This is a genomic window from Bacteroides sp. BFG-606, from assembly GCF_024788145.1.
Classification (GTDB): Bacteria; Bacteroidota; Bacteroidia; order Bacteroidales; family Bacteroidaceae; genus Bacteroides; species Bacteroides vicugnae.
In genome coordinates this window covers 461,373-517,500 of the sequence record NZ_JANUIL010000001.1, presented here as the reverse complement: position 1 = coordinate 517,500, position 56,128 = coordinate 461,373, and the positions used below count along the sequence as shown (strand labels likewise).

Sequence of the window (56,128 nt, the reverse complement as noted above, 5' to 3'; positions counted from 1 at the left end):
TGACCCTAACAATCACCCGTTGAACATGTTGGGTACTATTTACAAAGGTGGTATCATCGTACCTATTATCCAGACATTGTTGTTAACTGTACTTGCTTTGAGCATCGAGCGTTATTTTGCTCTTCGTTCTGCTTTCGGTAAAGGTTCATTGGCTAAGTTTGTAGCTAATATCAAAGACGCTTTAGCTGCAGGTGACATGAAGAAAGCACAGGAAATCTGTGACAAACAACGTGGTTCTGTTGCTAACGTAGTAACTTCTACTTTGCGTAAGTATGAAGAAATGGAAAAGAACACTGCTCTTCCTAAAGAACAGAAGCTGTTGGCTATCCAGAAAGAACTTGAAGAAGCTACTGCTTTGGAAATGCCTATGATGCAACAAAACCTTCCGATCATCGCTACTATCACTACTTTGGGTACATTGATGGGATTGCTTGGTACTGTAATCGGTATGATCCGTTCATTTGCTGCTTTGTCTGCTGGTGGTGGTGCCGACTCTATGGCTTTGTCACAAGGTATCTCTGAAGCTTTGATTAACACTGCTTTCGGTATCTTGACTGGTGCATTGGCTGTTATCTCTTACAACTATTACACTAACAAAATCGATAAATTGACTTACGGACTCGACGAAGTCGGATTCTCTATCGTGCAAACTTTTGCTGCTACTCACTAATTCTGCGAACCCTTATAAAATCTATTATTAATCATGGGTAGAGCGCAAATTAAAAAAGAAAAGTACGTTCATAGATATGACAGCTATGAGTGACGTTACTGTATTGCTTCTGACTTTCTTTATGTTGACTTCAACATTTGTGAAGAAAGAACCAGTACAAGTTACCACTCCGGCTTCCGTATCGGAAATCAAGATTCCGGAGACGAATGTACTCCAGATTCTGGTTGATCCGGAAGGAAAAATATTTATGAGCCTCGACAAGCAGCAGGATATGCAGGCTGTATTGGAGAGCATGGGTGAAGAGTATGGCATTAAGTTTACTCCGGAACAGGAGAAGAGATTTATCTTGTCTTCTACTTTTGGAGTACCTATCAGAAGTATGCAGAAATATCTTGATCTCCCGGAAGATCAACGGGATAAGATCTTAAAGAATGAAGGTATTCCATGCGATAGTGTTGACAATCAGTTTAAATCGTGGGTACGTAATGCACGTACTGCTAACGCTGATCTACGCATTGCTATCAAGGCAGACGCTACGACTCCATACTCAGTGATAAAGAACGTTATGAACTCACTTCAGGATTTGCGGGAAAATCGGTACAATCTGATTACTTCTCTCAAAGCAGAATCTGAAAATTAAAAAGGAGGAAATACAATGAGTGCTGAAGTACAAGAGAGCGGCGGAAAAAGAGGAAAAAGCAAGCAAAAGAAAATATCTGTCCGGGTGGACTTTACACCGATGGTGGACATGAACATGTTGCTGATTACTTTCTTTATGCTTTGTACCACACTGAGCAAACCTCAGACGATGGAGATAAGCATGCCGAGTAATGACAAAGATATAACTGAACAACAAAAGAGTATGGTGAAGGCTTCACAAGCAATTACGTTATTGCTGGGAGCTGATAACAAACTCTATTATTACGAGGGAGAACCTAATTATAAGGATTATACCTCGTTGAAAGAAACTAGCTACGGCGCAGATGGACTGCGTGCCGTACTTCTTCAGAAGAATGCTGTTGCTGTCAATAAAGTAAGGGAATTGAAGCAGCAAAAACTTGATCTAAAGATCACGGATGATGAATTTAAGAAGCAGGTTTCTGAGATAAAGAGCGGAAAGGATACACCGACCGTAATTATCAAAGCTACTGATGATGCTTCTTATATGAATCTGATTGACGCGCTGGACGAAATGCAGATATGTAATATTGGTAAATATGTGATAACAGATATCGCTGAAGCTGATGAATTCTTGATTAAGAATTACGATGCGAAAGGTGGATTGTCACAGAACTTAGCCGATAATTGATGTAACACCTAAAAAAGAAAAGTAAAATGGCAAAATTAGATTTAGCTTCTTCGGAATGGTGTCAACTGATTTTTGAAGGCAAAAACCAAGCATACGGCGCATATAGACTGCGTGCCAATTCAACAAAACGACATAATGTCGCTATGTTGATTGTAGTGGTCATAGCAGCGGTTGGATTTAGTATCCCTACACTGCTTAAGTTGGCAACTCCGGAGCAGAAAGAAGTGATGACAGAAGTAACTACTCTGTCAAAATTGGAAGAACCTGAAATCAAACAGGAAGAGATGAAACGCGTTGAACCGGTGGCACCTCCTCCCCCTGCATTGAAGAGTTCTATCAAGTTTACAGCTCCTGTCATCAAGAAAGATGAAGAAGTGCATGAAGACAATGAAATCAAGAGCCAGGAAGATTTGAATGCTACCAAAGTATCTATCTCCATTGCCGACGTAAAAGGTAATGACGAGGCTAACGGTAAAGATATCGCAGACCTTAAGCAGGTGGTAACACAGGCTGCACCGGAACCGGAAAAGGTTTTCGATATGGTAGAACAGATGCCGACTTTCCCCGGTGGACAGTCTGAATTGATGGCTTACCTGGGTAAGAATATCAAATATCCGACTATTGCACAGGAGAATGGAACACAAGGTCGCGTTATTATACAGTTTGTTGTGGAACGTGATGGTTCTATTTCTGACGTACATGTGGCTCGTGGTGTAGACCCTTATTTGGATAAGGAAGCTGTTCGTGTGGTAAAAAGCATGCCGAAATGGCTCCCTGGTAAGCAGAATGGAAAAGCGGTACGTGTGAAGTTCACCGTTCCGGTAATGTTTAAACTACAGTAAAGAATGATGAAGAGACAATTAAGGCTGATAGGAATTGTTGTGTTAGCGACGTTGAGTGCTTGTAACTCAAAGTCAAAAGGACCGACGGATACTTATTCTTCCGGTGTGGTATCTATCGCAGCGGATGAGAGTTTTGAACCTATCATACAAGAAGAGATAGAGGTGTTTGAAAGCCTTTACCCTTTGGCCGGGATTGTCCCTCGCTACACAACTGAAGTGGAAGCGATAAATTTACTTCTGAAAGACAGTGTCCGGTTGGCTATTGCAACCCGGACACTGACTAAGGAAGAAATGAATTCATTCCACAGCCGTAAGTTTTTCCCTCGCGAGATAAAATTGGCTACGGATGGTCTGGCATTGATTGTGAATCGTGCTAATCCGGATTCTTTGTTGAGTGTACGTGATTTCCGCCGCATCCTTACCGGTGAAGTGAAAAACTGGAAAGAGGTAAATCCGAATTCCCGTTTGAAAGGGATTCAGGTGGTGTTCGATAATAAGAACTCCAGTACCGTACGTTTTGCAATGGATTCAATCTGTGGTGGAAAAGAGTTGGCTGAAGGTAACGTCAGTGCCTTGAAAACCAACCAGCAGGTGATAGATTATGTAGCGAATAATCCCGATGCTATGGGAGTTATTGGAGTAAACTGGTTGGGGAACCGCAGTGATACAACCAATCTTTCTTTTCGCGAAGAGATCAGAGTGATGTCAGTGAGTGCAGAGGATGTAGCAACTCCTGCTAACAGTTATAAACCTTATCAGGCTTACTTGTTTTATGGTAACTATCCGTTGGCACGATCTATTTATGCATTGCTGAATGATCCTCGCAGTGGGCTGCCTTGGGGATTTGCTTCTTTTATGACATCCGACAAAGGGCAGAGGATTATATTAAAATCCGGACTTGTTCCGGCTACTCAGCCGGTACGTATTGTCCACGTGAAAGACGAATAATAACTAAAATTAGAGACTATAATGAAAAGAGTACAAATGTTTTTGGCTGGAGCGTTTATAGCAGTAGGGTCGCTCTATGCGCAATCATCTGATGCCGAATGGCAGGCCGGGGTTGCGAAATTGAAAGAAACTATTCAGACGAATCCGGCACAGGCTGCTGAAGAAGCTGAGCATCTGATTAAAGGAAAAAATAAGAAAAATGTGGAATTGCTGGTAGCTATTGGAGATGCATATCTGAATGCTGACAAGATTCCAGAAGCGCAGGAGTATGCAGCTCTTGCCAGAAAAGCGAATGGTAAATCGGCTCTTGCTTCTGTATTGGAAGGAAATATTGCCGTAAAACAGAAAAATGCGGGTCTGGCTTCTCAAAAGTATGAGGAGGCAATTTATTTCGATCCGAAATGCACGGAAGCTTATCTGAAATATGCAGATATTTATAAATCAGCCAATGCAAGTCTTGCCATTGAGAAGCTGAACCAATTGAAGGAACTGGAACCGTCCAACACAGCTGTAGATAAAAAATTAGCCGAGATTTACTATTTAAAAAATGATTTTAATAAAGCGGTAGAGGCTTATGCGAATTTTGCAATGGGACCTACTGCTACGGAAGAAGATTTGGTGAAGTATGCTTTTGCTCTATTTTTGAACCATGATTTTGATAAATCACTCGAAGTAGCTAATATGGGATTGCAAAAGAATGCCCACCATGCTGCGTTCAATCGTTTGGCAATGTATAATTATACTGACCTGAAGCGTTTTGATGAAGCGTTGAAGGCTGCAGATGTCTTCTTCAAGGAATGTGATAAAGCCGATTATTCATATTTGGATTATATGTATTATGGACATCTGCTGGAGAGTCTGAAAAAATATGATGATGCAGTGGTACAATATGAGAAAGCGGTAAAGATGGATCCGACAAAGACGGATTTATATAAGAATATCTCTTCTGCATACGAACAGAAGAATGATTATAAGAAAGCAATCAGTGCTTACCAGAAATATTATTCATCTCTTGATAAAGAAAAACAGACTCCGGACTTACAGTTCCAGTTTGGTCGACTTTATTACGGTGCTGGTACGCAACCTGATTCATTAGCAATCACTGTTGAAGAACGCAAGCAAGCGTTAATGTCCGCCGATTCTACTTTCCATGCAATTGCAGAAGCAGCGCCGGACAACTATTTGGGTAACTTCTGGAGAGCTCGTGCCAATTCAGCACTTGACCCTGAGACAACTCAAGGACTTGCGAAACCTTTCTATGAGGAAGTGGCCGCTTTATTGGAAAGCAAAAACGATCCTCATTACAATTCAGCTTTGGTTGAATGCTACAGTTATCTTGGATATTACTATTTGTTAGCTATCGAAAATCCGGCATTGAAAGCGGAAGCAAAGGCTAATAAAGATAAATCCATCGAATACTGGAGTAAAATTCTGGCTATAGACCCCGCTAATGCTACTGCTAAAAGGGCATTGGACGGCATCAAATAGTGAATAATTTTAGTTGTTTGTCGTGACAGGAGGAGTGGAGAGTGATCTTAGCTCCTCCTTTTTTTGTACTTTTTTCTTCTTTTCTATTGGAATATTCAAAAGATTGTCTACTTTTGTGGTGTACTATTACACTAATACACCTAAAGAACATTATTCATTAAACAGAAATACTATGATTACAGTAGAAAATCTTTCATTTACTTATCGTAAATCGAAGCGTGCGGTACTACATGATTTTTCGCTTTCGTTCGAATCCGGCAGGGTATATGGACTGTTGGGAAAGAATGGCGCGGGAAAATCTACTCTTCTCTATCTGATGTCCGGCTTGTTGACTCCTAAAAACGGTAAAGTGATGTTCCACGATACAGATGTGCGCCGTCGGTTGCCGGTTACTTTGCAGGATATGTTTTTAGTTCCCGAAGAATTTGAGTTGCCTTCGGTTTCTTTGGTCAGCTATATTGAGTTGAACAGTCCTTTTTATCCTCGTTTCAGTAAGGAAGAGATGATCAAATATCTTCATTATTTTGAGATGGATATAGATATTGATCTCGGAGCGCTTTCTATGGGGCAGAAAAAGAAAGTGTTCATGAGTTTTGCGCTTGCTACGAATACCTCTCTTTTGTTGATGGATGAACCGACCAACGGGCTGGATATTCCCGGCAAAAGTCAGTTTCGTAAGTTTATAGCATCAGGTATGTCGGACGATAAAACGATTGTGATTTCCACGCATCAGGTTCGTGACATAGACAAAGTGCTCGATCATGTGTTGATTATGGATGACAGCCGTGTGTTGCTGGATGAGTCGACAAGTAATATTTGCGACAAACTTTTCTTTGTGGAGAGTGATGATCGGGAATTGGCCAAAAGTGCACTTTTTGCAATTCCTACTATTCAGGGTAACTACCTGATCCTTCCTAATGAAAAGCAGGACGAGTCGGAACTAAACCTGGAACTTCTTTTTAATGCTACACTGGCTACTCCTGAAGAGATTGCCCGATTGTTTCACACTCAAAAATAAAAGACGATGATAAAAGATACTTTTTTCAGTTTGCCTCGTTTTATAAATCTCTGCCGTAAGGAGATGGTGGAGAATTGGAGATCGAATGTGCTTCGTATGGTGTTGATGTATGGAGTGATGGCAGTGGTAATGGTTTGGAATGGATATTTTGAGTATAGAGGTACTTATAATTATCAGGAGGATCCGGCGTGGGTATTTCTTCTTGTCACTTTTATCTGGGCTTTGTGGGGATTCGGCTGTTTGAGTGCTTCGTTTACAATGGAAAAGATGAAAACGAAAACGAGCCGTACTTCCATGTTAATGATTCCGGCAACTCCTTTCGAGAAGTTTTTCTCCAGATGGTTTGTATTTACGGTTGTGTATCTGGTTGTTTTCCTGATATGTTATAAGTTGGCGGACTATACGCGCTTTGCTGTCTATTCTTTAGCCTATCCGGAGAAGGATTTTATTACTCCTGTCGACTTGTCACATTTGGTTGGTGATGAAAAATATTATACTTTATGCAGGCGAGGGTTGGAATTTGGAGCGCTGATATCAGGGTATTTCTTTGTTCAATCCTTATTTGTGTTAGGTAGCTCTATTTGGCCTAAGAATTCTTTTTTGAAAACATTTGCATCGGGAACGATTATAGGCATAGTATATTTTTTAGTGGCTGCTTTGGTGAGTAGGGGGTTGTTGGAAGGCAGTAACAAGCACTATTCAGGAGGCGTATTGGAGTCACAGGAAGTTGTCATGTGGATCGTAATTGGCGTCGGCATCTTTTTTGCGTTGGTGAATTGGACACTGGCTTATTTCCGCTTTAAGGAGTCTGAAATTATTAATAGAATGTAATACCTTAACCTATGAATTTTAAAGAAAGTAAAGCTATTTATTTACAGATTGCAGATAGAATCTGTGATGAGATATTGCTGGGGCAATATCCGGAAGAGGAGCGGATTCCTTCTGTCAGAGAGTATGCTGCCATTGTGGAGGTGAATGCTAATACGGTGATGCGTTCCTTTGACTATCTTCAGGTACAAAATATTATTTATAATAAACGTGGCATAGGGTATTTTGTAGCTTCGGGAGCAAAGGAATTGATTCATTCTCTCCGTAAAGATACCTTTTTGAAGGAAGAATTGGACTATTTCTTTCGTCAGTTGTATACGCTTGATATACCGATAAAAGAAATAGAGACAATGTATCATGAGTTTATAAAAAAGCAGAAATAGAATAAAGACGAAATATTATGAAACGTACTACTTATATATTTATAGGCCTTCTCGTTTCCGGATTGATTGTAATTGTGGCAACTATTATTTTCATATTTATGTCGGGGAAGCCGTATCAGGAAGATGGAGCCTTTTTGGGTAATGAACAGGTGAAGATGGATTTGAATGGCATACATGTTATAAAGGTGTTTACCAGCCAGGATGGAGTACCTGAAACGAGACGTGTGTTTATTAGCGGCGAAATGAAAATAGGATCTACTGCCGCTTCGTCAGGGAAAGAACAGGTTTCATATCCCAAAGGGGACTATTTGAATGTTACCCAAAAGGATGATACTTTGTTTATGAAGTTAGATCTTAATGTGAACAATAGTCCGGAAAAGTATCGGGACAGAGATTATATCTTTGTGAGTGGTTTTGATGTGAGTTTGGCTGTGGATTCGCTGGCCAGTATCATTGCTGATGCAGAAGGCTTGAAATTGAATCTGATAAATGTTGAAACAGATTCATTGTTTGTTCGTGGTAATCGTTATAACATATCATTGGATTCTTGCCGACTTGGTTCGTTTGATATTCAGGGAAATGGACTGGACTTTCATGCAAAAGATAGTAAAATTGAAAACTTCTATTTGAATTTGGATGGTGTATGGAGATGGACATTTGAGAATACGGAAGTGGGGACGGAATATCTGAGTGGCAGCGATCGTCACTCTAATGATCTGCAGAAAGGAGAATGTAAGCGGGTGGTCTGGACACCTCTGACAGAAGATGCACGTTTGCAGGTGAATGTAAGAGAGGAAGCGGTGATTATGATAACACCGGAATAAACAGGAATAAGTATGAAGAGATCAAATATGATACGGATTACTAGACAGTATCTAAACTAAAAAGGAGCAATAATGGATTTTAAAGTGCCTCCTAAAAGTAAGATGAAAAACTTTTAGGGGCACATTTATTCCGTTATTGCTCCTTTTAATAGATGAGGTTATATAGTCAAATTACAGCGCTTTCTTCAGAGTGAAGCAGTCGATATCCGGTGCCCAGTTATAACTATTACCCATGCGAATAGTGTTGTATCCGGCTTTTAATTCGACGGGAACTGTGATTTGGTTATGACCATTATCCTCTCCTAGAGAGTCGATTTTGGTAATGATGCCGTTTACGTCCAGTTCTATTTGTCGTCCTTTGCCATATAAATAATGGATGGTCATATCATAGCGTCCGCCATCTTCGCTATATACTTCCCGCCATTCGGCATAATTTTCCGGTTGTCCGCCAAGGAAACCTACTTTCATTTTGCCGGAGGCTTCCTTATCATGGGCATAAAGAATACCTTTAGGATTTTTGCCAAGGTCATTGAAAAGAGGTAAATAAGCCCATTCCGCTTCGTACAAGGTCGGTTCCAAGCGTGTTTCACCTTCTATGCGGAGAAACATGGCACTGTGTGCAGGAAGCGTTTGTTCGAAGGTACCGGAGAAGTTTCCTAAATCACTATGTTTTACCAGATCACGTACTTTTACGTTTCCTCCAAATTCCAGTGAAGAGAACGGCACGGAGAAACTGAAGATGGTATCGGAAGGATTGTAAAGAGCTACTGCACGTACATTCCCACGTTTCTGTTCAATATCTTTAACGAGTACATAGCCTTCATTTTCATGCTGCACTACATAGGCCTGCAAGCCCAGCGGATCTTGGTTGAGGGCAATCAGTTCTTTATTAGTCAGCAGTTCGAGCGAAGAATCCGGTATGTTTTCCAGATTGCATCCGATAAGCAAAGGAGAGCTCATGATACACCATAAACCGAAATGAGCTTCTTCTTCTGTCTGAGTAAGACCTTGTCCGCCTACTTTACTGTCGTTACGGAATCCGATGACCATCATATCCATGTCATTATAATGTCCGTTTCCGGCATAGGCTGACAGGTAGAGATTCTTTCCTACTACATATCTTAATGATCCCCAATGTGCATTAATATCTCCACTGATACGCCAGGAAGTTGCTGCATCTTTAGCCCAAGTGCCCGGAAAAGCCCATCGGCAGATGTTGATGGAAACATCTTTGTTTACTTTGTCTATACTGTTCCGGATGGAAGTGTATCGTTCCTTTTCATTAAGTCCCAGCGCATCTCCTCCGCAATAATCAATTTTGATAAAGTCGAAACCCCAGTCGCCAAAGTACAATTGGGCGTCTTGCGATTCGTGTCCATAGATACCAGCTCCTATACCTGCTGTATCATTGTCCCACATGGAGCCACATGTGCTGTTGCCCGCATCGGTATAGAGACCGGCTTTCATTCCCAAGCTGTGAACGTAATCCGCAATCGGTTTCATCCCATTCGGGAAACGTTGTTCGTGGGTATGCATAATCCCGTTGTCATCGCGCTTTCCGAAATAGCCGTCATCAACATTGACATAATGATATCCGGCATCTTTCAGACCTTTTTTCACCATCAGGTCGGCTTGATGCTTGATGATGTCTTCGCTGATATCTACACGAAATGCATTCCATGAACTCCATCCCATGATGGGAGGATTGACTGTCTTCTCATTCTCGGAAAGGATAGTTTGAGTCTTTGTGCAACTGATGCACATAAAAGAAGCTACTGCTACTGTAAAGAGATAAATCCTGTTTTTCATGATATAATAGGTTGTGTTTTATTACATATCCGTCCTGAATTTGTTCAGGTGACTGAATAGAAATAAAGGGCAACTTACTGTACTCCAGAAAGTTACCCTTTATTTTTGTCGGAATGAGGCGACTCGAACGCCCGACCCCTACGTCCCGAACGTAGTGCGCTACCAACTGCGCTACATTCCGATTGCTTAAGAAGTGGTGCCACCAGGAATCGAACCGGGGACACAAGGATTTTCAGTCCTTTGCTCTACCAACTGAGCTATGGCACCTTTCTCGTTTGCGGGTGCAAAGATAAGTATATTTTTTAATACCGCAATAACTTAAGGGGAAATTTTTACCAATTTTAGACTCGTAGAAATATAAATGCATTTTTGCTAGAATAAATATGTAGATAAACAGCTGTTTGTGCGACATATTTTATAAATTTACGGACTGAAACGATCAAAACAATATAAACACTCTATTACTATGTCATTACTGGCGATTATTGTTATAATAGTTTTGTTAGCTGCCTTCATTTATATGTGGGCAAAGTGTCAGTCACTCCAAAAAGAGGTGTATTTGAAGGAAAACAAAGAGAATGAACTTAAAAAGTTGGCTCTGGTTTTGCAGAACATCAATGCTTACTTTTTATTGATTGACAAAGATTTTGTAGTTTGTGATACCAATTATTATTCTTTGAACCATCTTCCAGTTCAGGTAGGTGGAGTTACAAAAAGAGTAGGGGATTTGCTGCATTGTAGAAATGCGATTGCAGCCGGTGAATGTGGTCAGCATGAACAATGCAAACTATGTTGTATCCGTGCGTCTATCGGTAAGGCTTTTTGCAAGAAAGCAAGTTTTAAAAATCTGGAAGCTTCCATGAAGTTATTGAGTGAGGATGAAACGAAAGTGACTCCTTGCGATGTATCGGTATCGGGTACTTATTTGAATATTCATGGCGAAGATTATATGGTGTTGACTGTTTATGATGTGACGGAGCTGAAAAATGCGCAAAGGCTACTGTCTATTGAAAGAGAACATTCTGTTTCTGCCGATAAATTGAAATCTGCCTTTATTGCTAATATGAGCCACGAGGTACGTACACCGCTAAATGCGATTGTCGGATTTTCGGGTTTGATGGTATCGGCTTCCAGTGAAGAGGAACGAAAAATGTATGCTGATGTTATTGCAGAGAATAATGAACGCTTGTTGCGCCTAGTGAATGATATTTTTGATCTTTCTCAAATAGAATCGGGAACAGTAGATTTTGTTTATACAGATTTTGATGCCAATGATTTACTAAGAGAGTTGGAGGGAATTTTTAAAACGAAATTGAATAACTCGTCGGTGGAATTGGTTTGTGAGGCACACATACAACCTATAATGATGTATTCGGAGCGGGAACGTATCATTCAGGTATTGTCCAACCTATTACATAATGCAATGAAATTCACCGAATCGGGTGAAATTCGTTTTAGTTGTAGCCAGAAAGGAACGGAAGAAGTTTGTTTTGTTGTGTCCGATACAGGCATTGGCATACCGGAAGAGGAACAGAAAAAAATATTCTCACGTTTCATAAAACTCGATCGTGAAATGCAGGGGACAGGACTTGGGCTGACTCTTTCACAAACGATCCTCCAAAATCTGGGTGGAAGTCTCGAACTTGATTCGGAAATTAACCGGGGATCTACTTTCAGCTTTGTGTTGCCACGGGTGATAAAGCCGGAACGGATAAAGCCACAGGCAATAAAATAAGATTCTTCAATCGACAGGTATTGTATCGATTAAATGATGGGGAACATACTTCTAAATAAGAAGGCTGGAGAAAATCCCCTAAAATAAATCACCCTCACTACAACCGTGGAGTGCATCCCAAAGGTTTTATAACTGACTTTAGGGGAGCACTTCACTGTAGTGAGGGTAATTTTATAAGTTCAAGGCTGTTTGAACAACCTCTTATTTTTTTGTGAACAGGATGGACACTTAGTCTTTACGACTTAGGTGCATCCTTATCTTTGTCTCCGGTTCCCGGAGATGCTTTGCCGGAAGTAGAATTTCCACTGGATGTAGCAGAACTGCTGTTTGATGGAGTAGCACCGGAGGCGGTGGCACCAGAGGATGCCGCATCAGAAACTGCTGCATTAGGAGCGGTTGCACCGGGCTTAGCTGTACTTGTCCCGGTTGCGCCTCCTGTATGTACAGAAGTTGCGGTAGGACGGGCAGCATTAGTGTTATTTGCACTGACATTGACAGTGGCTGGTTGAGCTTGAACTTCCCAGTGGAACGGTTCGAAATTGGAGTTAGGATCTACCCAAGACGGTTTCTTGGAAGCGTAGATAATAAACGGAGCAACAACAACGATAATAGCACCGATAATCAGTACGGAGAACCAAACGGTGTTGCTACCTGTAGAGATCTGGCTGGGCGGGATGAAGCTGAGGATAAAGGCAAGTAATGATCCGCAGAAACCAAGGCCACCGACAAACCACATCAGACCGTTGCCGGATTTACCGATACGGAACGGACGGTTGAGTTTCTTCATCTTATAACGCAATGCGATAGCTCCGGAGAACATCAACAAGTACATAATCAGATAAAGAATAACTGTCAGCTGTGACAGAATCTGATAGAAGCTCTGTACGGACGGCATGACAACGAACAACAGACTTAATACAGTTACAGCGATACCTTGTACGAACAGGATATTCTTCTGTACACCCAGTTTGTTTGTTTTCTGGAAGAACGGAGGCATATATCCGGCTTTGCCTACGGCAAATATACCTTTTGACGGACCGGCAACCCATGTTAATACACCAGCCAGTACACCAAATGCAAGGGCGACGGCAATGATTGGTGACAACCAGGAAGCATGGATATACTTGAAATAGTTGTCGAAACCGACAAGCAGACTTTGAGTCAGGTTGATATCTTTTGCAGGGATAATCACACCTAATGCAAAAGTACCCAAAACGAAGATCAACACTGTGATAAGTGCACCGATGAATACGGCTTTCGGATAATTTTTAGAAGGATTCTCTACGTCTTTTACGTGGATACCCCCCATTTCCATACCGGCATAAAACAAGAAGATACTGGCAGCAAGAACGACATTGTCAAAGTTGGTAAAGTCGGGGAAGAAGCTGCTATTGAAATCCATATTGGAATGTCCGCCGCTTGCCAGATAAATGATTCCCAAGATAATCAGCAGGGCAGCCGGGATAATTGTACCGACCATACCACCGACTTTGGCAACTTTACCTACCCAGCTCATACCTTTCAGGGAAATGAAAGTAGCCAGCCAGTAGATGATAAGTACTACGACGAGCGTATAATACTTATTGTTTGCCAGTGACATGTCATGTACGTCATTCATTCCGATGAAAGCGATAGATACGGCACCAAACGTTAACACTGTCGGATACCAGATCGTACTTTCGATCCATTGTACCCAAATGGCGAGGAATCCCAGCTTTTTGCCGTAGGCTTCGCCTACCCACCGGAACACACCACCCTGTTTATCCTGAAACATCGCCGCCAATTCGGCTGCAACGAGCGATGTAGGGATTAGAAAGACAATAGCTGCAAAAAGATAATAGAAGGCCGAACTCATTCCATATACGGCCTCGGCTGGTAGTCCACGCAAGGATACTACTGCCGTAACATTCATGATAGCCAGGGTAAACACGCCTAGCTTCACTGCATTTTTAATATTCGCCATAAGTTAAGGTTTTAAGTGAAAAATATTTTAAAGTCAGTGTTATAACAACATTTTGCGTGAGATGTTTCCGCAATCTCTTTCAAAGTTCGTTAATTAACATCCCCGAAATGGGAGATTGTAATCCCGGATTTACTTCTTCCGAAACAATCGCTTTCTTCGATTGTTTCTAAACCATCTAAATAATATATGAATCATTTTATTATAAACTAAGTAGTTATGAAATCAGCGCTTTCAGATTTTATTTCCGGGAAAAAGGGAATCTATGGTATTCTTCACATTATTATATTAATAATGTCCCTATTCCTGGTTATCAGTATCTCGGTGGATACTTTTAAGGGAATTCCGTTTTATACACAGTCTTCGTACATGAAAGTACAGCTATTTATCTGTCTTTGGTTTCTTTTTGATTTTGTATTGGAGTTCTTTCTGGCAAAACATAAGGGACGTTATTTGCGGACGCATTTTATCTTTTTATTGGTGGCGATTCCTTATCAGAATATTATCGCTTATTATGGGTGGACATTTTCGGATGAGATCACCTATCTGCTCCGTTTCATTCCTTTATTGAGAGGAGGATATGCACTTGCCATTGTGGTCGGCTGGTTGACTTACAACCGGGCTTCGAGCTTGTTTGTTTCTTACCTGACGATGTTGCTGGCAACAGTCTATTTTTCCAGTCTGGCATTTTTTGTGTTGGAGCATCGGGTGAATCCTTTGGTGAATGGTTATGGAGATGCTTTGTGGTGGGCTTTCATGGATGTCACTACCGTCGGCTCGAATATCATAGCGCAGACGGTGACCGGACGTGTACTTTCCGTTTTGTTGGCTGCTTTAGGCATGATGATGTTTCCTATCTTTACGGTTTATATAACCAATCTGATTCAGCAATCCAACAAACGTAGAAAACAATATTACGAGGAGGAGGAACAACAGAAAAAGGCTTCCGCACAAAAAGAATTGGTGGAAAAAGCAGCCGTGCAAAAAGCAAGTACATAATAATGTGCTTGCGGATAAGGGCAAGAACAATAGTATTCGTTACTAAATGAATGAACTCCACCTTGTCCCCCCCAAAAAAAAAGGTATGGGGAATAGAAAAAGGTTACTATCGGGAGATAGTAACCTTTACCTTTCTTATAAAAGAGATAGAGAGAGTTTTTAGTCAACAACGGTGATGTGGTTGTTGCTAAATACATTCAATTCCAGCTTGTTCATGATGTATTGAATAGCTAACTGCGCTTTCACGGAGTTGCCCGAACCATCCAAAGGAGGAGCAAATGCGGCAATACCGAACTGTCCGGGCAGAACACCCATCACACCGCCACCTACACCTGTTTTAGCAGGAATACCGGAAGTATACATCCAGTCGCCGGTATGTTCGTAGAAACCTACTGCGGCAATCATGGCAGTGATCTTGGGAGCTAGTGCGGCATCAAAAACCTCTTTTTTAGTCACAGGGTTCACACCACCGTTGGCGATTGTACCAGCTGCAATGGAAAGCTGCAATGCGGTAACTCCCAATGAGCATTGGCGGGTGTAAAGGTCTAATGACATATCCGGGTCATCATAAATCCGGTTGTAATTCTTCAGCAGCCATGCGATAGAACGGTTGTTGAAGTTGGTGCCCGATTCAGATTTGTACAATTCATCAATCAGTTGCGGGGCACTTCCGCATAGGTCTGTCACATTTCCTACGATGGCCTCCCATTTCCCGGCAGAGTCTCCGATAGGTTTCACCATGCTGCAGGCAGAAATGGCTCCGGCGTTTACCAGCGGAGTAGACGGATGGTCGTTCTCCAGCAAGATAGCGATGATTGAATTGAAGGGCAAGCCTGTTGCATCCGCTCCAATCTTGTCCAGGATTTCTTTAGCACCGTATTGGCGCAGTGCCAGGATAGCCGTATGCACTTTGGATACGGATTCTATACCGAAGCGATAGTCAGTGTCTCCCACATGGATGGTCTGCCCGTTGAGCAGGCAGACACTGATTCCAAAGAGATCCTTGTTGACATTTGCCAGATAAGGAATATAGTCGGCATTCTTGCCGCCGGTATTGGTCTTTACCTGATCGTATGCCTCCTGTACCACTTCTTTCAATTGAGCGAGTGTTACTTTTTTATCCATAGATCCTTTTATTTTTTTACGGTTTTACGGCGACCACCGTGGTTGAACATCTTGGCTTCTACCGGAAGATTCTTTTCTTGAGCCATGCGGGTAGGAGTCGGATATTCCAGTTTTTCCAGTTCGGCGATGGCATTGTTGATGTCGCCCAGAAGCATATCTGCCATGTCGCGGCTGAATCCCTGACGAACAACGACACGCATCACTACATAATCTTCCAGTTTAGAAGGCAATGTGTAAGCAGGAACCATCCAACCGTGTTGAGACAATTTGTCTTGCAAATCATACAAAGTCCATTTGGCGTTCTTTGCATATTCCGGTTTCATATACCAGATGAATAGTGGGTTCACGACATCTTCGGAGTAGTTGACGAATGGAACCATCTTAGCTATTTCGCTATGGATATATTTGGCTATTTGCAGAGAGTTGTACTGCACTTCTTTGTAACCCTGGAATCCTAAACGGATGAATTGATAATATTGTCCCAGAATTTGTGCGGCCGGACGAGAGAAGTTCAAACCTACCTGTGTAATGTTGGCTCCCAGATAATTGACGCTGAATGACATTTCTTCGGGCAGATATTCTTTGCCTTTCCAACAAACCCATCCGAGTCCCGGATATACCAAACCAAACTTGTGGCCCGATACACTGATAGAAAGTACCCATTTCAAACGGAAGTCCCATTTCTTTTCCGGATACAGGAACGGAAGGATGAAACCACCACTGGCGGCATCTACGTGGATAGGAATGTCATAACCGGTCTTGGCATTGTAAGCATCCAGAGCTTTGTCCAATGCTTCGACATCATCATTCAGTCCAGTCCATGTAACACCTTGAATCGGTACGATACAGATGGTGTTTTCATCACACATTTTCAGAGCTTCTTCGGGGTCAAGAGTGGTTTTTTCAAGTGTCAAAGGCACTTCACGCATTTCGATCTGCCACAACTGTGCAAACTTTTCCCAAACAACCTGGAAACCTGTAGAAATAACAAAGTTTGGTTTATCAAACGGTTTGCCCTGTGCTTGTCTTTTCTTACGCCAACGCAACCAGGCAGCTACACCACCCAACATACATGCTTCTGAAGAACCGATAGCCAAAGCACCTGTTTTCCAAGTCTCTTTTTCAGGAGAGTTCCACAAGTTGGCAACGATGTTGATACATTTGCCGTTCATCACAGCGATACGCGGATATTCTGTTTCATCAATGTAGTTGATGTTGATGGCCTCATTCATCAGCTTGGTAGCATATTCGTCCATATAAGTGGTAACGAAAGTAGCCAGATTCAAACGGGGCTGAGTTTGAGCAAATGTTTCATCTTTCACCATTTGATAGGCGACTTCAGGAGTAGTAGGTCCATCAGGTATTTTCTCTACCGGAGAGGGTTGTAACATTCTGTCTGAACCAAATACATCGGTTTTTGCATCACCTTTTCTGAAATTTAAATCTTCCATACTAATTTGTTTTTTTTTAAAGGTTTAGGGCGATGGGGATTTTCCCCGTCGAATTTCCCACAACAACAGCAGATAGGTTTGAAAGTTTCCGGCTTTTACATTATTTGGCGTTTATTAAGGGGGGGGCCTGCACGGAAGAACTTCCCGGGATGCTTTTAAAGCAATGAAGCCCGGATATACGTTTTTTGAACTTTATAAGAAGACTATTGTTTTCTTCAAACCTAAACTTTTAACGAATAAGCATTATGAAGATACAGACGGGACGGGGAACAATTCCCCTTATTACTTTAATTGCTATCTGGTCTATTTCGGCATTGACTTCATTGCCGGGACTAGCTGTTTCACCTATATTGGGTGATCTTACGAAGATATTTCCGAAAGCTACGGATTTGGACATACAGATGTTGACTTCGCTACCATCACTGCTCATTATTCCTTTTATATTGCTGGGGGGTAAACTGACAGAGAAAGTCGATTATGTCCGTGTATTAAAGGTCGGACTCTGGCTTTTTGCCGCGAGCGGCATTTTGTATCTGATTTCCAATCGAATGTGGCAATTAATTGTGGTAAGTGCTTTGCTCGGTATCGGTTCCGGTTTGATTATCCCTTTATCTACCGGATTGGTTTCCAGATACTTTGTAGGAACCTATCGGGTGAAACAGTTCGGATTAAGCTCCGCTATTACTAATTTCACGTTAGTGATAGCAACTGCCGTAACGGGCTATCTTGCAGAAGTCAGCTGGCATCTGCCTTTCCTTGTCTATCTTCTCCCATTGATTTCCATTCTGCTGGTAGGACATTTGAAAGAAGACCGGACGGGAGAAGTCTCTTATACACCCTCTCCTTCCTCTTCTGCAGATACTACAAAAGACAACGAAGCCTCCGAACAATCTACTTCCATAGATATAGGAGGCAGCAAATACGGTATTCACATCAAACATCTGATAGAGTTGATGCTCTTTTATGGGGTGATAACCTATATTGTGGTAGTAGTGATTTTCAATCTGCCTTTCTTAATGGAGAAGCATCACTTTTCCAGTGGTAATTCAGGATTGATGATTTCGCTCTTCTTTCTGGCTATCACCGCTCCGGGTTTCTGTCTGGATAAGATCGTAGCCCTGCTGAAAGGACGTACGAAAGCATACAGCCTGCTGTCAATAGCGTTGGGACTGCTATTAATCTGGATAGCTCCAATCGAATGGCTGATTATTCCCGGATGTATCCTGGTTGGTTTGGGATATGGCATTATTCAGCCTATGCTTTATGATAAGACCACGCAGACTGCCTTACCGCAAAAGACTACCTTGGCTTTGGCATTTGTGATGATGATGAATTATCTGGCTATCTTGCTTTATCCCTTTATTGTCGATTTTTTCCAGTGGATATTCCATACCCAATCACAGGAGTTTCCTTTTATCTTTAATCTTCTGATAACTATTGTCACTCTTTTCTGGGCATATCGGCGCCGTAATACCTTTTTGTTTAACGACCAATTGAAATAAAAAATGAAGAATAAGAAACTGGAGGCCAATCTTAGCATGGCTGTCTCGAAAGTATTTAGCGGTTTAAATATGAATGCCTTAAAGTATCTTCTGCCTTTGTGGATGAGTCCATTGACGGGAGCCGCGCTTCGTTGCACATTTGCGGCGGCGGCTTTTTGGGTGATCGGGTGGTTTATGCCTCCGGAGAAATCGTCAGCCAGAGATAAATGGCTCCTCTTTCTGTTGGGGGCTTTGGGACTTTACGGTTTTATGTTTCTCTATCTGTCCGGATTGAGTAAAACAACTCCTGTTTCCAGTTCCATTTTTACCAGTCTCCAGCCTATTTGGGTTTTTCTAATGATGATATTCTTTTATAAGGAGAAGGCGGGCGCTAAAAAAATAATAGGAATTTCTATCGGTCTGATAGGAGCGTTGGTTTGCATCTTAACCCAGCAAAGCGATGATTTGGCCTCTGATGCTTTTATGGGGAATATGCTTTGTCTTCTTAGTTCTGTGGTGTATGCTGTCTATCTGATTCTTAGTCAGCGCATCCTCACGGCCATTGGAGCAATAACGATGTTGCGATATACCTTTTCCGGTGCTGCCGTGTCTGCCATTATAGTCACATTTATTACAGGATTTGATGCTCCGGTATTCTCCATGCCGTTCCATTGGACACCTTTCCTTATTCTGATGTTCGTATTGATTTTCCCTACCACTATCAGTTATATGCTGCTGCCTGTCGGTTTGAAATATCTGAAGACAACGGTCGTTGCTATTTACGGTTATCTGATTCTGATTGTGGCGACCATTGCCTCCCTTGCTCTAGGACAAGATCGCTTTAGTTGGACGCAGACGTTTGCAATCATCTTTATTTGTATTGGAGTTTATCTGGTTGAAGTAGCCGAAAGTAAAGAATAGTAAAGAAAAAAGGCATTCCATCACGGAATGCCTTTCATTATTTCATCATCATGTTTTATAGAGAGGAGTTGATTGCTTGTGCTATGGACTTGAATTCCTCGTCCGACAATTTCAGTTTCGGATTCGAAAACAGCATATCCGATTCCTTTTGAATAGGAATTAAATGAATATGTGCATGAGGCACTTCCAGTCCGATAACAGCTTCACCTACCTTTCGGCAAGGGAATGCTTTCTCAATGGCACGGGCTACTTGCTTTGCAAACACATGCATAGCAGCCAGGTCTTCATCGCTCAAATCGAAAATATAGTCTACTTCCTGTTTGGGCACTACCAATGTATGTCCCTTTACCAACGGATTGATATCGAGAAAAGCAAAAAACTTTTCGTTTTCCGCTACCTTGTAGCAGGGTATCTCGCCTGCGATGATTCTACTGAATATTGTTGCCATAACTTTTATTGATAAATTAAGGCAAGCCCCACACGGAGACCTGCCTTTACGTTAAATTGATATGTTTACTACTTCCAGTGCAATTTTACCTTGTGGAACAGTGATTTCTGCTACATCACCCACTTTCTTGCCAAGCAGACCTTGTGCAATCGGGGTATTAACGGAAATCTTTCCTTCCTTCAGGTTAGCTTCACTTTCTGAAACGATGGTATAAATCATCTTCATGCCATTCTTTACATTCTTCAGTTCCACCTTATTTAAAATCTGTACGGAATCTGTTTTCAATTTAGATTCATCGATGATTTTTGCATCTGCAATGGTAGCTTTCAATTTGTTGATACGCATTTCGAGCATACCTTGCGCTTCTTTTGCTGCATCGTATTCAGCGTTTTCAGACAAGTCTCCTTTATCTCTGGCTTCGGCTATTGCCGCAGAGATCTTCGGGCGTTCCACTGTTTCCAGTTCCTTCAGTTCCGCCATCAGTTTTTTGTAACCTTCTTCTGACATATAAGCCATGATGTTTTCCTCCTTTAATTGTTTTAAATGGTCATATAAACAAAAAAGAATTCCAACATGAGCCATGTTGGAACCCTCTTTTCATTATTTCTTTGCAAAGATAGCTTTTTATGTGATACGTGTCAAGTGAAAAAAGATGCTATGTAACATATTTAAAAGAAATATGCTAAATTATAACAACTTAGAGTAATGACTTGACAGCTGCTTCCAAATCCTTAATATCTTCGCCACGAAGCTTCAATTCGTTGTTACGATTAATCAAAAAGATAGATGGAACCTGACGAACATTATATACAGCTACGTTGGTAGAGTAAACTCCGTTTCCATCGCGCACACAGACCCATGGAAGGTTGTCTGCCGCTGTTTTCCAGTAGTGTTCGTCCGCGTCGAGAGATACCTGGTATATTTCCAGTCCTTCTTTAGCGTATGTATTATATAGTTCGCGAAGCATCAGATTGTGAGGAGCTCCGGCAGGTGACTGGAACACAGAGAAATCAAGCAAAACGACTTTGCCTTTCAGGTCGGTCAGCTTGCGCACATTTCCTTTCACATCACGCAAGGCAATGTCGATGATGCCGGTTTCTACGATCTTATCCTGTGGAATTTCCAGTGCTTTCGTTTGCGGTTGGCGCGTGTTCTTCATTCCTTTGATTACAATATTATAAAGGTTTTTGGAACGTACCGCATGAGGGAACGAGTTGTTGAGGCTCGTAGCAACAGCAGCGAAACATTTCACATCGTCTTTATTGTTCAACGGATCGAATATCAGATAATTATTGAGCTTCTGGAACAGGGCAAAGTAAGCCGCAGCCGTGTTGGGAGCAGCGAAAATATAGTTCACCTTGACATCTTCCTTATAGTTGTTGAGCAATGTTGCCAAGCTATCTTCGAACACATCGTGCCCTATCCTGTTGCTGCGCAAGGATGCCAGCAAATCGTCCACCTCTTTTTGAAGGCGGATCTGCTTCAACGTCAGTTCTTTGATTTTATTGCTGTTTTCCGAACCTTCCACCGCATAAGCAGTAGAGAAGTCCACATACGGAGCTTTGATCTGGATCGTTTCGATAGAATCTACAGAAAAATTGATGATTTTGTCGTCAATCCGCAAACGGTAAAATTCGGGTGACTCAGGACGAGGCTGCTTGAAACTGAATGTGCCTTCCCCTTTCAGCTTTACTGAATCGAGCGGAACAATACCTTCCAGACCGGAAGCTTCGAGATAAAGCATTTTACCGTCGGCTCCTGATACATCCCCGTTCACCTGGAATTTAGGGCCGGAACTACAAGCAGTAATAGTAAGTGCGGCGAGCGCTGCAAAAGTAACCTTTTTCATATAGTGTGTGTTATTAACGAGATGCAAATATACTTCTTTTCGAGATTAGTCAAAGCATTTTGCTGTGTTCTTCATCCTAATTTTGAAAAAAAATCAGTTCACCACTAACTTTTTACCTCATTTCCACCTGATTACCACGATAAATGTATATCTTTGCAGGAATTTTGAAAGAAAAAGTATAGATAAAACAATTTTTATGATTAACCCAATTGTTAAGACAATCGAGTTACCTGATGGAAGAACCATCACACTCGAGACGGGAAAGTTGGCAAAACAGGCAGACGGTTCTGTAATGCTCCGCATGGGAAATACCATGTTGTTAGCTACTGTTTGTGCCGCTAAAGATGCAGTTCCCGGAACAGATTTTATGCCTTTACAGGTAGAGTACAAAGAAAAATTTGCGGCATTCGGCCGTTTCCCCGGTGGTTTCACCAAGCGAGAAGGTAGAGCTTCTGATTATGAGATTTTGACTTGCCGTCTTGTCGACCGTGCTCTCCGTCCTTTATTCCCCGATAATTATCACGCAGAGGTATATGTAAACATCATCCTCTTTTCTGCTGATGGTGTGGATATGCCGGATGCATTGGCAGGACTTGCCGCTTCTGCAGCACTTGCCGTTTCAGATATTCCTTTCAACGGACCGATTTCTGAAGTACGTGTAGCACGTATCGACGGTCAGTTCGTTATCAATCCTACTTTTGAACAACTGGAAAAAGCTGATATGGATCTGATGGTAGCCGCTACTTATGAGAATATCATGATGGTAGAAGGTGAAATGCACGAAGTATCCGAAGCTGAATTGCTGGAAGCAATGAAAGTAGCTCATGAAGCTATCAAGGTTCATTGTAAAGCTCAGATGGAGTTGACTGAAGAGGTTGGAAAAACAGTGAAACGTGAATACAACCATGAAGTGAACGACGAAGATTTGCGCAAGGCTGTTCGTGAAGCATGTTACGAAAAAGCTTATGCTGTTGCTGCTTCCGGAAACAATAACAAACACGAACGTTTTGCTGCTTTCGAAGCTATCCGTGAAGAATTCAAAGCTCAATTCTCTGAAGAAGAGTTGGACGAAAAGGGTGCGTTGATCGACCGCTACTACCACGATGTAGAAAAAGAAGCAATGCGCCGTTCTATCCTTGACGAAGGTAAGCGTTTGGATGGTCGTAAGACTACTGAAATCCGCCCGATCTGGTGTGAGGTTGGTCCTCTGCCTGGTCCTCACGGATCTGCTATCTTTACTCGTGGTGAAACACAATCACTGACTTCCGTTACTCTGGGTACCAAACTGGATGAGAAGATCATTGACGATGTTTTGGAACACGGAAAAGAACGTTTCTTGTTACATTATAATTTCCCTCCTTTCTCTACAGGCGAAGCAAAAGCACAACGTGGTGTAGGCCGTCGCGAAATCGGTCACGGTCACTTGGCTTGGCGTGCTTTGAAAGGACAGATTCCTGCTGACTATCCGTATGTAGTACGTGTGGTTTCAGATATTCTCGAATCTAACGGTTCTTCTTCTATGGCTACTGTATGTGCCGGAACATTGGCATTGATGGATGCTGGTGTGAAGATCAAGAAACCGGTATCAGGTATCGCTATGGGATTGATTAAGAATCCGGGCGAAGAGAAATATGCTGTATTGTCTGATATTCTGGGTGACGAAGACCACTTGGGTGATATGGACTTCAAAGTAACAGGAACAAAAGATGGTATTACGGCTACTCAGATGGATATCAAGGTAGACGGTCTGTCTTACGAAATTCTGGAACGTGCTTTGAATCAGGCAAAAGAAGGACGTATGCACATCCTGGGTAAGATTACTGAAACAATCGCTGAACCACGTGCCGACCTGAAAGAACATGCTCCACGCATTGAAACGATGACAATTCCTAAAGAATTTATCGGTGCTGTGATCGGTCCTGGTGGAAAGATCATCCAAGGTATGCAGGAAGAAACAGGTGCTGTGATTACTATCGAAGAAATTGATGGTATGGGACGCATCGAAGTTTCCGGAACAAACAAAAAATGTATTGATAATGCAATGCGCATGATTAAAGCAATCGTTGCTGTTCCTGAAGTGGGCGAAGTTTATAAAGGTAAAGTTCGTTCTATTATGCCTTATGGTGCATTCATCGAATTCTTGCCGGGCAAGGATGGTTTGCTGCACATCTCTGAAATTGATTGGAAGCGTCTGGAAACAGTAGAAGAAGCTGGAATTAAGGAAGGTGATGAGATTGAAGTAAAACTGATTGATGTTGACCAGAAAACTGGTAAATTCAAACTTTCAAGAAAAGTGTTGATGCCAAGACCGGAAAAGAAATAAAAGAGTCATATCTTCTATATAATGAATAGTCTGAAAACTTAGTTTTCAGACTATTTTTTTTAATTCCACTTCTCAGAAAGTATAGTATCAATGAGGTGATACCCTCCCCTTGAAGCGTGATTGTTTAAGGGCTTTTTTGTATATGGATGTATAGGGATCTATTCGTTGCGAGTTTCGAATATCGAAACTTGGGTTTTACGGATTTTGTGAAATCCGCAAATGCTGATGCGCTGTCAATACGCTTTTTGCATTTTACAATGTATGTGCCTTTGATTTGCATAATCAGTTGTTATTCAATACGTTTATTGCTTATATCAGAAATGGATATAATTCATAGAGTTACGCGAATTCACGATATTTGCATATTGAGAATAGAGAGAGAATTTGATGTTGTGTAAAAGGAAACAATGAATGATGAAGAGTGGAAATAGAATATATAGAAATTGGCTTTATGCGTTATTGCTGATTGTCTTTTCTTCTTGTATAGATGAAACTTTCACCGAGAATACTGTGGAAGGGACATTTCTGACAGTGAGAGGGATAACACCTCTGGGAGCAACCACACACGAGGGTACTCCGGAAGACCGAGTAGTGCGCACCCTGCGTATTCTGGCATTTGATCGGACGACTGGAAATAAGATTAGTAATGTATCTTATGCTGCATCAACAGGAGATATCATTCGGCATCCTATTGATCCGGGAACGTATGATTTTGTGTTTTTGGCCAATGAACCTCCTCATATACCGATTAAAACCAAGTTGGAAGCTATTGGTAATTACAGTGATTTGAATCATATTGCTTATCCGGCAAGTTTTTTCTCATCGGAGCAACTCATCCCGATGATGCAGGAGATAAAGAATGTAACCGTACTTTCCAATGGTCAGGGGGCCACACTGGAAAATGGTACGACAGTGTCCATGCTACTATTGGCTTTGGAGCGACTTGGAGTGAGGGTAGATGTTGAACTGAAAGCAGTGGATGACTTGAATAGTGTTTTTAAAGGAGTAATATTCAGTAATATCCCCAATCTCGTTCCCTTGACGGCAGGTTATGATGGTCCGGCTATTGAACGGAATGTAGTACGTAAGTTTACCCTAACCGACGATGGGGGGTATTTTGCTGACGGCACTGCTACCGCCGAATGGGGATGGGGCAAGAAAGTCAACCGTATTATCTTGCCGGCAAGCGAACCGGCATCCACCAATGACGAAGATGAGGCTGTGATTTTCACCGTTGATATGGTAGATAATTATAGTCCGTCTTGCGAATTGAAGATAAATTCGAGTCCGGTGAATTATAGTTTGCCTAAAAATACGAAGCTCGACTTGACAGGATATATACAAGACCCATTGCAGGTGAATATAATAGCATCGAAGTGGGAAGATGTGGATGAAGATTGGGACATAGTAGGTGTCAAAGTCTTGAATGTATCGACTTTGGAAACCGGTATTACCGATTTTAATGGGGCGCGGATCTCTTTCAGTTCCAATATGCCGATAGTGAAAGTGTTACCCGAATTGTATGTGGGTGCTACGGGAACTACTAAGGCCGAAACAGAAAAGATATTTAATGACCTTGTATTAAAGTCTAATGATACCAAGGACAATGGGGCGACGATTACATACGCCACTTCCCGTTTTCTGTACACCTATGATAAAACATCTCAAACCGGTACAGGATATATGGATGTGTTGCTTGATGAACAGAATGTGAAGGGTGCACGGGAAACTTATCGGATTGTTTTGTCAGTGGAGGATGAAGATGGTGGTAAACTGCAAAGAGAAATAAAGATTAATACTGCCCAAGATGGAAAGCGTTTTGTATTTGATGCATACGGGACCGGATACATAGGTGCTTTTTTTAGAGATGATGAGGTTGGTGAAAGGATTATTACCGGACAGCAGGCTAGGATAGCGGGAGCAAGCGAGCGTCCGGAAGATTTGGGAGCAATTTCTCCTTGGAAGGCGACTGTGGAATCCGGTGATTTTGTAGTCTTGAGTTCTACTCCAAGCTTCGACCCTCGTGTCGGAATGGATGATCCGGGGAATCCAGAACACTATCAGGTGCTCCCTAATGCATATAAAGGAGAGGGAGGAACCTATGTGGAAGGTAGGGGACGTGTCTATTTCCGTATTGGTGTAAAAGGGAAAAATACGGGAGCAACTCCAAGGTATGCCAGAGTTAAAATTGAACGTTATGGAGGTAGATGGGGGACAGGGGACAATCAAGTGTGGTACAGTGCAGAATATCTGTATGTCCGGCAGGGGGAAGAGCCCGATTATATTATGAGGCCGGGAACTGCAGACCCTATATCTAAAGGGCCATTGCAAGGTAAATCCCGTGATTATGCTCGTAAAATATCACCTTATAATCTGACCTCTCCGGCCTATTATAACGGTAGTAATGCCCTGTATACTCCGGTGGATCATAAGCAGGCAAAGTTTGTAAAGTATCCAAGTCAGGCTGGGGCTTTCTTTCAATGGGGACTTCCCAAGAAGGCGAATCAGGATTATTTCCGGTTAGCTTATCATCCTACTGCCCTCACTGTAGACCATTGGATTAAAGATATACAGTTCCTCAATGAAACGTATAAGCTGTTTTTACCGGTATGGGGAGCGGCTCCTTCATCACCGGAAATTATATATGATTATGGATACACAGAGGTTTTTGAATCTTGTCCTGAAGGATATCACCGCCCGTCGGATGGGTATATTGATAGAGTCTCTTATAACGGACCGTATCCCAATAATTTGGATCAGAATGGCGATCATGTCATTGTTGATACCGATAAAAATGTCATAAAGGCAAATTTGGTGGATTATAGCGATGATATAGCTTTTTCCGAGTTGCGGCAATCTTTATTTATAAATCCATTAAGTGGAGATGCCGGTTTGAATTCGAATATTGGAGGATATGATGGTTCGGCGGGAGTGGGTGGAATTAAGGTAGACCGATATCAGAACTTTTGGAAGGATAGAAATAGTACAAGTGAAGCACAAGAACATATGAAATTCTCTATAGGTTTTTATGCTGATGGTTTCTTTGACCGCCGACCTGTCAAAATGGGATCGGGTGACGGGAATTATCCTTATTGTGTTTCATCGGAGAATGCGCAGGCTGCGTATATGGGAATTCTGGTCTATAATGAGTCGAATGGTGCTTCTGTTTTCTTTCCTTCGGCGGGAAGACGTCGTAATCAGAATAGTAGTCTGGAGTATGCTGGGCAGACAGGTTATTACCATACCTCTTCCATAGCTGCATCGTCTGCCGAAGATCCTCATGCTGTATGGAGTATGTTTTTGGGTAAATGGCCGAATCCGGGACTTATGTATCAGTTGCCGACATTTGGGCAGTCTATCCGCTGTGTTAAAAATGAAACATCGGGTACGAGATAACCCACATTATATTCTAATCTGACTCTGACTTAATTTATTGCTTTGGTTAAGCCGAGTCTGTTTTTCTTTGCATTTAATCCCGTTTTTTTTAAAAACGGGATTTTTTATTAGTAACATTCAGAGTTGACCTGTTTTATATAAAAAGAATCGGAAAGTACCCCCATACTTCCCGATTCGAAACAGTCAAAAATCGACCTTAATCAATTTATTAACTTAACACGTCGCAAAGATATGAGAAAAATTTCTTTGAAAGAGCTTTTTTGCTCAAAAAGTTTATGATACAGGCAAATATACCCGCTAATAAAGCCGCTTTTCTTGCTTTAAAACCAACGCTTCGTTCCTTTTAAAGGAGCGACCCCTTCCTTTTAAAGGAAGAGGCCGTTGGTTTAAAAGGAACTGATAGGGTGTTTATATAGAGATTAGGATTAATGATTTTTCGATTATATCAGTTAGTTTATAAGTTTGTTTTATACTCCTCTTCTATTCGTTTTATATGTGCGAGGTTTCTTTCCAGTAATTCATTTAGCTCGTGATTAGAAAAGCAAGCTCCTAAATAGATCGTGCTTTCTGCTTCAAAGTCAAACGATTCATTGTCTTCATTCACTACAATCTCAATTTTTCCTTGTGCATCTGTAGAGATTACTACATTGTATCTAGCCATCAATCCTTTGAGCTCTTTTATGAATCTATATTCTTTGTTTGTTAATATTCTTTTCATGTCGGTCAGCTCTTTTGTTTTGCTATTCTTTCGTGTGGTAAAGTTCGTAATTATTTAACACATTACACGCTATTTGAAGTATTCATTTTATTCTATTTGTCAGGTTGTAATATTCCTTTTATTCATATTATCACATCTATTCGTTTTTTTCGTATATTTGCTTCGAGCGAAACTTTTCATTTGTATATTTGTTGGATTTTAAAAAGAAAGAAAATAAAAATGGAAACAGAAGAATTGATTATTGGGAGAGTCCATCACGGACGCAATATACGTCGTACCCGTGTTGAAAAGAATATGAACCAGGAGGGTTTGAGTGAATTAGTACATCTCTCACAGCCTGCTGTTTCTAAATATGAGAAGATGAGAGTGATTGATGATGAAATGTTGCAACGCTTTGCACGGGCGTTGAATGTGCCTTTCGATTATCTCAAGACTTTGGAGGAGGATGCACAGACGGTGGTGTTTGAGAATATTACAAATAATGGTAATGCAGCCACAAATGCTAATATTGGATTTGTTGATGAAGTTGGTGAGGACAATCGAGTTAACAATTTCAATCCTATCGACAAAATCACTGAACTTTATGAGCGTCTTTTAAAAGAAAAGGATGAAAAGTATGCCGCTTTAGAACGTCGTTTGCAGCATATTGAAGAAAGTTTGCAGAAATAAAGAATAGATAAATTGAAAGGAATCGCAATATGATGAAACAAATACCTTACGGAATAACTGATTTTGGTAGAATCCAGAAAGAAAATTATTATTATGTGGATAAGACAATGTTCATTGAAAAAATAGAGATGCAACCACCTTATCTATTTCTGATTCGCCCTCGCCGATTTGGTAAGAGTTTGACTTTGGCAATGTTAGAAGCTTATTATGATGTTAGTTATGCTGAACAGTTCGACGAGTTGTTTGGTCAACTATACATAGGCCAGCATCCGACGAAGCTTCACAATCAGTTTCTCATTATGCGATTTAATTTCTCGGAAGTGAGTTCTAATGTCAACGAGGTAGAGCGTTCGTTTAAACTTCATTGCTGTAACAAACTACAAGAATTCGTTTACAAATACGAATATTTGCTGGGCAAAGAAATATGGAGTGTTCTCAACGAGGATATACAAGAGGATCCCGGAGCATTTTTATCTGCAATAGGTTCTTATGCTACTCGTAAGAAAAATCTTCGTATTTATTTGCTTATTGATGAATATGACAATTTCACCAATACCATTCTTTCAACCTATGGTACGGAATTCTATAGAAAAGCAACGCATGGTGAAGGTTTCATTCGTGGCTTCTTTAACGTGATAAAATCCGCTACAACAGGAACGGGCTCTGCCCTTGAACGGTTGTTTATTACAGGAGTGAGTCCGGTGACGATGGATGATGTTACTAGCGGTTTTAACATCGGGACTAATATCACAAATGATTCATGGTTTAATGATTTGGTCGGATTCAGTGAGAAAGAGTTGCGTGAGATGTTGATATATTATAAAGAGCAGGGAGTGCTTGAAGAATCTATAGATGAAATAGTTGCCATGATGAAACCTAATTATGACAATTATTGCTTTAGTGAAGACACATTAGAGCAGTGTATGTTTAATTCCGATATGACTCTTTATTTTCTGAAATCTTTTGTACTTCATCATAAAAAGCCTAAAGAAATTGTAGACCCCAACATCCGTACTGATTTCAACAAACTGACATACTTGATAAAACTTGATCACGGATTGGGAGAGAACTTTTCCGTTATAAAAGAGATAGCCGAGCAGGGAGAGATTACTACTGACATCGTTACTCATTTTTCTGCATTGGAGATGACGGATCCTAGTAACTTCAAGTCTTTGCTATTCTATTTCGGGCTTCTCTCCATTAAAGGTGTAGATATGGTGGGAAGACCCATTTTGCATGTGCCGAATTTAGTTGTAAGAGAGCAGCTGTTTAATTTCCTGATACAAGGCTACGTCAAGCATGGTATCTTTAAAATGGATATGAACAAGATGAGTGCTTTATTTGAGAATATGGCTTTCAGAGGGGACTGGAAACCGTTGTTCGATTTTATTGCCGACGCTGTTCGTGAGCAAAGCCGTATTCGTGAATATATTGAAGGTGAAGCGCATATTAAAGGCTTCTTGCTTGCTTATTTAGGAATGTATCGGTATTATCAGCTCTACCCGGAATACGAATTGAATAAAGGCTTCGCAGACTTCTTATTCAGACCTAGTCCGTCGGTTCCCGTACTGCCTCCTTTCACCTATCTGCTTGAGGTGAAATATGCAAAAGCCGGTGCTTCGGAAAAAGAAATACGTACCCTTGCCGATGAGGCACGTGGTCAGTTGCTGCGTTATAGCGAAGACGAACTGGTGGCAGAAGCCAGAGCGAAAGGTGGGTTGAAGTTAATTACGATTGTTTGGCGTAGTTGGGAGCTTGCCTTATTGGAAGAAGTTACTCTTTCTTAAAAGACAAATACCATAAATGTTGCTAGATGGTTTGCGGTTCATCTATTTTTGCCTGATTTTGAAACGTTGATGAATAAGGAGATAACTTTTTCCTTTTAATGAATATCTCTAATAAGTCTTGAAGAATAAAATTTGCCTCTGCTATGGATTCCCATAATAGAGGCAAACTTATCAACATGAGACTTAATTAAACAGTCTCTTGTTTTTTATGAATTTAATGAATCTTTTTTAGGACTTTAGAGAAGGAGTAAGGAAAGCTTTCCTCTTCTGTTCCTCTGCTTAAATTGGGCTGGCTTCCCATTTGGAAGTTGATGTTTCCTCCTTTTAATAAGTCTTCATGGCGTAGATAGTTCTTTTTATATTCTGTGCCGTTCAGATTCATTGTTTGAATATACATATTCTTCTTGCTGTTATCGGTTGCATGTATGATGAGGCTGTTGCCGTTTTCAAGATGTAAGGTTGCTTTTTTTAAAAGAGGAGCTCCAACGACGTATTCGTCGGTTCCCGGACATACGGGGTAAAAACCTAATGCGGAGAAAACATACCATGCCGAAGTCTGCCCATTATCTTCATCTCCACAATATCCGTCAGGACCCGGTGTGTACATTTTATCCATGACCTGGCGTAGCCAATACTGCGCTTTCCAGGGTTGACCGGCATAGTTGTATAGGTAGATCATGTGTTGGATTGGTTGGTTGCCATGTGCGTAATTCCCCATATTCATGATTGTCATTTCACGAATCTCATGAATAACCTGCCCGTAATAACTTTCATCAAAGACAGGAGGTACGGAGAATACAGAATCCAGCATAGTGATAAACATATCTTTTCCTCCCATTAAGTCAATTAATCCTTGTGGATCGTGGAATACAGACCATGAGTAGTGCCAGCTGTTTCCTTCGGTAAATGCATCCCCCCATTTCAATGGTGAGAATGGAGATTGGAATGTTCCATCTTCATTTTTTCCTCGCATGAGCTTGGAGTCTTTATCGAATACATTCTTATAGTTCATCGCCCGTTTGGCAAAGAGCTGTATTTCTTTTTCCGGTCGCTTTAATTCTTTGGCTAATTGATAGATACACCAGTCGTTGTAGGCATACTCCAAAGTTCTGGCAGTGTTTTCATTGATTTTTACGTCATAAGGGACGTAGCCTAGCTTATTATAATATTCGTATCCGCGTCTTCCTGTGGAAGATACGGTGGGATGTACGCTTTTTGTTCCATGTATTAACCCTTCGTACAAGGTTTTCACATCTTCTACTTTAATACCTTTTAAATAAGCATCTGTCAGTATGGAAGCCGAATTATTTCCTATCATGCAGTCTCTGTGTCCGGGGCTGGCCCATTCGGGGAAGAATCCGCTTTCTTTGTAGGTATTGATGAGCCCTTCCTGCATTTCTTTATTCATCGACGGATACATCAGATTCAGTAATGGGAAAAGACACCGGAAGGTATCCCAAAACCCGGTGTCGGTAAACATATATCCCGGTAGAACTTGCCCGTTATAGGGGCTGTAATGAACAGGTTTTCCGGCTTCGTCCAGTTCGTAGAATTTTCGGGGGAAAAGTAACGAACGGTATAAGCAGGAGTAGAAAGTGCGGTATTGATCGAGATTTCCTCCTTCCACTTCGATTTTTCCCAGTACCTGGTTCCATGCTTTCTGTCCTTTTTGTTTTATCTGCTCCAGATTGTCATTTCCTAATTCTTTCATATTCCTTGCAGCCTGTTCGAAGCTGATAAAGGAAGAAGCGATGCGTGCATGTACTTGTTCTCCACGTTGAGTTTTAAAACCTATAATGGCTCCTGCATGGTCAGTAGTCTGTTCGGTTGCATTTTCTTGAATACTTCCATTATTCACAGTGGCTTTATAGGTGAAAGGCTTATCGAATTGAATAATGAAATAGTTCTTGAAGTTTTCGGGAACTCCTCCGCTATTGCGTGTACTATAACCGATAATTTTGTTTTCTTCTGGGATAATCTGAATAAAAGACCCTTTGTCAAATGCATCGACTGCAATATACGAATGTTCGTTTTCCGGGAAAGTGAACCGGAAGAGTACAGCACGTTCAGTAGGAGACATCTCCGTGACAATATCGTATTCGGCCAGATACACCTTGTAGTAATAAGGAGTTGCTTCTTCTCCTTTGTGTCCGAACCAGCTAGCCCGCTTTTCTTCGTCGAATTCAGGTTTACCTACCATCGGCATAATGGAGAACTGTCCGTAATCGTTTATCCATGGGCTGGGCTGATGGGTTTGTTTGAATCCACGGATTTTATTGGCTGTATAGACATATTGCCATCCGTCTCCCATTTTTCCGGTCTGTGGCGTCCAGAAATTCATTCCCCAAGGGCGGGCAATGGCAGGGTAGGTGTTACCTGTTGATAATTCAAAAGATGATTGTGTTCCCATTAACGGATTAACGTATTGTGTCCAGTCTTTGGACTGGGCAAGAAGCGTGCAGCTAAGCACTAAAAATAATAACCAACATTTCTTCATAATTTTCTTTTTGAGTTTATAGCTTGCGAAGTAATCACAGCGTTTTCATGCGTTGCCAACGTTGAATGTTCCAACGGGTTGAGACATGACAAAAGTATAGCTTCGTGGTTAAGGTCGTGGTTAAAATCGTGGTTAATGCGATGGCTAATAGGCGCTTTTTTTATTAACCCCGCTAAAGAAACTATCGCAAAATTCTTTTTTTATTATGTTATTCAACTATCTATGTGAAATAGACAAATATTACCTTACTGTTATTATTTGTATTAGTGTTCTTTTTTGTCAAACCATTTATGTGCTCAAGGCTTAAAATTTCAGAGAGACGAAAATTCGATTGAAAACAGAACCTCATACAATGACTTTGCCTATAAAAGTCGCACGTTTAAAGACTGGCTTGATATTGCCATTGACTATGCGTCCGCCCTGTAGGGAGGAAATAAGATAATAAAGGCATGAATCAACATGCCTTTATTATTCTCTTGATTCATTTTGCAGTAGTTTGTAATTCAAAGACATGTGTGCCTGGTTCCAAAGCAACTGTACGACTGTCTTTTATATTAGCAGGCATTGTGAATGTTGCTGTACAGTTAGCAGGAATTGTCACTTCATAAATAATCTTTTTCCCTTTACGTTTCCAATTGGAAACAATCAGACCACTTGGTGATTGATAGCTGATGTTGGCGTAAGTTAGCCCTTTTACAAAATGGGGGGCAAGAAGAATATGCCTGAATCCAGGGTGTTTGGAGTCCGGTTTGATTCCTCCTAAAGCTTTATAGAACCATGCCCCAATCTCTCCGAACATCATGTGATTATCTGAAAATTCACCTGCTCTTTGATAATCCCAATCCTCGATGAGTGCTGTTGCCCCGTTGCTAATCCACCATCCCCAGGAAGGATAGTCTTTTTGAGCGGCCACCTGAAAAGCAAGATCGGCATAACCATTCTCACTTAAAGCATTCAACAATGCTTTGCAACCTAATACTCCTACATCTACATGACATCCGTCTTTCTGTACTTTGTTCGCAAGATTTGCGGCTACTTTGGCTTTCATATCTTCCGGAACCACTCCCCACATAAGTGGAACACTTAATTCTGTCTGACTGCCTCCGGCATATATGCCAGTGTCCCGGTTCAGGTATTTCTTGTTAATCGCTTCTTTGATATTTTCAGCTAAAGTAGTGTATTTTTCGTAGTCATCCTGTTTCCCGAATAGCTTGGCCGCATATGCCAATATGTTGGTATCTACATAATAATAAACGGAAGAGGTTAGTTCTTTGGATGATAGTGTTTTGACAGGTACCCAGTCTCCGCGTCCCCAATCACTTAAATATTGCGGGCTATTACGATCTACATAATCTACATACCTTTTGATGTTTTCGTAACAGTCTTCCAGTAGTTTACTGTCTCCATAGAATAAATAGACATTCCAGGGAATAAGTGCGATTGTACTTGTCCAGTCAAGTCCGTTCTCTGTTCCATATCCCCATCCCGATGTCGGAATAATATCAGGGAGAACCCCGTTAGGTTGTTGTTCATCCCGATGATCTGCAAGCCACTTTTCATAGATAGTCAGTGCGTCATAGTTATACAATCCTGCTTCTATTCCCAGATGTCCGTCTCCTGTCCAACCGTTCTTTTCCCTTTGTGGGCAATCGGTAGGATATCCGAATAAATTAGAAAGATAAGACACATTTGTAGCCTTCCATATTTTATTAATGATTGGATCGGAGGTAGTTACATTTCCTACTTCCGGTACATCATTATGCATGAAATAACCGGTCAGGCATTCTTTCTTTAATTCCGTCGGCTCACTACATGACACTTCCACATACCTGAATCCTTTATAATTGAATTTAGGCATAAAGGTGTCTTTCCCTTTTCCGGAAAGGATATAAGTATCGGTTTGAAATAAATCCTCTTCATCCGTCGGACGATGGAAATTGCTGATACGTCCTAAATCTACTCTGCCGTTTGGTGAGAGCCGTTCGGCATGTATCAGCCGGACAATCGTTCCTGCTTTTCCTTCAATTTTCAGTTGTGTAACTCCTGCTATATTTCTTCCCAAATCGAATACATAGAGTGAATCATTCAATTTATTCATGTATTGTGCCGGGATTGTTTCTACATTCCGGATAGGATATAACTGTTGAGCCACTATATTCTGTGACGGAGCAGAACAAAGATTGACATTGTTCCACTGCGAATCATCAAAATTTGCGGAGTTCCATCCTAGTTGAGCCTTATTAGCATCTTGGTTTTCACCGGTATAGATGTTATTCCTTGTTATTTTCCCTCCCGATGTTTTCCATGTCAGATTGCTGGAGATGATTTCTGTAGAATTGTCATCATACGTGATTCTCAAGTCCAGGCAGAAAGTAGGTCTGTTTCTCCAGGGAGCATTGTTGAAGTTCCATACTCCCAGTGCCTGATGATTATACCAGCCATTGCCAAGGACGACTCCAATAGCGTTGTCTCCCTGATTAATATAGTCAGATACATCATACGTCACATATAATATTCTACGGTCAAAACGTGTAAACATTGGGTCCAGACGGTGATTTCCCACTTTCTCCCCATTGAGTGAAAGTTCATACAAACCTCCCACTGCGATATATGCCCGTGCAGATTTGATTTTTTTGCCAATACTAAACTCTTTTCTAAAATAGGGAGCCGGATGATATTCTTTGGATTGTCCATCACTGATCCATGCACCGTTCCAATCAGAAATATTCATCATTGCAGTCTCGAAAGACGAAACTGCAGATTGATAACGTTCGCCTTCTTTATTGCAAATCCGGACACACCAGTAATATTTGGTAAATGGTTTCAGTTCGTTACCAGCATATACTGTTTGCATTTTGTCGGAAGTAACTTCTCCAGTGTCCCATACTCTTCCGTTATTGTTTATAAGAGAGAGTGAATCTGTGTCTACCATAATACGGTATGTTTGTTGACACGCGCCTTGGCGCGTGTCTTCTAATACCCATGATAACCTCGGGTGTTTATTGTCTATACCTAAAGGGGTCACCAGATGTTCGCATTTTAAAAGGGTGGGAACACCGGTCTGTCCATATAAGTAAGAACACCCTGTTATAAATAAAAGAAATAAAATCTTTTTCATATTTATCTATGTTTCTAGTGGGCAGATTAATTTGGAATCTCGTTCCATTGATAAGCTCCGATAAGCTTAGCTGTATATTTTCCTGTTAAATCTTTTATGTTATTATTGTCTTTCGGTATGGAATTTAACGTCCATCCGCATATCAGGTCTGGTTCTTCTCCCGTCACTTCAGTTTCTCCGGAGTATAACTTCTGAATTTCCTCTCCGGTTTTTGCCGTACTCCAGATATGGATATGTTTCATACTACCATTGGCTGCTTCATTCGTTTTGGTAACTCCTTCCGGTGTTAATTGAGTGAATGCTACCATTGGAATTCCATTATCGTTACTTATGTAATATCTGTCCGGCTTATCAGATTGCTGTGAAGCTACTTCGTTTCCGTTCAGATACATCTTGGTAGTCAGTGCGCCTAGAGTTTCGTCTGTGACAATGGCGACGTGTACCCATTTGTCATAGTTGCCGTCGAAGCTATAACCCGGTTCGAACAAATCCAGATCTTTCGTTCCGTAAGTCATTCGGAAGCGTCCGTTCCATTTGTTTACTCCCCAGCCTTTTCTGATTCCGTTTGCATAATTCTCAATGAAAGTGGAAAGGATATAGGTCGTCTGATCTATGTAATCTAATTTTAGCCAGAACTCCACAGTGAATTTCTGTTGTCCGTCATTACCGAATCTTGAGAATTCCGGATGGACACCGAAGTCGATATAACCGCCTTCACGTCCCTGAACGTATAGCTCTGCCGGAGCCGGTACATAATCTTCTAGGCGGATAGTAGATTTAAAGTTGGATTTCACTTCATTAGATTCAATAATGATACGATCCATCTCGCTGGCAGTTAGCTTTTTGGAGTTCTCCTTCATCTTGGTTAATACTTCCTCTAGTCGGGTGATTTCATTATCCAGTAGCTCTTTGCTGGTTTCAGGGTAGTCTCCTTTCTTCTCGCCATAGGTGGATTCATCCCTCAAAGATTTTATATCTGTAATAATGCTTTCGAGCCTTTCAATGAAAATCTCTGTTTCCTCATTAGCATTGATAGGTGTAGATTGACATTCATCCTCCGAGCAGCCAACAAAAAATAAGGCTAGCAGTAGATATGACAATATGACTATTGCCTGTGGTTTTATATTAAAAAGTTTAGTTTTCATACTCTTATTCGTTTGATGTATTTTTTTCAACCCAAGTGTAGTTGCCTACCAGTTTAGCTGAATATTTACCGGTTAAATCTTTAATATCATTTTCATCCATAGCCAGTTTGTCAAATGTCCATCCGCAAACTAAGTCTGCTTCTTTACCGGTTACGGCAGTCTCACCGTTTTTCAGTTTGACAATTTCTTCCTGGGTCTTGGCAGAACTCCATATATGAAGATGTTTGATACTTCCATCTGCGCTTTCCCATGTTTTGAGAGCTCCTGCAGGAGTCATAGCGACGAAGGCGGTCATTGATACATTGTGGTCATTGGATATGTAATATCTTTCCGGTTTGCTGGATTGTTCGGAAGAAACCTCTTCACCGTCCATGTATATCTTTGTGGATAAAACTCCTGAACGTTCGTCGGTAACGATCGCTATATGTACCCATTTATCATAATTATCACCAAAACTGAATCCCGGTTCAAACAGGTCGACCTCTTTTATACCGTAAGTGATACGGAACCGGTTGTTATCCCGGAAACGGTTGATTCCCCAGCCCTTTCTGATACCCGCACCATAATCTTCGATGAAAGTCGATAAAATGTAGTTGGTTTGATCTGTCGATTTCAAATCTATCCAGAACTCGATGGTGAAGACTTGTTGACCGTCTTCTCCGAATCTGGAAAATTCCGGGTGTACTCCAAAATCAATATAACCTCCTTTGGAACCATAGACATATAAGTCCGCAGGAACAACCAAGTCTTCCGTTCGTATCGTATTTTTAAATTGTAGGATTAAGTTGTCCGCTTCTTCCAGCATCTTTGCCGTTGCATCGGGTAGTTCCTGGGTGTTAACTTTATTCTCTTTAATGTCTTGCAGGAAGTTTTTCAGTTTAATTTCCGCTTCTTCGAGAATAGCTCTGCTACTTTCCGGATACATTCCTTTCCGCAACCCATATTTAGCTTCGTTCTGTATGTCTGTCACTACTTTTATCTTCTTTCCTATTTGTTCAGTATATTCGTATACTTTCACTCCATTATCTTCATTGTCGGAGCAAGCACTAAAAGAGAATACAAACAATATTTGTATGACTAATAACCAGATGATCTGATGTCTTATTATGATGGTTTTCATATTCGTATACTTTTTATAGTTAGTAGATTCCTCCTTCTTGTATATACTTTTTGATTGTTGCAGCCAAATCCATCGGGAGCATGTATTCATAAGTATTTGGATAGTCACGATCCAGCTTTTCAAGTTCTTTAATCAGCCGTTCGTACATCACAACTTTTCCTGCTTCCACTCCGTAATCGGATACAAGAATATAGATATTCTTGAATATAGGTCTGCGCTCACTGGGAGATGTGGAAAGTAGTGCACGATAGACATCGCCTTCTTTGGAACATTGTTCTCCCTGATCGATACGTACAGTGCCATTCACATACTTGCAATTAGCTCCTTCTGCATTGGTACGGCTGGAACCGTCCATTACCAGGTCAAGGCCGCTTCCTTCCATGTATTGCTTGAAATTAGCCTGATTGTCCGTACTCCATAAATGGGCTGTATGGAAACCGGCTGTTGAGAGCCACTTTTTATTTAGAGCCAACCATTCATCGTATTTACCACTAAGGGCGTATTTGTCTCCGAAGATGAATTGCATACCCGAAGGACCGGCTGTTAATTCATCATTCTGTGTCATGTTCTTATAAAAGAATTCCAGCAGGTTAGGATTCAGCTCCTGTAAAACGGCAGGCATTGTTACAGCAACAGGCACCTCGCCGCGTCTCTTACCCTCTTTGAAGATCCGATATAAGATATTAGCAGCATACTGTATATTATCTCCATCGCTCAAACTGATTGAAACATATACCTTACCCGGTTGGACTTCTCCGGCAATACCCCGTCGCTGTTGGAAAGACTTGTTGGGATAGCTGCACCAGAAACTGGCATTGGCATAATAATCACTGACAACAAATCCCAGATTGTGTGTATTGATTGCCAGATTCAGGTCGTCTCCAATTGTATTCATACCGAATCCTAAAACAGAAGAACCGACCGGATAATCAATCTTATTGAAGATACGTTCCATGAGAGTCTTGTCACTTTCATTCGTTTCATTCAACCAAAATACAAAACCTTTGGATGCAGCTGCATAATCGTAAATTTTCCAGGGACTGCTGACATAGTCTCCTCTCAACCCGGCAGAGAAGCACAGTGTCTTGTGGCAATTGACAGCCAGATTATCAATAGCCCAATTATAGGCGTCATTTTTGTTGGTCCATCTGCCTCTGATATCTACGATCTCTTTATTCCAGCCTCCCAAGTCGTTGATGATATAATTTTTGAGATCTTCTGTGACAGGGATCGCATGTTCCTGTGCAGCCATCATTTGGGCGATACACCAGGTCCATTGATCGTCCGGACTCCAAACGATTAGTTTGTTGAATACATCTTTATACTTGTTGTAGAAAGCTGTGAAGCCGGGATTGTTCGTCTGGGGAGCAGTGATTAGTTGATAATTACATCCGGCATCGTTCAACTGATCTAAATGCTGGTCTTCCCATATCAGATAGGTCTTGGCAAACTCTTGATTGACTATCCCCTGCATGACTGAAGTCACCACTTTGGCAAGGCTCTCATCTTTTCTTACATCGAAAACATCCAATTCGCTTGCTGGCTTATTCTTGAAGAATAAGCCGGATTGCGGTGTCTCCTGACTATTGTAATCAATCAAAGGGTGTATCTTTTGTGCCCAATTATTTACGATACGAACGGTAATTCCTTGCGATAATTGTCCGCTGGCCGTTTCCACTTTCAGTTCAAATTGATAACTTTTCGATTGATCGTTATTGGTAATGCTGAACTTTGCCTGTTGCACTCCCTTGGCAACAGATTCCTGCTGACCGGTCTGCAGATCCTTGACGATCACGTTCTTAATGTTTTTGATATAGGGATCTATCCAAGTTACTACCGCTTTATCATCCACTAATTTAGCCTGTGCTGCTCTGACTTCATTAATAGGTTCTGTGACAGCTCCCGAACAATCCTTATCGCTGCATGACCACATAGCGGTCAATATCACCATAAGGAAAAATCTTAAACTATTTATTGTATTCATCGTATTATTTTTTATTATTTACACAATTAGTCTTTAATCATATTTTTCTGCCGATGGAGGGATACTACCAGAATTGGAACCCCAATTCTTGTTTGCCCTGTTTCCCATCGTTACTATTAATTGTCCGCCATCTTTTATATCCTCCTGTCCAAACCACGGCTTATCCCATACTTTGCCGTTGAGAGTGGCTGACTGGATATAAATATTATCGGGAGAATAATTCCGGGCTATAATTTCAAAATAGCCATTATTCCCTATATTGATTTTTACCTTCTTGAAAACTGGGCTTCCAATATTATAAGCAGGTATTCCCGGAGTTACAGGATAAAATCCCATCATTGAGAACACTACGAAGGCAGACATGCCACCACCGTCTTCATCTCCCGGAACGCCCATCAAGTCATTGCGAAACCATTGATTGAGTAACCTGCGAATCCGTTTTTGCGCCATCCACGGCTGGCCTGCATAATTGTACAGGTAGGGGATATGTAAACAGGGTTCGTTGGCCATTGAAAATTGTCCTGCATTTCCTGTATGATCGGGCAACTGTTGGTAGAAATCATATCTGTTTCTACCCAAGGGTTCTCTGAAAGTCTGATTTAGATTTCTGATGAAATTCTCATTGCCTCCCATCAGGGATATTAGGTCTGCAGGATTATGCTGCACATCCCAACGATAAATCCAACCATTGTTCTCTCCATAATAATCCCTGCAACCCTGTCCGCCAGAAAAACGGTAATCGAAAGGTTCGATGAAGTTTCCGTTTATGTCTTTCGGATGAAAGAAACCTGTAGCGTGATTATAGAGGTTACGATATGCATAAGAATCTTTCAAATACAGTTTATAATCCTGTTCTTTGTGCAAACTTTTAGCGGTTTGGGCTAAACACCATTTGTCGTAACAATCTCCTAATGTGACGGCTACGGCCTGACGCTTTTCGCCGTTATGTACCTCCTGGCAGGTTTCTGCTTCACCGGGGTGTAATGCCGGAAAGAAACCGTTTTTATGATAAAACCTATCAAGTTCGGTTAATGGAAGTTTCTGCCAGGGGAGCAATGTCTTTTCCATAATGGCTTTTTGGCAAGCTTCGTAGGCTCTCTCCAATGAAAAGTTTGTCAATCCTTTACTATATGCATCCCATATAACAGCAATAGCATGATTGCCGTTCATCCGATGGCTGTCGCCTGTTACTTCCGGGAAAGTAGGCATCCACCCTTGAGGGGTTTGCTCGGCCATACGGATGTAGGAGCTTATCATATCACATTCTATTTCAGGCTCGATGAGAACCCGTAATGGATGAGTAGCCCGGTATGTATCCCAAATCCAGTCATCGGTATAAAAGGGAATTCCGTTATCATCGTGCACCTTACAGTCGAATGCGCTGTAATATCTGCCATCTTCAGAGATGTTTATCATGCGTTCATAAGTGCGGTACAATGAAGTATAAAACACACTTTTATCGTTTTCCGTGCCTCCTTCTACTGTGATTTTACCGAGTTTCTTATTCCAGATTTTTTTTCCTTGGCTAGCTACGGTTTGCACATCATAGGTCCGGATATCACGTTTTAGGTTTTTCTTTGCCTGCTCTTCGCTGATGAAAGAGATTCCATAACGAAGGTGTATTTTCTTCTGTGCTCCAAAAGAGATGATAAGGCTTTTTCCTTGTTTTTGCTTATCATCTAGTGAACCGTTGATTAACGCTCCCGCTTTTTTATATCTCTGCTCTGTCTCTAAATATAAAAAGATTCGGGTGGGTGTTCCGTCTATGATCTGGTATCCGCTAATGCCGTCAGGAGTCACTTTTAGCAGACCGTCACGGGAGTGTATGATAATGTGGTTATCTCCCTCTTTTTCGAAGTTGATCTGATAGATACCTGCTTGATAAGACGGAGCATAATTTACATTTATATCCACTTCATCCAGATAAACAGAATAAGTATACGGGGTTAGTTTCTCCGAGTTGTATGAATAGTTGATGACCTCTTCGGGATAATAATCCCCCTGAACAGGACTGATCCGGAAGGCGGAACTACCTCTGTGACTGGTAGTAGCAACCGGCAAACCGTGAATCATATCTGATGTAAAATCACCTCTTTCAGGACAAACACGCAACATGGAATTTGGCAGGTGCACAGTAGGGTAGGTAGGAATCAACAGGTGACTGATATTCCCCATATATGGGTTCACATAGTCCACCGGAGACTTCTTTTCTGTACTGTTAGGGGCACCTGAAAGCGCCAAAGGAAATACCATGCATAATGTGCTTATTATGGTAATTAGTCTCATTGTTCTTTTTCTTATAGATTTAATTTTACAGCAGTAGCATAATTATATTTAGTCTCGCTTCCTTGAGACTGTGCTCCGATACGAAAGTAGTAACTTTTCCCGCTTAGTAATGTCGAAGAATATTCGTCCAGATTGATAGACAACTGGAATTCTTCGCCATCGGCGATTGCTCTGTTCAGTTCGATTGTCTTATTTACCAGATTTAATTTGCTGGAGACATCGATGTGAGAGTAAGCAAACAAAGAAACACGGTATACTTTGTTGCTAGTCACTTGTTCCAATTTGAACTTGGCTGTTACTACTCTGTCTTTCAATTGTATTTCTGGTTCGATAATTCTTAGATAAGGCACTACCTCAAATACTTTGAAGTTGTCTCCCGGATGAATCTTCATGTCAATCGTATCCTGTGCTACAAAGTTACCCCGGTTCAGAATGATCTTATAATTGCCCGAAAACATCAGGCTGTTATTGAATGTTCCGTCTTTCTTGATGACCATATTCTGTACGGAGGGATTTTCCCAACCTTGTTCTATGTAATAGATGCGGGAACCGTCGGAGATTTCTTGTGGAATCAGTTCTCCTGTCTTTTTATCTCTGATTTCACCCGAGAAGGTCGCATCCGGTCCGTCGAAATTATCTTTTTCGCAAGATGTAATAAGCATGATTGCTGCCAGTACAATACCAGATATAAATAAGTTTCTTTTCATATTCAAATGATTTATATTGTTCTGTATTATGGATTTTGTACCAATCCGTTTGATTCAATGCCCGGAATATCTTTATAATACCATGAATATTCGAACGTTTTTGCTTCCAGTCCCAATGGGTTGACACGAACAAAGATGTAGCAGGGAGGATTCTTTCGCAAATCAATGAAAGGTACTAATCCTTTTCTGGTTCTGGTTTGGAATTCTTTATGGAATGTACGCCAGCGAACAAGATCCCAACGCCTTTTGTTTTCAAAAGCCAGTTCGACGAAACGTTCTTTTCTGACATTGCTTTGTGTCAAGGCTATTTCATCTTTATGGGCAGCTCTTTTACGGACTTCATTCAATGCTTTTTTTCCTTTCTCTATTTCGGCGGAAGTCGGTTCGGATTTCTCGATAATTGCTTCAGCGTAATTCAGAAGAATTTCTCCGTAGCGATAGTCTATCCAATCTTGGGTACTTCTGCTCCATTCTTGTTCTACCGGATTTTCTATTTGCATAAACTTCTTGAATAAGAATCCGCTTCGGGTATAGTGTCCCAATGTCGGGTCGAATCCGGAGTATAACGTTCCGTTTTCTGCACCGTATGTATAATAAGTCAGCCCGTCTTGTCCTTTTTCAGAAGCTTGGGTACGATAGTAATAACCCGAACCGTCGGATTTTACCAGCCCGCCTTGAATGATGATTTTTGTGCTTCCCCAATTTTGGCCGGGAAAAAGTACCATTGCATTTAAACGGGCGTCTCTTCCTTCAAAAGCCTTGAAAGGGTTGTCTTTGGGGAACGTCAGATAGTCGGTGGAAAGTCCGAAACCATTGTAATCATTTTCATTTCCGTCTGTACGGGTTTGGATAGGTTTCACCTTTCCTTGTCCGTCATCGGTATAATCTTCGAATGAGTCGATAAATTCCAGAGTTGGATTCATTCGTCCCGGAAAAAGGTTTAAGTTTGTTTGCCGGGGACTAAACCATACATCGTAATTATGTGCCAGAGAGGTGTTTGCTACATAGCTTTTTATGAATATAGGCTCTCTGACGCCATCCAGACATTGGCTTGGATGTTCAAAAAGTTTCTGATAATTGGTTGCTGCTTCTGTCGGATCTGCCGGAGTCGGTTTGTATAATCCGAATTTACCACTTTCCATAATCTTTTCAGAGGCATCTATGCATTGCGAGTAGAATTCGTCGGCATATATTGCTTCTATCCCTGCCAGGTGTTGTTCAACGGCGGGACCGGAGAATGACACGTAGGGCTGATGAGAAAATTTGGCAACAGATGCTGCAAATAATGCTGCTCTGGATTTTAATGCTAAAGTAGCCCATTTGTCTCCTCTTCTCGGATTATTTTCTATTAATGTCTGGTCATCTATCCCCTCAAATGCTGCTACTGCACGGTCGCAGTCAGCTAATATAAAATCCCAGGTTGCTTTTTCTGTGCTTCGGGGGACTTTAAGCGATTCGATGTTCCCTTCATATTCCTGCGGCTTTTCTATCAGGGGCACACCGCCATACCGCCTGGCTAAGGCAAAGTAGGTATATGCTCTTAGAAAGTATGCCTCTGCATTGAGTTTCTTTTTTTCGTTCTCGCTGATAATGGTCAGGGTAGGAACGATCTCCAGTAGACTGTTGACATCACGGATTAATTTGTATCCTTCCTCCCAATAGTCAAAACGTTCTTCACCCCAGTCGTTGTATTCGGGATGGATGGCTTCGTCGCAGTAATGGGCGGCCATAAAACCTCCGTTGTTCACTTCATTTCCCATACCGATGTTAAAGCCTCTGTTAGGAGAGTAGTTGAAATCTTCAATGGGGAGTCTTCCGTATAAATTAGCTAAATGAGCCTGTATACCTTCGGAAGTTGCAAATAATTGGTTCGGTAATATCTTATTTCTAGGTTCTAAATCCAGAAAATCACTGCAACTGACCAGTGTAAACAATGTGCATAGTAATAAATAATGTACCTTTTTCATATCATAGTCGATTTAAAAGTTCATTGTCAATCCAAAATTAAAAGTACGGTTCAGAGGATAATTTAATCCGGCGTTATAGTCACCCTCTATTTTTTTCAGGATCGAAGGCTTTAACAAACGGATCGCAGAAAGTCAATAGGTTGTATCCGTTGATGTAGAGCCTTAGTTTGTCAATTCCTACATTCTTCAATAGTTTAGAGTCGAACGTATATCCGATTTCAACAGATTTAAGACGCAGGTAGGAGGCGTCTTTACGCCAGATTTCCGAGTCTCTTGTATATAAGGCTCCCATATCCTGTTCCAAGCGGGCAGCCGGCCATTTTCCGGGAATCCATTTACTGTTTGCATCATAAGGATCTTCCCGATGCCATCTGTCAAAGAAATATTCAGGGAAGTTTCCTCCTTTCAGGTATAGCATGGTGGCATATACTTCATTAAACTGGACGGTGTATAGGGCAGACCCTTGAAACAGTGCATAGAAGTCGAAGTTCTTCCAATTGGCCTGAACATTGAAACCGAAGTGGATAAGTGGAGAGCTTGACCAGAATAAAGGTACTTTATCCATGTCGTTTACGACACCGTCACCATTCAGGTCTTTTAAAATGTAATCTCCCGGCAGTTCTTTAGAGTTACCGTTATCACCATTTTGGATAGGAGAGGTCGCTATCTGGTCCTCATTTTGGAAACGTCCGTCTACCTGATATCCCCAGATAAAATCATTCCAACGTCCTGATGCCTTGTTCTTCCACTGGTCCCAGCTGCTTGTAAATGGGCCGCGTTCGATATGCCGGTTTTTAGTACGTGCCAGATTGAAATTTCCACTGATAACATAATGAAAATCTCTGAATGTCTTTTCGTGCGACAAGCTGAATTCGATACCTTGGGTTCTGTCTCCGTTTAAGTTTTCTTGAGGCAGGGAAGCTCCGAATGTATTGGGAAGTGAACCGTATCTATTGGCTAACAAACCGCTACGTGTTCTTTGATACAAATCAAACTCAACAGAAAACAATCGGTTGAAGATTGAAAAATCCACTCCGACATTGAACATGTTGATCTTTATCCAGGTTAGATTTTGGTTAATCATTACCGGACTTGATACTCCATTGGTATATTTTCCGGCAGAAAAGGAGTATCCTCCGTTATTTAAGCCGTAGCCGGCAATATATTGGAACGGATCACCGGCGTCTTGTCCGGAAAGCCCTGCGGATGCTCTTAATTTGAGGTTATCGATAAAAGTGAAATTATCTTTTATGAAATCTTCTTCCGAGATTCTCCAGCCTATTGAACCTGAAGGAAAAAATGCCCATCGGTTTTCCGGTGCATATCGGTAGGAACCGTCGTATCTGAAAGCGGCTTCTGCCAGATATTTTCCTTTATAATCGTAAGTGAGTCGTCCTATATGAGATAGGAACGCCTGATGATCTGAAGAACCCGATACTAGCTGGTCGGCTGCACGACCATAATCAAGTTCGTCAATGGCATAAAAATCGAATTTCCGTTCTCCGTTGGTCCAGTTAGCTTTTTCTTCTCTGCTTTCAAAAACATAGGTTGCTGAAAGGTGATGATCTTTAAAAGTTTTGTCGTAAGAAAGCTGTAATTGCATATCCATACGTTCCGACTCTTTGTTGTTAGCCTGGATGAGGGCGGGCAAGTAAGCATCTGTCGGAGTATATTCACCTGTGTATTCTCCATAAGTATATGTTCTTAACCCTTTTCGTACTCCTTTATAAGTATAGTTGTTATAATCATATACAAAAGAAGCTTTGGCCTTTAGTCCTTTGACATACGGGACACTGTATTCCAAAGAAAACTGCGTTTGCAGATTCTTGTTTTTCTCGAGTCCGTATCCTGAATAGTCTTTGTCGCTGATGGCAGCAGGATTGGCCTGATAAGAGAAGTTGTTGTAATAGTTCGGATTCCCGTTTGCATAAATAGTGCTGGTTGGCGGATTGATACGGGTTCCTTTGAAAATATCAAAGAAAGACAACCACGGACGGTCTGTAACATCATATCTTCCACCGATATTCATGGATGCGGTTAAATTATCAGTTATCTTTAAACTTACATTCGAACGTAGTGTGAATTTGTCATAAGTGAGTGCACGGTTCTTTAGTAAGCTATTGTCGGTTGAGTATCCAAGGCTACCGTAGTAAGTCATTTTCTCCGTACCTCCTTCTAGTGACAGGGTTGCTTGGTATTGAGTGGCCACGTCGTTGAATACGGCATCATATATGTCTGTGCTTTGATAACCGGGAGCTCCTTGTTGCCATTTAACCAATTCTTCCGGTGTAATGTATCCCGGACGACCGGCATTCAATTCCGCTTCGTTACGAATCGTCATGTATTGAGCGGCATTGGCCATTTTAGGAACATCGGTTGGCGAAGAAATACCTGCATTGGCATTTACTGTAATCCGGGGCTTTCCTAAAGCTCCTTTTTTAGTAGTGACAATAATCGCTCCATTCGCGGAATTCATTCCGTAAATAGCAGCTGTTGCATCCTTTAGAAAAGAAATGTTTTCAATGTCTTCTGGGTTCAATCGCTGGAATTCACTGGAACCGTCTCTGACTACTCCGTCAATGATGAATAAGGGATTTCCCAATCCTCTAAGGTTGATGTCAGAACTGAACTTACCCGGTTCGCCATTTTGTTGCCTGATTCTCAATCCTGATACCTTTCCTTGTATGACTTGAGCCAAACTCGGTGATTTTGTTTTAATAATATCCGATGATTTCAGGTTGTATATGGCACCGGTCAGACTTTCCTTTTTTTGTACTCCGTAACCAACGACTACCACTTCTTCTAAAGCCAGAGAAGAAGGTGCTAATTTGATAATTCCTAAATCTGACTGTTCTTTAACTTGTATCTCTTTATTCTCATAACCTAAATAAGAAATACTTAAAATGGTAGAATTTTCGGAAATGTCGAGACTGAATATACCGTCCAAGTCCGTAATGCTTCCCATTCCACTTTTTTTGTTTTGTACACTGGCACCTATTACGGGACTACCAGTTTCGTCAATAATTCGTCCGGTGACTTTACGTTTGTCACTTTTTTGTGCTTTCTTTATTGGCCGATATACGGTAATACGTTTATTCTCAACTTCATATTTCAAATCTGTTCCTGCAAATAACATAGCCAAGATCTCACGTACTGTTTTGTTTTTGGCATCGATAGAAACTATTTGCTTGAGATTGACATCATTGTTTCTTACTAAAAATGAATAACTAGTTTTCGATTCGATATCATTGAATACAGTGCCTAATGCAACATTTTTATGTTGTATTGAAATTTTAATGTCCTGTAATGGCAGTTCTGAAGCTGATACTGGGATTTGAAATAAGATGAATACGATTAAAAACGACCATCGTATAGATACAAAATCGGCTTTCGAATGATAAAATAAATAAATCATTCTCCTATACAGATTATTTTTCATACATTTGTATTGATTAAAAGATTATTTAAAAAATAATTTGATCGCGGATCGGAGTAACATGGCCCATATGTGACTCCGATTCTTTTTAAGAGGTGTCTTTCATTGCTATAAGATTAATTTTGGTGTTAAACATTTGTTTATTTATCAGTAATAGTAATCGTATCTCCGCTTCGTTTCCAGTCGTATTTATCATCTACGTCAATATAATCCAAGACTTCATCAATTGACAGTTTGGTGCTGATACTACCCGAAAAAATCTCATCCTGCATGAATTTGCTCTGAATTACGATTCTTACGTTATATTTACGCTCTATGTCCTTTATGATATCAATTAATGAGGCGTTGACAAAGCTTAGGCGTCCTACTGTCCATTGAGCAGAACGGAGCGCATCTACTTTATCTATTTTTATTGTTTCTGATTCTTTGTTATACGTCATTCGTTCGTTGGGAGAAAGTATCCTGCTTTCTTGGGTAGTTGATGCTGATACATCTACTTTTCCTTCTATCAGGTTTACTTCAATTTCCGAAGAATTGTGATAAGCGCGTACATTAAAGATGGTTCCTAATACTTCGATGTTGATATCTTCGGCATGTACAATAAACGGCTTTTCTGGATTTTTCTCGATTTTAAAATATCCTTCGCCGATTAAATAAACCTCTCTTTTTGAATGATTGATTAAATCAGGAGAGTATTTTAGGATAGAGCCGGCATTCAGACATACAACAGATCCGTCCGGCAATGTCATTTTGGTCTGTGAACCCAAAGGTACTTCTATCTCGCATAAAGTGTTTGATTGTATTTGGGGCTCGTCATTATAAAGATAGATGCCGATTGATGTTGTAATGACAAGGGCAATAACGGCTGCGATACGGGCGTAGAAAACTGGGATCACCAAGCGTTTTTTATGGGGAGTATTAAAATTCAGACTTTTGGTCAGTTCAGCATAATTATCCTTCTTCTCTTTTTCGAATTTAGATATAAATGATTGGGCGTGAAGTTTAGCCAATTCATCATATCTCCGCTGATAAAGCATATCAGACTGTAAGAGGGTGTAAAACTTGCCCGTATTTTCTTCTGAAAGACTACCGGTGAGATAATCAATCATTAATTCATCAAATTCTATAAGGTTCTGCTCCATAAACTTTTTGTCCTTGTTTATAGAGTATACACATCTCGAGTGCAAAACATTTAGGTGAAACCTGTTTTTTTGAATTTTATTTTTGAAACAGGAAAAGAAGCAGGATTCCAAGTGATGTTCCTAGCTTCACTTTCATTTTATCCATTGCATTTTTTATTTGTACGCGCACCGTGTTTACGGATATATCCAGCTCTTCTGCAATTTCTTGTGGTGACTTATTATTGTAGAGGTATTTTTCAAAAATAATACGGCATCTCTCCGGTAATGAATTTACGACATTGTGTACTTGTTTTTGCAGGTCTTCTATCTCTAACAGTTGTAGGGGAGTATTGTCATTGGCACAATATTCCTCCTGGTAGTTGAGTAATTCCTTGCGATATTCGTCCATTACTCTTTCCCTGTTTTTTAAAGCTCGTATATAGTTGAGGCACCCATTCTGAACGGATTGTAAAAGATAGGAATGGATAGGAAATACCAATCGTTCTTTTTTATACCAGATATTTAGAAAGACGTCGTTTACGATTTCTTTAGCTTCATCCGGATTGAAAATATAAGTGGTGGCATACATACATAAATAGCTAAAATAGCTATCGTATAAAGTAGCAAAAGCCTCTTGCTTTCCCTGATTTATGCCGATAATTATTGATTCATCTATTTTAGTAGTTGCCATACTTCAGATATGAGATAAGTGCTGCAAAGTTACATATAATATTTAATTATGCAAGATTTGCAGTTTTGAAGGTGATGCCTTTATAATGAGCACCACTTATTTATAGATTTGTATCGGCAATTCCCCCTTTAGTGCTCCTATGGCATTAAATGCTAACGACTCCATTTCATTCTCTCCGGGATAAACGTAGATGGGAGCCAGGAAAGAAATTCTTTTTTTCAGTCTTGAAATCACATAGTCCGAATAAGCGATGCCTCCTGTCAGAAGGATGGCATCTATTTTTCCACAAAGTACGGTGGCACTAGCTCCTATTGCTTTTGCAACATTGTAAATCATGGCATCCAGTATCAGTTCCGCTTTTTTATCTCCTTCTTCGATAGATTGTATAATGGCGGGAACATCGGTTGTACCTAGATGGGCGGTCAGTCCGGCGCGTCCGGAGATACGTTTTTTCAATTCGTCTTTGGTGAGTTGACCGCTAAAACATAGGTCGATCAGTTGACCGGCGGGAAGTGTACCGGCACGTTCCGGTGAGAAAGGACCTTCACCGTCCAATGCATTGTTGGCGTCAATGGCTCGTCCGTGGTGATGGACTGCGACAGAGATGCCACCTCCCAGATGGCAGATAATTAAATCCAGCTTTTCGTATTGGGTTCCCTGCTCTTTGGCAAAGCGGCGGGCGATTGCTTTCTGGTTTAATGCATGCCAGATAGTAATCTTCGGCATTAAAGGAGAACCTGTGATGCGTGCTATGTCTTCCAGTTCATCCACCACTCCCGGATCAGCAATGAAAGCCGGACAGCCGGGCAATGTAGCCGCCAGTTCGCTGGCAATCAATCCTCCTAAGTTACAGGCATGGGTACGCATGGCATGTACGGTATCACGTTTCATGGCTTCATTTACCTCATACACTCCGCCCGGTATCGGTTTTACTAAACCGCCACGTCCGATGATGGCATCAAAAGAAAAAGGTATCTTATTGTTTTCCAATTCTTGTAACACCAGGTTTTTCCGGAATTTAAACTGGTCTATCACCTCGGGAAAAGCGGATAGTTCTTCTACTGAATGTTTTATATTGCTGACGAACAGAGGAGTGTCATTTTCGTAAACCGCTATTTTGGTAGAAGTAGAACCGGGGTTGATGACCAGAATTTTCATGAATGGTAGGTTTTTAGTGGTGAATTTAGAATGATGAGCCGGTGACTTGGCTGACTTGTTTTCTGCATTTGCAATCTCCTGACACTTGTAAGCATGCCATCGCAATGCTGTAATATTTGGACAAGCCGGAATCACTACGCGATGGAAGCACTACAGGGCAAATGGGGCCTTGCAGCAATCCTGCCATTTCTGCCTGTGCAAACAGGGAAACGGATTTGTAGAATGTGTTACCCGATTCAATGTTCGGGAATATCAACACATCCGCTTGTCCGTTGATAGGAGATACAATCCCTTTAATATCACCACTTGCTTGTTCGCAGGCAGTACGTACATCCAGCGGACCGTCAATAATCACATTTCCGAATTCTCCCGCTTCGGCAAGTTCTACGATATTCACATAGTCTAGTGAATGAGGGAACTTGGCACTCACTTTTTCTGTGCAGTGAATCAGTGCGACACGCGGTTGTTCGATACCAAAGTGACGGCAGGTACAGATAGCATACCAGACCATTTCTATACGTTGCTGTAGCGTGGGACGCGGAATGACAGCAGCATCCGAGAAGAAAAGCAGTTTATGGTAAGTAGGAATTTCCATCACTGCCAGATGCGTGAGAATTTTCCCTTTCGGTAACAAACCTTTTTCTTTGTCGAGTATGGCACGCAGTAAGTTGTCCGTATTGATAATCCCTTTCATCAAAATATCCGCTCCTCCTTCACGGACAATGCGGACAGCTTCGCGCGCCGCTTCATCCGGATTTTCTATGTGGATGGTTTTTACGTATTCGGGATATTGCTTGAGCGTGGGATATTTCTTCAGAATGGTAGAATCTCCAATCATCAGAAATTCTGCAATCCCTTCTTCCAAAGCACGGGAGATGGCATATTCAGTATTAGGATCGTTCGCACAGACCACGGCAATTCGTTTTCTATGGTTTAGTTTTTTAAGATGAGCCGTTAACTGGGCAAAATTTAGAATAGGTTCCATAACGTTAGATTTTTAGCAAATATCAGAAAAATGATTGAAAAAATAACGATTATAACCCGAAAAATTACATCCATTATGTAACATTTTGCTATATTTTATTTGTTTTGGCCGTTGGATGTGCATGGAACCGTTTTTTCCTGTATTTTTGCAAATAAATCCCCCAATAAAATAAAAGTACCATGAAACAGTTTAAAAATCTATTATTTCTTAGCTTAATTTTCCTTTGTTGGACGCTTGTTTCCTGTAAAAGCAGCAAGATATCTTCCGGTTGGTCTTTGATCTGGGAAGAGAACTTTAATCAGAAAAAGAACTTTGATTCACAGGTCTGGAGCAAGATTCCACGAGGAAAGTCAGACTGGAATAACTATATGACGGACTTTGATTCCTGTTATGCCATGCGTAAAGGCAAACTGGTGTTGAGAGGTATTGTCAATCATACCCAACCCAATGACACTGCCCCTTATTTGACAGGTGGTGTTTATACGAAAGGTAAAAAGGCTTTTACGAACGGGCGTATTGAGATTTGTGCCAAGTTGAATGCGGCGGGAGGAGCATGGCCTGCCATCTGGATGCTGCCTGAAGGAGCGGCATGGCCATCCGGTGGTGAGATTGATATCATGGAACGTTTGAATAATGATTCTATTGCTTATCAGACCGTTCATTCCCATTACACTTATACGCTGGGAATCAAGGATCACCCGGTATCACATTCTACGGGAGTGATTCACCCCGACCGCTACAATATTTTTGCAGTCGAAATGTATCCTGACAGTCTTTCATTTTATGTCAATGATGTGCATACGTTTACTTACCCCCGCATACAAACGCAAGAAGAGGGACAATTCCCTTTTAATCAGCCATTTTATCTGCTGATTGATATGCAGTTGGGAGGCTCGTGGGTGGGAGCAGTCTCTCCCAAGGATCTTCCGGTAGAAATGGAAGTGGACTGGGTACGTTTTTATCAACGAAAGTCAATAAAATAAGAACATATATGGATATTCAATTTCCTCCCTTTTTGCAGAATGGTGATAAAGTGGTTATTGTATCACCTTCGAGTAAGATAGACCAACAATTCCTGAAAGGAGCCAAGAAACGGATGGAATTATGGGGCTTGAAAGTGGCTATAGGAAAACATGCCGGAAGTTCATCCGGAAGATATGCCGGGACAATCAAGCAGCGGCTGAAAGATTTGCAGGATGCGATGGACGACCCTAAAGTGAAAGCTATTCTTTGTAGCCGTGGAGGGTATGGGGCGGTACATTTGATCGATAAAATTGATTTTACGGCCTTTCGTGAGCATCCGAAATGGTTACTGGGGTTTAGCGATATAACCGCCTTGCACAATCTGTTTCAGAAAAATGGATATGCGTCCCTTCATTCATTGATGGCCCGTCATCTTACGGTGGAACCCGAAGATGATCTTTGTGCAAACTATCTGAAGGATATTTTATTGGGAAATATTCCTTCTTACACGTGCGAGAAGCATAAATTGAACAAGCAGGGAACTGCACAAGGTGTTTTGCATGGCGGTAATATGGCGGTAGCCTACGGTTTGCGTGGGACTCCTTATGATATTCCGGCGGAAGGGACTATACTGTTTATTGAAGATGTTAGCGAACGTCCGCATGCTATCGAGCGTATGATGTATAATTTGAAACTAGGAGGCGTACTTGAAAAACTGTCCGGATTGATTATCGGTCAATTTACGGAATATGAAGAAGACTGTTCACTGGGTAAGGAATTGTATGCCGCTTTGGCAGATTTAGTAAAAGAGTATGATTATCCCGTCTGTTTCAATTTCCCGGTGGGGCATGTGACTCATAATCTCCCGCTTATCAACGGTGCAAAAGTAGAGCTTGTGGTGGGAAAGAAAAATGTGGAACTGAAGTTTATATGTTAATAATCCATTCCATCTGAACGATGCTGTGGTGAAAATGACTAATTTTGAGGCTTTAATAGATAAAAGGACGATGAAAAAGAAAACTATGATAGTATTAATGAGTGCCTTTTTGTTATTGTCAGCATTCTCTTGCGGTGGAGGTAACAAGGCAAATAGTACGAGTGAACAAAATGAAGAAACTGTCGTGAATGTACCTCAATTTGATGCGGATAGTGCTTATTTGTATGTAAAGAATCAGGTAGATTTCGGACCTCGTGTTCCTAATACAAAAGAACATGTTGCCTGTGGCAATTACCTTGCCGGTCAGTTGGAGGCTTTCGGTGCTCAAGTGACTAACCAATATGCCGATTTGATTGCTTATGACGGGACGTTGTTGAAAGCGAGAAACATTATCGGTTCTTATAAGCCGGAAAGTAAAAAGAGAATCGCTTTGTTTGCACATTGGGATACACGTCCATGGGCGGATAACGATTCTGACGAGAAGAACCATAAAACTCCGATTCTGGGTGCAAATGATGGTGCCAGTGGGGTAGGAGCTTTGCTCGAAATAGCCCGTCTGGTCAATCAGCAACAACCGGAATTGGGAATTGACATCATTCTATTGGATGCAGAAGACTATGGTGCGCCACAGTTTTACACGGGGCAGCACAAGGAGGAGTTTTGGTGTCTGGGATCGCAGTATTGGGCACGTAATCCTCATGTACAAGGATATAATGCACGTTTTGGTATCCTGCTTGATATGGTAGGAGGTGAAGGCAGTGTGTTTATGAAAGAAGGATATTCGGAGGAATTTGCTCCGGACATAAATAAGAAGGTTTGGAAAGCGGCAAAAAAAGCGGGTTACGGAAAGACTTTCATGGATGGAAACGGAGGATTTGTAACAGACGACCATCTGTTCATAAATCGTCTGGCACGTATTAAAACGATCGATATCATTCCCTACAATCAGGAAGGTGATTTTACCCCGACATGGCATACTGTCAATGACAATATGGAACATATTGATAAGAATACGTTGAAAGCAGTCGGTCA

The 56,128-nt window shown here is 41.2% G+C and carries 41 protein-coding genes, 2 tRNA genes and 1 pseudogene (2 of these 44 only partly in view); 21 read left to right on the top strand and 23 right to left on the bottom strand.

The window, feature by feature from the left end; translation table 11 throughout:
* From NXV01_RS02030 to NXV01_RS01985, 10 genes and pseudogenes are all read left to right on the top strand, one after another.
* On the top strand, positions 1-670 hold the 3' portion of the coding sequence (locus NXV01_RS02030) for a MotA/TolQ/ExbB proton channel family protein (protein ID WP_148367038.1). 128 nt of this gene lie to the left of the window's left edge; only the last 670 of its 798 coding nucleotides appear in the window; its start codon lies beyond the left edge, outside the window; the stop codon is at positions 668-670.
* A gap of 33 nt (positions 671-703) precedes the next feature.
* Positions 704-1,310, top strand: a pseudogene (locus NXV01_RS02025) (ExbD/TolR family protein).
* A 15-nt stretch (positions 1,311-1,325) separates the two neighbouring features.
* Positions 1,326-1,979 carry a biopolymer transporter ExbD gene (locus NXV01_RS02020; RefSeq protein WP_122138839.1) on the top strand — a complete coding sequence of 218 codons (654 nt, stop codon included), beginning with the start codon at positions 1,326-1,328 and terminating at the stop codon, positions 1,977-1,979.
* A gap of 26 nt (positions 1,980-2,005) precedes the next feature.
* Entirely contained in the window at positions 2,006-2,821 is an 816-nt protein-coding gene (locus NXV01_RS02015; RefSeq protein ID WP_148367039.1) for an energy transducer TonB, read from the top strand.
* Between the two features lie 3 nt (positions 2,822-2,824).
* Complete coding sequence (locus NXV01_RS02010) at positions 2,825-3,769, top strand: PstS family phosphate ABC transporter substrate-binding protein (protein ID WP_148367040.1); 945 nt, start codon at positions 2,825-2,827, stop codon at positions 3,767-3,769.
* Between the two features lie 21 nt (positions 3,770-3,790).
* Positions 3,791-5,257, top strand: a complete 1,467-nt coding sequence (locus NXV01_RS02005; protein WP_259021636.1) for a tetratricopeptide repeat protein — start codon at positions 3,791-3,793, stop codon at positions 5,255-5,257.
* Positions 5,258-5,429: 172 nt separating this feature from the next.
* Complete coding sequence (locus NXV01_RS02000) at positions 5,430-6,275, top strand: ATP-binding cassette domain-containing protein (RefSeq protein ID WP_148367041.1); 846 nt, start codon at positions 5,430-5,432, stop codon at positions 6,273-6,275.
* A 6-nt stretch (positions 6,276-6,281) separates the two neighbouring features.
* Positions 6,282-7,106, top strand: a complete 825-nt coding sequence (locus NXV01_RS01995) for a hypothetical protein (RefSeq protein WP_148367042.1) — start codon at positions 6,282-6,284, stop codon at positions 7,104-7,106.
* A gap of 11 nt (positions 7,107-7,117) precedes the next feature.
* Positions 7,118-7,486 (top strand): GntR family transcriptional regulator, encoded by a 369-nt coding sequence (locus tag NXV01_RS01990; protein ID WP_004296279.1) that lies wholly within the window; start codon positions 7,118-7,120, stop codon positions 7,484-7,486.
* Positions 7,487-7,503: 17 nt separating this feature from the next.
* Entirely contained in the window at positions 7,504-8,310 is an 807-nt protein-coding gene (locus tag NXV01_RS01985; RefSeq protein WP_195649943.1) for a hypothetical protein, read from the top strand.
* Positions 8,311-8,481: 171 nt separating this feature from the next.
* Here the strand turns inward: NXV01_RS01985 and NXV01_RS01980 are convergent, their stop codons facing one another.
* The 3 genes from NXV01_RS01980 to NXV01_RS01970 form a co-directional block, all read right to left on the bottom strand.
* Positions 8,482-10,119 (bottom strand): alpha-galactosidase, encoded by a 1,638-nt coding sequence (locus NXV01_RS01980; RefSeq protein WP_259021635.1) that lies wholly within the window; start codon positions 10,117-10,119, stop codon positions 8,482-8,484.
* Between the two features lie 108 nt (positions 10,120-10,227).
* Positions 10,228-10,300 (bottom strand) — tRNA-Pro (locus tag NXV01_RS01975).
* Between the two features lie 13 nt (positions 10,301-10,313).
* Positions 10,314-10,386: transfer RNA gene (locus NXV01_RS01970), tRNA-Phe, on the bottom strand.
* Positions 10,387-10,585: 199 nt separating this feature from the next.
* Here NXV01_RS01970 and NXV01_RS01965 point away from each other — a divergent pair.
* Positions 10,586-11,854 (top strand): cell wall metabolism sensor histidine kinase WalK, encoded by a 1,269-nt coding sequence (locus NXV01_RS01965; protein ID WP_259021634.1) that lies wholly within the window; start codon positions 10,586-10,588, stop codon positions 11,852-11,854.
* Between the two features lie 235 nt (positions 11,855-12,089).
* On the opposite strand, the gene gadC is transcribed toward NXV01_RS01965, so the two are convergent.
* The gene (gene gadC / locus NXV01_RS01960) at positions 12,090-13,817 is read right to left on the bottom strand and encodes a putative glutamine/gamma-aminobutyrate antiporter GadC (protein WP_195649939.1); all 1,728 of its coding nucleotides are present in this window, start codon (positions 13,815-13,817) and stop codon (positions 12,090-12,092) included.
* Between the two features lie 216 nt (positions 13,818-14,033).
* On the opposite strand from gadC, the gene NXV01_RS01955 reads away from it, so the two are divergent.
* The gene (locus NXV01_RS01955) at positions 14,034-14,813 is read left to right on the top strand and encodes a potassium channel family protein (protein ID WP_259021633.1); all 780 of its coding nucleotides are present in this window, start codon (positions 14,034-14,036) and stop codon (positions 14,811-14,813) included.
* Between the two features lie 159 nt (positions 14,814-14,972).
* On the opposite strand, the gene glsA is transcribed toward NXV01_RS01955, so the two are convergent.
* Together glsA and NXV01_RS01945 are read right to left on the bottom strand one after the other, a co-directional pair.
* On the bottom strand, positions 14,973-15,938 hold the full coding sequence (glsA, locus tag NXV01_RS01950; RefSeq protein ID WP_259021632.1) for a glutaminase A: 966 nt from the start codon (positions 15,936-15,938) through the stop codon (positions 14,973-14,975).
* A gap of 8 nt (positions 15,939-15,946) precedes the next feature.
* The gene (locus NXV01_RS01945; RefSeq protein WP_148367048.1) at positions 15,947-17,389 is read right to left on the bottom strand and encodes a glutamate decarboxylase; all 1,443 of its coding nucleotides are present in this window, start codon (positions 17,387-17,389) and stop codon (positions 15,947-15,949) included.
* Between the two features lie 245 nt (positions 17,390-17,634).
* Here NXV01_RS01945 and NXV01_RS01940 point away from each other — a divergent pair, with 245 nt between their 5' ends.
* Both NXV01_RS01940 and NXV01_RS01935 read left to right on the top strand, forming a co-directional pair.
* Entirely contained in the window at positions 17,635-18,891 is a 1,257-nt protein-coding gene (locus NXV01_RS01940) for an MFS transporter (protein WP_259021631.1), read from the top strand.
* Between the two features lie 3 nt (positions 18,892-18,894).
* The gene (locus tag NXV01_RS01935; RefSeq protein ID WP_148367050.1) at positions 18,895-19,791 is read left to right on the top strand and encodes a DMT family transporter; all 897 of its coding nucleotides are present in this window, start codon (positions 18,895-18,897) and stop codon (positions 19,789-19,791) included.
* 55 nt (positions 19,792-19,846) lie between these two features.
* Here the strand turns inward: NXV01_RS01935 and NXV01_RS01930 are convergent, their stop codons facing one another.
* The 3 genes from NXV01_RS01930 to NXV01_RS01920 form a co-directional block, all read right to left on the bottom strand.
* On the bottom strand, positions 19,847-20,239 hold the full coding sequence (locus NXV01_RS01930) for an HIT family protein (RefSeq protein WP_148367051.1): 393 nt from the start codon (positions 20,237-20,239) through the stop codon (positions 19,847-19,849).
* Positions 20,240-20,290: 51 nt separating this feature from the next.
* On the bottom strand, positions 20,291-20,755 hold the full coding sequence (gene greA / locus NXV01_RS01925; protein WP_032844195.1) for a transcription elongation factor GreA: 465 nt from the start codon (positions 20,753-20,755) through the stop codon (positions 20,291-20,293).
* Between the two features lie 181 nt (positions 20,756-20,936).
* Positions 20,937-22,088 carry a DUF4369 domain-containing protein gene (locus NXV01_RS01920; protein ID WP_074636488.1) on the bottom strand — a complete coding sequence of 384 codons (1,152 nt, stop codon included), beginning with the start codon at positions 22,086-22,088 and terminating at the stop codon, positions 20,937-20,939.
* A gap of 196 nt (positions 22,089-22,284) precedes the next feature.
* Here NXV01_RS01920 and pnp point away from each other — a divergent pair, with 196 nt between their 5' ends.
* Together pnp and NXV01_RS01910 are read left to right on the top strand one after the other, a co-directional pair.
* Positions 22,285-24,411 (top strand): polyribonucleotide nucleotidyltransferase, encoded by a 2,127-nt coding sequence (gene pnp / locus NXV01_RS01915; RefSeq protein ID WP_004323285.1) that lies wholly within the window; start codon positions 22,285-22,287, stop codon positions 24,409-24,411.
* 411 nt (positions 24,412-24,822) lie between these two features.
* A complete protein-coding gene (locus NXV01_RS01910) occupies positions 24,823-27,807 on the top strand; it encodes a hypothetical protein (RefSeq protein ID WP_259021630.1) in 2,985 nt (994 codons plus the stop codon).
* A 454-nt stretch (positions 27,808-28,261) separates the two neighbouring features.
* Here the strand turns inward: NXV01_RS01910 and NXV01_RS01905 are convergent, their stop codons facing one another.
* The gene (locus tag NXV01_RS01905; protein ID WP_148367054.1) at positions 28,262-28,525 is read right to left on the bottom strand and encodes a hypothetical protein; all 264 of its coding nucleotides are present in this window, start codon (positions 28,523-28,525) and stop codon (positions 28,262-28,264) included.
* 219 nt (positions 28,526-28,744) lie between these two features.
* Between NXV01_RS01905 and NXV01_RS01900 the strand changes: the two genes are divergently transcribed.
* Both NXV01_RS01900 and NXV01_RS01895 read left to right on the top strand, forming a co-directional pair.
* A complete protein-coding gene (locus NXV01_RS01900; RefSeq protein WP_148367055.1) occupies positions 28,745-29,194 on the top strand; it encodes a helix-turn-helix domain-containing protein in 450 nt (149 codons plus the stop codon).
* 29 nt (positions 29,195-29,223) lie between these two features.
* Complete coding sequence (locus NXV01_RS01895; RefSeq protein WP_217722350.1) at positions 29,224-30,981, top strand: ATP-binding protein; 1,758 nt, start codon at positions 29,224-29,226, stop codon at positions 30,979-30,981.
* Positions 30,982-31,195: 214 nt separating this feature from the next.
* Here the strand turns inward: NXV01_RS01895 and NXV01_RS01890 are convergent, their stop codons facing one another.
* The 13 genes from NXV01_RS01890 to NXV01_RS01830 all read right to left on the bottom strand — a co-directional run bounded on the left by NXV01_RS01890 (position 31,196) and on the right by NXV01_RS01830 (position 53,196).
* The gene (locus tag NXV01_RS01890; protein WP_259021629.1) at positions 31,196-33,478 is read right to left on the bottom strand and encodes a GH92 family glycosyl hydrolase; all 2,283 of its coding nucleotides are present in this window, start codon (positions 33,476-33,478) and stop codon (positions 31,196-31,198) included.
* Between the two features lie 481 nt (positions 33,479-33,959).
* Entirely contained in the window at positions 33,960-36,596 is a 2,637-nt protein-coding gene (locus NXV01_RS01885; protein ID WP_259021628.1) for an alpha-L-rhamnosidase, read from the bottom strand.
* Positions 36,597-36,622: 26 nt separating this feature from the next.
* Positions 36,623-37,741, bottom strand: coding sequence for a DUF4972 domain-containing protein (locus tag NXV01_RS01880; protein WP_234133706.1), 1,119 nt, complete (start codon positions 37,739-37,741; stop codon positions 36,623-36,625).
* 4 nt (positions 37,742-37,745) lie between these two features.
* Positions 37,746-38,861: a DUF4972 domain-containing protein gene (locus tag NXV01_RS01875; protein WP_234133705.1), complete on the bottom strand. Its 1,116-nt coding sequence runs from the start codon at positions 38,859-38,861 to the stop codon at positions 37,746-37,748.
* A gap of 19 nt (positions 38,862-38,880) precedes the next feature.
* Positions 38,881-40,845 (bottom strand): GxGYxYP domain-containing protein, encoded by a 1,965-nt coding sequence (locus NXV01_RS01870; RefSeq protein ID WP_234133704.1) that lies wholly within the window; start codon positions 40,843-40,845, stop codon positions 38,881-38,883.
* A 33-nt stretch (positions 40,846-40,878) separates the two neighbouring features.
* Entirely contained in the window at positions 40,879-43,131 is a 2,253-nt protein-coding gene (locus NXV01_RS01865; RefSeq protein ID WP_259021627.1) for a glycoside hydrolase family 92 protein, read from the bottom strand.
* Positions 43,132-43,142: 11 nt separating this feature from the next.
* Positions 43,143-43,838 carry a DUF3823 domain-containing protein gene (locus tag NXV01_RS01860; protein WP_234133703.1) on the bottom strand — a complete coding sequence of 232 codons (696 nt, stop codon included), beginning with the start codon at positions 43,836-43,838 and terminating at the stop codon, positions 43,143-43,145.
* Between the two features lie 26 nt (positions 43,839-43,864).
* On the bottom strand, positions 43,865-45,805 hold the full coding sequence (locus NXV01_RS01855; protein WP_234133702.1) for a RagB/SusD family nutrient uptake outer membrane protein: 1,941 nt from the start codon (positions 45,803-45,805) through the stop codon (positions 43,865-43,867).
* Positions 45,806-45,884: 79 nt separating this feature from the next.
* Positions 45,885-49,220, bottom strand: coding sequence for a TonB-dependent receptor (locus NXV01_RS01850; protein ID WP_259023420.1), 3,336 nt, complete (start codon positions 49,218-49,220; stop codon positions 45,885-45,887).
* A gap of 161 nt (positions 49,221-49,381) precedes the next feature.
* Positions 49,382-50,383, bottom strand: a complete 1,002-nt coding sequence (locus NXV01_RS01845; protein WP_234133701.1) for a FecR family protein — start codon at positions 50,381-50,383, stop codon at positions 49,382-49,384.
* 76 nt (positions 50,384-50,459) lie between these two features.
* Positions 50,460-51,053: an RNA polymerase sigma-70 factor gene (locus tag NXV01_RS01840; protein WP_234133700.1), complete on the bottom strand. Its 594-nt coding sequence runs from the start codon at positions 51,051-51,053 to the stop codon at positions 50,460-50,462.
* 96 nt (positions 51,054-51,149) lie between these two features.
* Positions 51,150-52,211 carry a butyrate kinase gene (gene buk / locus NXV01_RS01835; RefSeq protein WP_259021625.1) on the bottom strand — a complete coding sequence of 354 codons (1,062 nt, stop codon included), beginning with the start codon at positions 52,209-52,211 and terminating at the stop codon, positions 51,150-51,152.
* Positions 52,212-52,236: 25 nt separating this feature from the next.
* A complete protein-coding gene (locus NXV01_RS01830) occupies positions 52,237-53,196 on the bottom strand; it encodes a phosphate acyltransferase (RefSeq protein ID WP_195649934.1) in 960 nt (319 codons plus the stop codon).
* A 179-nt stretch (positions 53,197-53,375) separates the two neighbouring features.
* On the opposite strand from NXV01_RS01830, the gene NXV01_RS01825 reads away from it, so the two are divergent.
* The 3 genes from NXV01_RS01825 to NXV01_RS01815 all read left to right on the top strand — a co-directional run.
* A complete protein-coding gene (locus tag NXV01_RS01825; protein WP_074636476.1) occupies positions 53,376-54,179 on the top strand; it encodes a glycoside hydrolase family 16 protein in 804 nt (267 codons plus the stop codon).
* Between the two features lie 8 nt (positions 54,180-54,187).
* On the top strand, positions 54,188-55,096 hold the full coding sequence (locus NXV01_RS01820; protein ID WP_074636475.1) for an LD-carboxypeptidase: 909 nt from the start codon (positions 54,188-54,190) through the stop codon (positions 55,094-55,096).
* Between the two features lie 70 nt (positions 55,097-55,166).
* Positions 55,167-56,128, top strand: the 5' portion of a protein-coding gene (locus tag NXV01_RS01815; RefSeq protein ID WP_074636473.1) for a M28 family peptidase. The gene runs 34 nt beyond the window's last position; only the first 962 of its 996 coding nucleotides appear in the window; the start codon lies at positions 55,167-55,169; the stop codon falls past the right edge of the window.

What these genes read in the sequence shown, in the direction of transcription:
- NXV01_RS01870 (WP_234133704.1), bottom strand. Translation starts at nt 40,845, where the DNA reads ATGAATACAATAAATAGTTTAAGATTTTTCCTTATGGTGATATTGACC.
- NXV01_RS01995 (WP_148367042.1), top strand. Translation starts at nt 6,282, where the DNA reads ATGATAAAAGATACTTTTTTCAGTTTGCCTCGTTTTATAAATCTCTGC.
- NXV01_RS01935 (WP_148367050.1), top strand. Translation starts at nt 18,895, where the DNA reads ATGAAGAATAAGAAACTGGAGGCCAATCTTAGCATGGCTGTCTCGAAA.
- NXV01_RS01965 (WP_259021634.1), top strand. Translation starts at nt 10,586, where the DNA reads ATGTCATTACTGGCGATTATTGTTATAATAGTTTTGTTAGCTGCCTTC.
- NXV01_RS01940 (WP_259021631.1), top strand. Translation starts at nt 17,635, where the DNA reads ATGAAGATACAGACGGGACGGGGAACAATTCCCCTTATTACTTTAATT.
- NXV01_RS02005 (WP_259021636.1), top strand. Translation starts at nt 3,791, where the DNA reads ATGAAAAGAGTACAAATGTTTTTGGCTGGAGCGTTTATAGCAGTAGGG.
- gadC (WP_195649939.1), bottom strand. Translation starts at nt 13,817, where the DNA reads ATGGCGAATATTAAAAATGCAGTGAAGCTAGGCGTGTTTACCCTGGCT.
- NXV01_RS01890 (WP_259021629.1), bottom strand. Translation starts at nt 33,478, where the DNA reads ATGAAGAAATGTTGGTTATTATTTTTAGTGCTTAGCTGCACGCTTCTT.
- NXV01_RS01865 (WP_259021627.1), bottom strand. Translation starts at nt 43,131, where the DNA reads ATGAGACTAATTACCATAATAAGCACATTATGCATGGTATTTCCTTTG.
- NXV01_RS01980 (WP_259021635.1), bottom strand. Translation starts at nt 10,119, where the DNA reads ATGAAAAACAGGATTTATCTCTTTACAGTAGCAGTAGCTTCTTTTATG.
- NXV01_RS01850 (WP_259023420.1), bottom strand. Translation starts at nt 49,220, where the DNA reads ATGATTTATTTATTTTATCATTCGAAAGCCGATTTTGTATCTATACGA.
- NXV01_RS01875 (WP_234133705.1), bottom strand. Translation starts at nt 38,861, where the DNA reads ATGAAAACCATCATAATAAGACATCAGATCATCTGGTTATTAGTCATA.
- NXV01_RS01990 (WP_004296279.1), top strand. Translation starts at nt 7,118, where the DNA reads ATGAATTTTAAAGAAAGTAAAGCTATTTATTTACAGATTGCAGATAGA.
- NXV01_RS01955 (WP_259021633.1), top strand. Translation starts at nt 14,034, where the DNA reads ATGAAATCAGCGCTTTCAGATTTTATTTCCGGGAAAAAGGGAATCTAT.
- NXV01_RS01930 (WP_148367051.1), bottom strand. Translation starts at nt 20,239, where the DNA reads ATGGCAACAATATTCAGTAGAATCATCGCAGGCGAGATACCCTGCTAC.
- NXV01_RS01895 (WP_217722350.1), top strand. Translation starts at nt 29,224, where the DNA reads ATGATGAAACAAATACCTTACGGAATAACTGATTTTGGTAGAATCCAG.
- NXV01_RS01920 (WP_074636488.1), bottom strand. Translation starts at nt 22,088, where the DNA reads ATGAAAAAGGTTACTTTTGCAGCGCTCGCCGCACTTACTATTACTGCT.
- NXV01_RS02015 (WP_148367039.1), top strand. Translation starts at nt 2,006, where the DNA reads ATGGCAAAATTAGATTTAGCTTCTTCGGAATGGTGTCAACTGATTTTT.
- NXV01_RS01985 (WP_195649943.1), top strand. Translation starts at nt 7,504, where the DNA reads ATGAAACGTACTACTTATATATTTATAGGCCTTCTCGTTTCCGGATTG.
- buk (WP_259021625.1), bottom strand. Translation starts at nt 52,211, where the DNA reads ATGAAAATTCTGGTCATCAACCCCGGTTCTACTTCTACCAAAATAGCG.
- NXV01_RS01820 (WP_074636475.1), top strand. Translation starts at nt 54,188, where the DNA reads ATGGATATTCAATTTCCTCCCTTTTTGCAGAATGGTGATAAAGTGGTT.
- NXV01_RS01840 (WP_234133700.1), bottom strand. Translation starts at nt 51,053, where the DNA reads ATGGCAACTACTAAAATAGATGAATCAATAATTATCGGCATAAATCAG.
- NXV01_RS01825 (WP_074636476.1), top strand. Translation starts at nt 53,376, where the DNA reads ATGAAACAGTTTAAAAATCTATTATTTCTTAGCTTAATTTTCCTTTGT.
- NXV01_RS02000 (WP_148367041.1), top strand. Translation starts at nt 5,430, where the DNA reads ATGATTACAGTAGAAAATCTTTCATTTACTTATCGTAAATCGAAGCGT.
- NXV01_RS01860 (WP_234133703.1), bottom strand. Translation starts at nt 43,838, where the DNA reads ATGAAAAGAAACTTATTTATATCTGGTATTGTACTGGCAGCAATCATG.
- greA (WP_032844195.1), bottom strand. Translation starts at nt 20,755, where the DNA reads ATGGCTTATATGTCAGAAGAAGGTTACAAAAAACTGATGGCGGAACTG.
- glsA (WP_259021632.1), bottom strand. Translation starts at nt 15,938, where the DNA reads ATGGATAAAAAAGTAACACTCGCTCAATTGAAAGAAGTGGTACAGGAG.
- NXV01_RS01855 (WP_234133702.1), bottom strand. Translation starts at nt 45,805, where the DNA reads ATGAAAAAGGTACATTATTTATTACTATGCACATTGTTTACACTGGTC.
- NXV01_RS01945 (WP_148367048.1), bottom strand. Translation starts at nt 17,389, where the DNA reads ATGGAAGATTTAAATTTCAGAAAAGGTGATGCAAAAACCGATGTATTT.
- NXV01_RS02010 (WP_148367040.1), top strand. Translation starts at nt 2,825, where the DNA reads ATGATGAAGAGACAATTAAGGCTGATAGGAATTGTTGTGTTAGCGACG.
- NXV01_RS01830 (WP_195649934.1), bottom strand. Translation starts at nt 53,196, where the DNA reads ATGGAACCTATTCTAAATTTTGCCCAGTTAACGGCTCATCTTAAAAAA.
- NXV01_RS01900 (WP_148367055.1), top strand. Translation starts at nt 28,745, where the DNA reads ATGGAAACAGAAGAATTGATTATTGGGAGAGTCCATCACGGACGCAAT.
- pnp (WP_004323285.1), top strand. Translation starts at nt 22,285, where the DNA reads ATGATTAACCCAATTGTTAAGACAATCGAGTTACCTGATGGAAGAACC.
- NXV01_RS01905 (WP_148367054.1), bottom strand. Translation starts at nt 28,525, where the DNA reads ATGAAAAGAATATTAACAAACAAAGAATATAGATTCATAAAAGAGCTC.
- NXV01_RS02020 (WP_122138839.1), top strand. Translation starts at nt 1,326, where the DNA reads ATGAGTGCTGAAGTACAAGAGAGCGGCGGAAAAAGAGGAAAAAGCAAG.
- NXV01_RS01910 (WP_259021630.1), top strand. Translation starts at nt 24,823, where the DNA reads ATGATGAAGAGTGGAAATAGAATATATAGAAATTGGCTTTATGCGTTA.
- NXV01_RS01880 (WP_234133706.1), bottom strand. Translation starts at nt 37,741, where the DNA reads ATGAAAACTAAACTTTTTAATATAAAACCACAGGCAATAGTCATATTG.
- NXV01_RS01845 (WP_234133701.1), bottom strand. Translation starts at nt 50,383, where the DNA reads ATGGAGCAGAACCTTATAGAATTTGATGAATTAATGATTGATTATCTC.
- NXV01_RS01885 (WP_259021628.1), bottom strand. Translation starts at nt 36,596, where the DNA reads ATGAAAAAGATTTTATTTCTTTTATTTATAACAGGGTGTTCTTACTTA.